Origin of the sequence: Pseudoalteromonas sp. OF5H-5 (assembly GCF_021530695.1) — a bacterium.
GTDB lineage: Bacteria > Pseudomonadota > Gammaproteobacteria > Enterobacterales > Alteromonadaceae > Pseudoalteromonas.
Genome location: NZ_JAKGBF010000022.1, coordinates 1 through 57,671 on the forward strand (window position 1 = coordinate 1; position 57,671 = coordinate 57,671).

A 57,671-nucleotide genomic window follows, 5' to 3' on the forward strand; every position below is an offset into this window, starting at 1 on the left:
GACCCCATGCCGAACTCAGAAGTGAAACAAAACAGCGTCGATGATAGTGTGGGCTTCCCATGTGAAAGTAGAACATCGTCAGGGCCTTATAAGAAAAACCCGTTGCAGTAATGCGACGGGTTTTTTGCTGTTTGGGGTATAGAGATTTGAGATTTAAAAATCTCGCGAGGTAAACTCGCTCCTACCATAGACTCGCTCCCACCACAGTATAAACATGTATCGTGGGAGACGGTTTACCCGCCGATTTGTGAATTCATAATATTCTGTGGGAAAGTATTTATTGATCCCAAATTACCATTACTTTTTAATGTACTGTCCCGGTGGTTTGCCAAAGACTTTTTTAAACGCATTGCTAAATGCGGCGGTAGATTCAAAACCCAAATATTCGGCTGCTTGTTGCTGAGAATATCCATCTTTCAAAAGCTCAATTGCTTTGATAGCTCTTAGTTTTTGGCGCCAATCACTGAAGCCCATCATAAAACATTTGTGGAATAAGCGGTTGAGTGTCCGGGTTGATGCGCCGACTTGATCACTCCAGGCCTCCAAGCTTATTTTGCATCCTGGATTTGTATGTAGCTCGGTCACAATGGGTAAGATCCGAGCATCCTGTGCACTTGGAATAAAAAAGTGGCACGTTGCAGCTGACGTTAGCCTATCAATAAAGACCGTAATAAATCGCTCTGTTTTTTCATCTAGGTGGTACTCTTCCTGCCAAGTACAGATCTCCAGTATAAATTGCTTCAGTAGTTCATCTACCGCAATTAGCTTCGCTTTATTCCCTAGCAACTCGGTGTATTTATTGTCGATATAGACACTACGAAAATCTCCACCGTAGCGACAATACGTCTCATGTGGAAGGCCTGGAGGTAGCCACAAAGCTTGGTCGGGAGGGATCACGAAAGTGCCTTCAGGAGTCACAATTGTAATGACTCCATTGCTTGTATATGCAAGCTGTCCCCACTCATGTTGGTGCCGTTGAACATGCTCCCACTCTGCTTTTTTACCGCTCTTGGCAGGATTGGCCGGCCAAGTGTTGGCTTTAAGAAGCGCTTATATTTGGGTTGAATACGCCAAGGAGAAGTTGTCTGTTTTGATAAAGAACTTGGCATAATTGTGTATATCTGAAATTGACGTGTGGCCATATTATAGCCATAACTTTTTAATAGTTGTGCTTTATGTGGAGATAATCATGAAGAATGCCTCTCAAGGATGGCAAAGTCCTTTTAATTTCTTAGTGCTCGCTACCATTGTTATGGCAGTTACATTCGCAGGCTGGATGGCCATGCTCAATAACTTTGCGATTGAAGCCGCAAACTTCAATGGCGCTAATATGGGAATGTTGCAATCTCTGCGTGAGATCCCCGGATTTTTAGCGTTTACAGCGGTGTTTGTTTTATTGGTGTTAAAGGAGCAGACCTTCGCACTGATCAGTTTATGTTTGTTATCGCTTGGTGTCGCCATTACGGGCTTGTTGCCTACTATTTATGGTTTGTATGCAACCACAGTGTTAATGTCGATAGGTTTTCACTATTTTGAGACACTGAATCAATCACTCAGTTTACAATGGTTCAATAAAGATGAGGCACCGGCCAAACTGGGTATCTTGCTCTCTATTAAATCCATTGCCTCTCTGATCGCCTATGCGGTGATATGGCTGGGTTTTAGCTACTTCTCTGCAGACTATAAGTGGATGTATCTGCTTATTGGAGGGGTTGGCTTTATCATTACGCTATTTATGTTTATCGGCTTTCCAACCTTTGAAATGCATACTACGCAGCATAAAAAGCTCATTTTGAGAAAAGAGTACAGCCTATATTACGCCTTGATTTTCTTCTCGGGCGCGAGAAGACAAATATTTATGGTGTTTGCGGGTTTCTTAATGGTGGAAAAATTTGGTTTTGATGTTGCACAGATCACCGCGCTTTATATGTTGAATCATTTGATAAACATATTTATCGCCCCCAAGATTGGTCAAATGATTGGGCATATTGGTGAGCGTAAAACACTGACAATCGAATATGTGGGACTAATTTTTGTATTTATTGGTTATGCATTGGTAGAGTCAGCAAGCTTTGCTGCAGCGCTTTATGTCATCGACCATCTGTTTTTTGCGATGGCCATTGCACTCAAAACTTATTTTCAAAAAATTGCTCGGCCAGAAGACATCGCAGCAACGGCAGGGGTTAGCTTTACCATTAACCATATTGCAGCGGTAGTGATCCCAGCAAGCTTTGGCTTAGTATGGTTATACGATCAATCCTTAGTGTTTTACTTTGGTGCTGCACTTGCGGTGTGCTCATTGGTGTTGAGTCAATTTGTGAATACAGCCAATGTGCAGGAAAAGCTGGCTAAATCCGTGTGATGCTCCAGCATCACACGAATAGTGACATTGCAGTTTAGACACTGCGACCACACCAAACAACACGCCCTGCAATGCCGTGACTGTCGGCATTATCAGCGGTGATCTCCCAGCTCGGGTAATCAGGGTTATCACTGATCACTTTGAGCTGAGAGTGCTTTTGTCGCACTCGCTTAGCCATGAGACCCTCTTCCGTTTGAATGATATAAACCGCATCTTTACTGGGTTGATTCTGTGAAAGGTCAATGAGTACCATATCGCCGTCTAGCAACGTGGGCTGCATACTATCACCACGGATAGAGACAAAGGCGAGCTTCTCTGAATACACGCCAAGATGGGAGTTTAGCCAACGACGGTTGAGTGCAAACTGCTCGGTGACTTCCTCATGACCTATTACACTACCCATACCTGCACTGGCCTCAATATCAAGTTTAGGTATGAGGGTAAGTTCATCTTTAAACTGACCTTGTGGTTTATCTAAGGGTTGTTCACCAGTAAGTAACCAGTTCAGATCAACGGCAAATAGGCTATAAAGGTGCTCAAGATATATCATTGAAGGGCGACTTAAGCCGCGACAAATACGGTAAATATGGGAAGGGGATTTACCTGTTAACTGGGCAAATTGGCGCTTATTGCCGCCTGCAAATTGCTCGACTAAGGTTACAAATCGTCTTGAAAATGCCGTACTCATCTCTTAATTATTCTCTTTATAGCGCCTAAACCCGCAAGCATACTGAGCTAAGCCTTATCTGTACAGTCTCGCTGCACTAGTTGGACATTTTATAAACGAGCATAATCAAGGACGAATAATGGCCTAAAGAGAGGGGTTATTTCATTAGACTAAGGTCGTAGTGAGTTGGGTTGTACGAAATTTGTCCATGCTGGTAGGCTAGAATCGCAAGTTAACATTTATTTAAACTCGGCACGACTTGCTTTAGCCGACATACAACATGGAAAAAGGTAATGAAATATACAAATTTATTAATTGCACTTCCGCTCTTGGGCGCGATGGAAGTTGCACTGGCGGTTGACTGTAGCAACTTAACGCAATGGCAATCACAGCAGGTATATACAGGTGGTGATGCTGTCACCTATCAGTCAGCTAAATACACCGCGAAATGGTGGACACAAAACCAAAACCCAGCGCAAAATTCTAATACTTATGATGTCTGGCAAGCAAACGGTAGTTGTGATCCTGTAACGCCATTGCCCCAGGTTTCGGTCACCTCTCCAAGCAGTAACGCACGAGTGTTAGTGGGTTCATCAGTTAGCCTAGCTGCGGCGGTAAGCCATCCGCAAAACACGGCTATCGACAGTGTTGAATTCTATCTCGATGGCACGCTGGTCGCCTCTGACAACAGTGCACCTTATGAGGTGATGTGGCAAGCGCAGGGGCTAGGTAATCGCGCATTAACTGTCTCTGCAACTGATGTGTCTGGGGCACGAGGTGAATCGAGTGCGGTGAACTTCAGTGTCGTGTCTGACGAGGTTCCTCCTGGCGACCCTAATTTTAAAATTGTCGGCTACTTTCCAAGTTGGCAGGGTGCCGTGAGTGATATTCAGTTTGATAAACTCACCCATATCAATTACTCATTTTTACTACCCAATGCAGATGGCACACTGAGACCACTTGAAAATTTGAGCAAAATGACAGCGCTAGTAAATTCGGCTCATGCCAACAATGTGAAAGTGGGAATTGCCATTGGTGGCTGGAACGGGGGGGACGATAGTGCATTCGAGACATTCGCCAGTTCACAGCAAGGTAGAGCCCGTTTCGTGCAAGAGGTCATTGCGTTTGTAGAGCAGCATAATCTAGATGGTGTTGATATGGATTGGGAATATCCAGATCCCGGTGCTTCAGCAAATAACTATGCATTACTGATGAAGGAACTAAGCGTTGAGTTACGCGCCAGAGGTAAATTCTTGACGGCAGCTGTGGTGGCGCTTGGTTATACTGGTGGTGGCGTGTTGGAATCTGTATTCCAAGATATCGACTTTTTAAATTTGATGGCGTACGACGCGAACAATACTGATCATGCTTCTATGCAATACGCCAAAGACTCAATAGCTTACTGGCAAGGTCGTGGGCTTAGTAAAGAAAAAACGGTATTAGGCGTACCATTTTATGCAAGACCTACTTGGAAAGCGTATCGCACCTTACTGCAGGAGAACCCTGCCAATGCCTGTCGCGATAGTGATGGTAGCAGCTACTACAATGGTATCCCGACGATCCGCGCAAAAACGCAGTACGCTAAGCTCAATGCCGGTGGCATTATGAATTGGGAGCTATCCCATGACAGTAATGGCCCTGCGTCGCTATTAACAGCGAAATGGGAAGTTGCTAATGGTGTAACACCAAGCTATCAATGTCAGTAAATTATTACTTATAACTCAGCTCGGCGGCGAGTGAGAGCTGGCCGTTGAGCATATAGAGAGTTTGACTGAGAAATAGGCTAACTACATATTTTTATAATATCTAGCCTATATATGGTGGGAAATGCTTATAAACAGCGTTCCATTACGCTGCAGGTAACAGCCGGTGAACTTGGACGTTGGCACCAGTAATCGTTATTAGTCGTTTCGCACATAACGCCGGTTTCTGGTCCTCTACCACCGGCTGCTTGCGGTGTGAGCTTTGCGGCTAGTTGACTCTGTTGATAGTCTAATTGTTTTAGTTTTTTCTTTGCTAGGGTAAGTTTCATATTATTTTCCTTTGAAATAAGAATGTCTTAATAGACTATTTCACCCTACTGTATAGTTTACTAAATGTACAGATTAAAGCGGTGACTACCCAGCTGTTGGGTAGTCACCTTATGTTTAAAGCGCTTTAAAACGAATAGCAACGCCGCCGCCAGCAGCCAGTTTTAATATCAGTTTGTCGGCACTTGTTACCTTTTTGCGGTAAATATTCATTTCATACGGGTTTTGTTTCCATTCGGCTTTATTACCGTCCGCGTAGATTTGCGCTTCAAAGGTTTTACCTGACTCAAGGAAATCTAAAGTAATAGGAATTTCTCTTGCTTCCTCGTCAGTTACTGCGCCTAAGAACCAATCGTTACCACTATATTGTTTATGCTTGCGCTCCTTTCTGGCAAAGACAACATAGTCACCCACTTCTCCTGCAAGTGCGATACTGTGTTCCCAGTCGGTGGGTACGTCTTTAATAAACTGAAAAGCATCTGGCTTAGCGAGGTAATTTTCTGGCAAATCGGCCGCCATTTGAATTGGACTATAAAGCACAACATAAAGCGCTAATTGTTTGGCGAGGGTGGTTTGTGGGCGGTTGGTTTTATCGCCAAGGCCGTTGAAGCCCATGTCAAAAATACCCGGAGTAAAGTCCATAGGGCCTGCTAACATGCGGGTAAAGGCAAGCATTGGCACATGCTCTGGTGGGTTTGGTGGCGTGCCCCATGCGTTGAACTCTTGCCCTCTTGCACCCTCTCTCGCGATCCAGTTTGGATAGGTACGACGCAGGCCGGTATCTTTGATTGGTTCATGTGTATTGATACTGATCTTGTGCTTGGCCGCAAGTTTGACGTTGTCTAAGTACTCATTTGCCATAAATTGACCGTCGTGCCATTCGAATCTGGCATTGCCCTTGGCATCAATGCGTTTGATGTTGCCACCATCGGCTACGTAACCGGTTTTAACTTGGCGAACGCCTGCTTTTTCGTAGAGTGCGAAAGCCGCCTCCATTTGATTGCGATAGTTGCTGACGTTACCAGACGTCTCGTGATGACCTATTAGGCGTGTACCTACTTTTTCTCCGTGCTTGGCTATTTCATCAATATTAAAGTCAGCATAGGCGTCGGTAAAGCTAAAGACATCACCGTTGAAGAACCAGTCGCCATCCCAGCCGATGTTCCACCCTTCAACCAACACGCCATCAAAGCCATGGTCAGCGGCAAAGCTCAAATATTCTTTAGTACGCGCCGTAGTCGCTCCATGTTTATCGCCGCTGCCCCAGGTATTTTTGTTGATGTGCATGCCCCACCAAATGCCGATGTATTTACCCGGCTCAACCCAAGATACATCGCCGAGCTTATTTGGTTCGTTGAGGTTTAAAATAAGGTGAGAGTTCAACAAGTCGGTGGCTTCATCGCCTATTTGCAGGGTGCGCCAAGGTGTATTGAACTTACCATTGGTTTTGACAGCAACGCCGTCTGACCAAGGTGTTAGATCGGCAACAAATGTTCCTGGGCGACGCTGGTTTAAGGTCATGCCCGCATAGTCAATTAGGGCCGCTTCATGCACACTGATATGAACCCCGTCTTGATTCTTTAAAGTAAATGGGGTGTGCACATGTGGGGCATCGTGCAGTGGTGTGGTGTTGTATACATATTCATAGCGATTCCAGCCACGAGCAGGGATCCACCACGCTGTACTTTTATCACTTTGTGCAAAGGCGAATTCGGTCAATTCTCTGGTGATATTAAGCGCTTGATTTTGAGCAACCTCATAGCGAAAGCCGACACCGTCATCAAATACTTTTACACGCACAGTATATTGCGGCGATTTGTCTGCCTGCTTAGCAAAGGTGACAGCAAGCTCATTGTGCTTATCTTGGATCACTCGGGCTTCGCCCCAAGGCTGTTGCCAACTGCTATCGACGCTATTACGCTGATGTGTGGTGATACTTAAGCCATCGCGCATCGATGCAGCTGTTGCGAAATCAAAACCAAGTTTAGACGGTTGAATAATGGTTTTGTTGTTAAAGCTGACTTGGTAGGTCGGCTGGCTATTATCATCACTCAAGGTAAAAGTGATTTTGCCATCTGGCGAACTCACAGCTAAAGATGCGGCAAAGCTCGTAGTCGTAAACAAGCTTAATCCGATCAGGGAAAGTGACATGGGGCGCATAGTTTTTCCTTCTTGTTGTCGGCACGAAAATTCGTGTTCTTTTGCACATAAGCTAAGCTTACTGTTGTATGCTAACGTTCACGTAAAAGTTGCATACGTATTCATGCTGTAAATGCGATGAATGTAATAATTATTCCGCTCGGTCTAGTGTAGACAAGCTAAGAAAAATAATAAGGATAGGTTGAACTGCTTATGCTAAACCTAACAATTTTTGGGCGTATTGCTGTTGTGATGGCAATGCTACAAGCCGGTCTAGTCAATGCCCTTGAAGTGCAAATAGTCGATGCTGATAAACAGCCGCTCGCGAATGCCGCGGTGTGGTTGCAAGGAGATAGCTTTGATAACAAAAGAACGATGCTAGATTATAAAATGGAGCAAAAGGATAAGGCGTTTGTGCCCCATATCTTGATGGTGCAAGCTGGCACCCAAGTCTCGTTTCCGAATTTAGATCCTATTCTGCACCACGTCTATTCGTTCTCTGCTGCAAAGCCGTTCGAGCTTAAGTTGTATCGCGATGACCCGAAACAAGTATTATTTGATCAAACTGGTGTGGTTGAGCTTGGCTGCAATATTCACGATTGGATGCTGGGTTATATCGTGGTTGTAGATAGCCCATTATTTGCGGTAACGGATAGCAGCGGCAAAGTATCAATCGACCTAGGTGCTCAGCAAGCCAGCGCACTAAAGCTGAATGTATGGCATGAAAGATTCGAAAATATAGACAAAATAGAACAGCATCCGCTCTCCATCGTGAATAACACTCAAGCAATTACCTATCAAATTAAGCAAACACTGGTTGCTCCACTTCAGGATTTCTCCGATGGCTTCGATGATTACTAAGCTAAGCGCCGCTTTGGCATTATTCGCCATAGGGCAAGCAGGTGCCGTTGAGATTTCTGGACAAGGGCAACTGCAAACGACCTGGCAGCATGATGATAATCGTAAAGCTTGGTATCAGCCTGGATGGGGCGTTACGCGTTTTGGGAAAGGGGAGTCAGATATTACGCTTAGTCGAGGCGCTATTGATTGGCGTGTAGATTTTGCTAGCGCTTGGTCTTTGCACGGGGTAACACAGTATGTGCCAGACCCAGATGACAAGCTCGGTTTTACAGAACTGTATTTGCAATATCGAACACTACCCAAAAATGGCCATCGCTTGATTGTTCGAGCTGGTGGCTTCTATCCGAAGTTTTCTATTGAGAACCCAGATATTGGTTGGTCATCACCCTATACATACCAGTATTCGGCTATTAACGCTTGGATAGGTGAGGAAGTGCGGGTATTTGGCGGTGAAGTCGCGATTGAGCAGCCGCAGACGCGCCGTAGCCGAGGTCAGGGATTCAAAGGTGTGTTTGGTGTTTTTAAGGGGAATGATCCGGCTGGCACTTTACTCGCATGGCGAGGCTTTACCGTGCATGATAGGCAGTCGGTGTTTAACGAAAGTCTCCCCTTTGCCGCGGTAGAGTCGTTGAACACACCGCAGCTACAACATCAAGCACAGCATGTTGAACCGTTTTCGGAAGTAGATGGCCGATTTGGTTATTATCTTGGATATCATCGCGAATTTTCAAACCGCAGTGAGATCAATGTCTATTGGTACGATAATAATGGCGATCCAAGTAAGATTAACTACCGAACTGGGCAGTATGCGTGGGACACTAAATTTATTAGTGCAGCTTGGCGTTACAAGTTAACCCCGCAGACGCATATACTCGTACAAGGCATGCTGGGTAATACCGCCATGGGTGTCAATCGCGGCGTTGATAATGACTTTAATAGTTGGTTTTTGCTACTCACACATCAGCGTGATGAGTGGCGCTTTTCCTTACGGGGGGAGCAGTTCAAAGTCATCGACAAAGATGATTGGCAGTTCGACCCAAACCAAAGTGATGGCCATGCACTGACCGCTACAGTGAAGTATCGAATTAATAGCAATTGGCTGGTGGGCGGTGAGTTTTTGAGTCTGACAACCACAGTTGCAAACCGCGAGGCCTTTAACGGAAAGCCCAAGCAAAGCGATAATGTGTGGCGACTCAGTGCGGAGTATCGTTTTAATTTATAACAATAAACGTGACGCCCAAGGTGTCACGCTTATTCATGCCATACGATACGTTAGTCCAGTAGACGATTAATGCCGTTTAAGGCTGCAACGCGATAGGCTTCGGCCATTGTTGGGTAGTTAAAGGTAGTATTGATAAAGTACTCGATATTATTACCCGTTCCTTTTTGTTCCATAATGGCTTGGCCGATATGGATGATCTCGGATGCACGTTCACCAAAGCAGTGAATACCTAATATCTCTTTGGTTTCTGCATGGAACAAAATTTTCAAGCTGCCGACTTCAGTGCCTGTGATCTGTGCACGAGCCAAATGTTTAAACTGGGCGCGACCCACTTCATAGGGAATGCGCGCAGCGGTGAGTTCTTGCTCAGTTTTACCAACAGAGCTCATTTCTGGAATGGTGTAAATGCCGGTTGGGATATCGGTGATCAAACGATCATCACAGGCACCATGCACAATCGCATTGGCCGCAATACGCCCTTGATCGAACGCCGCACTGGCTAGGCTGGGATAGCCAATCACATCTCCTACTGCGAAAATATTATCCACTTCAGTTTGATAGTGTTCGTTGACTTTAAGCTGGCCACGGCTATCAGCCTTTAGACCTACGCTTGCAAGGTTGAGTGTTTCGGTATTACCGGAGCGGCCATTGGCCCATAAAATGCAGTCTGCGCGTACTTTCTTGCCAGACTGTAGATGCACAATAACCCCTTTGTCATGGGTCTCTACTTTCGCAAACTCTTCGTTATGGCGAATAACAATACCATTATTCCAAAAATGGTAACTGAGTGCGTCAGAGATCTCGGCATCCATGAAGGCCAGTAAGCGGTCGCGGGTATTGATAAGATCTACCTTTGCGCCCAGTCCTTTAAAGATTGATGCATATTCACAGCCTATGACCCCTGCGCCGTATATCAATACGCGCTGAGGATTATGCTCAAGGCTTAAAATAGTGTCACTGTCGTAGACGCGAGGGTGGTTAAAATCAACGCCTGGTGGGCGGTATGGACGCGAGCCTGTGGCTATTACAATGGTTTTAGCGGTGAGTAACTCTTGCGAACCATCTTGGTGAATGACTTGTACTGTATGCGCGTCAACAAAGCTGGCATCGCCTTGAAACAAGTGGATGCGGTTACGACCATAAAAGCTAGAACGCAATGTTGACTGTTTTGAGATCACATCACTGGCATGGTGCAAAATATCTTGAAAGGTATGGCGCTGCGGGCGCTCGGTAAAACGATAAAGTGGATTCGCTTTATACTCAATTAAACGACTGACAGAATGGCGAAGCGCTTTTGAGGGAATGGTGCCCCAGTGAACGCAGCCACCGCCAACTGCATGCTGGCGTTCGATAACCGCGACTTTCTTACCACTTTTAGAGAGGTTCATGGCGGCGCCTTCGCCGCCAGGTCCGGTGCCTATAATAATGGCATCGTATTGATAGGATTGTGGAACAGTTTCGGTTTTTTCTGCAGCTTTTTTGCTCACGGCCTCACCCCTTTAGTTATTGAGGCCGCTGAACGTTATGCCGTTTTCAGTAGCCTCGAATTTAGTGCAATCCAAGCTTGTTTTTGGCTTTCCCAAGCTTGTTCTAGCTCTTTATATTGTTGCATCAGTGCGGAATGTTCGCACTGTGCAAGTACTGCCTCTTTCTTCGCTTCGAGTACCTGCTTTTGCACAGTACAGTAGTTTTGAAGCTTTTTAAGAAGTAAATCATACTCTTGTTGTAACAATGTAAGCTTATCTTGCGCCAAAGGCAATTTTGCGAGACTGACTTTAGTCTTATTCAACAAGGTCTCCGCTTTGGCTTTTTCAATGCGCTCAACCGGAGTGCGTTTTAGCTTACTGGCAAGGCCTAGTGCTGCAAAAGTGCGGATCAGCCATTTAGTTGGGTCATAGTGATACCAGCGAATACCATTACGGTAGTCGCTGGCAAAAATATGATGAAAGTTATGGTAGCCTTCACCGTAAGTGAATAGGGCTAGCAAACCATTGTCTCGCGCGGTATTTTTTTCGGTGTAAGGACGACTACCCCAAATGTGCGCCAGTGAATTGATAAAGAAGGTAAAGTGTTGACTGAGTACGAGTCTGAGTACGCCCGCAAGTAACAACATGCCAAACACATTTCCGAGTAATAAACCTAGCACTAACGGGATGCCGATATTCGTAAGTAACACCAATTTCATATAGTGCTTGTGTTGCCACATCACGATAGGGTTACGTTGTAAGTCTCTGGCGTTATTATAATCACCGTAAGTCTCGCCTTGATAATCTCTCAGCATCCAACCGATATGGCTATACCAGAAGCCTCGTGTTGCGGCGTACGGATCTTTTACTGGGTCGTCGACTTGGCCGTGGTGTACACGGTGATCGCTACTCCAATGTAATATACTGTTTTGTAACGCGAATGCGCCACCCAACGCAAAAATAACTTGAATCACAGGATGGGCGTCATAGGCTTTATGCGCCCATAAACGGTGATACCCTGCGGTGATCGACAGACCGGCGTAAAACATACAGGCAACAAAAGCTACCCAGTGGCTGGTGGTATAGCCGTATTCAAAGCCATACCAAGGCACCAAAGTGATCGCAGCTAAAAACGATAAGCTAAAGAACAGCACATTGGTCCATAAAATGGGTGGTTTTTTCATCAATTAATCTCAAAATCTAATTTCAGCGTACAACTGTACGCTAAAATAGTATTTCATTCTTGCTGCGTCAAGGTTTAGACTGCGGTTTATTGTTCTTATTTTTCGAAGCGAATTGGGGAAAGTCCATGGCTGGTGTACGCGCCCAACAAAAACAGAAGACCCGTCAAGCGCTTATCGAAGCGGCATTTAATCAACTAAGTGCTGAGCATAGTTTCTCGAATTTAAGCCTGCGTGAAGTCGCGCGAGAGGCGGGTATCGCACCTACTTCTTTTTATCGACATTTTAAGGATATGAACGAGCTCGGGCTGACTATGGTAGATGAAGCGGGTTTAACCTTGCGACAATTAATGCGCCAAGCAAGACGTCGCATCGCTAAAGGTGGTAGCGTGATCAATACTTCTGTGCACACCTTCATGGAATTTATTGAGCAGTCGAGCAACCAATTTCGTTTATTACTGCGTGAACGTTCGGGTACGTCACCTGCGTTTCGTGCCGCCGTGGCTAGAGAAATCAAACATTTTATCTTAGAGCTTGCTCATTACCTTGAAACAGAAACGGGAGTAGATACCCATCACGCCCACATGCAGGCTGAAGCAATGGTCACCTTAGTATTTAGCTCTGGTGCTGAGGCTTTGGATCAAGACCCCCCACAACGCGCTGAACTGACCGAGCGTTTGAAGTGGCAGTTGCGGTATATCGCAAAAGGTGCCTCTGGTTATGCAAAACATCCAGAACCAATAAAAAAATAGCCTAAATTGGCTATTTTTTTATTGGTAATTAAAATTCAAAAATACCCTGCTCACTTCATATCCTATCTGTGTTCACTTCTGATCTTGAAATGTATTTTCTAAATTTGGCGTTATTGTGATTTTATTTGCCAATAAATCGAGATTTAAACTCTATTTTTGGGATAATTTATGCTTGATTGTCGCTTTTGAAGCATGTTAAAACATAACCAATTCATCAACAGGAACACTTAGCTCAATGAAAATGACTGCGCGTATTTCACTCCTTCTTAACCTCCTACTGGTAAACCAGAGGGGTGGGGTGTAATTGCGCGAATTGAGCGACATTTACTGTAGACACCCCGCACTTGCGGGGTTTTTTTTGGCTGAGGATAAGGGTATGCAAGATAAAGTCTGGATTTTCGATACAACATTAAGGGACGGTGAGCAGGCGTTAAAAGCCAGCTTAACAGAAGAAGATAAAATACAGCTGGCGCATACCATTAGTCGTCTCAATGTGGATGTTATGGAAGTGGGTTTTCCAGTATCAAGTCCGGCTGATTTTCGTGCGGTACAACGCATTGCTGCCGAGGTAAAAGGTCCAGCGATTTGTGGCCTTGCGCGTGCGGTTAGTAAAGATATCGACGCATGTGGCGAAGCCCTTAAAGGCGCTGAGCAGCGCCGCATTCACACCTTTATCGCAACCAGCCCTCTGCACCTAGAACATAAGTTAAGAATGAGTCTAGATGATGCGACTAGCATGGCGATTAAGGCCATTTCTCAAGCCAGAAAGTACACTGATGATGTTGAGTTTTCATGTGAAGACGCCGGCCGTACGCCACACTCAGACCTGTGTCGTATTGTTGAAGCGGCGATTAATGCCGGTGCATCTACGATTAACTTGCCTGATACCGTAGGTTATGTCACACCAGACGAGTATGCAGCGATGATTTACCATATTCGTAATAATGTGCCTAACATCGACAAAGCCAGACTAAGTGTCCATTGTCACAACGATTTAGGACTTGCGGTGGCAAACTCAATCGCGGCGGTACAAGCCGGTGCAAGACAAATCGAATGTACCATCAATGGTATTGGTGAGCGTGCAGGTAACTGCTCACTAGAAGAAGTGGCGATGATCATGAAGATGCGTCAAGACCACCTAAAAGTGCACACCGATATTCGTAGCGAAGAGATTTATCGCGCGTCACGTCAAGTTGCTAAAATCTGCAATATGCCGGTGCAGCCAAACAAGGCAATTGTAGGCGAAAATGCCTTTGCACATAGCTCGGGTATTCACCAAGACGGCGTCTTAAAAGCACAAAACACCTATGAAATCATGGCACCAGAAACCGTTGGTGTGCCGAGTAATCAGTTAAATATGACTTCACGCTCTGGCCGACATGTTATCGAGCATCGTCTTACCGAGCTTGGCTATCAGAAATCGGATTACGATATGGATAGCCTGTATGAAAGCTTCTTGGCGTTAGCCGATCAAAAGGGCACGGTTTACGACTATGACCTTGAAGCGATGATTTATTTCAACCAAATCAAAGATAAAGACGAGCGCTACCAATTACAGTTCGTCAATGCATCTTCTAACTCTCAATCTATCGCGAGCGCGACTGTGGGGATTGCCTTGAATGGTGAGCTTAAGCAAGAAGCGGCAACCGGCAACGGTCCTGTGGAAGCGGCGTTTGTAGCTATCGAGCGTATCACTGGCATGGCGGTGGAAGTGGTGGAATATAACCTTGATGCGACGGGTAAAGGGGCAAGTTCACTGGGCCAAGTCGATATTATTGCCAAGTTTGATGGTAAGCAATATCACGGTGTGGGACTTGCGGCCGACATCGTCGAAGCGTCAGTGAGAGCCATGATCCGAGTATATAACCTAATTGATAGAGCACAAAAAGTGTCTAGCCTAAAACAACAAAGGAAAGCAGGATGAGTCAAACAAACTACAAAATCGCAGTATTAGCTGGAGATGGAATTGGTCCAGAAGTGATGCAAGCCGCTGAGCTGGTATTAGATAAAGTGGCGACTAAGTTCAACTTTGCTTTAGAAAAATCACCACAAGCGATTGGTGGTGCGGCCATAGACCAATTTGGTGAAGCCTTACCCGCGGCGACATTGGCCGCATGTGAAGCCGCTGATGCGATTTTATTTGGCTCTGTGGGTGGGCCTAAGTGGGAGCATTTACCACCAAATGAGCAACCAGAGCGGGCATCCTTATTACCGCTTAGAAAGCACTTTCAGCTATTTTGTAATCTGCGTCCTGCGCAGCTATTACCCGCATTAAGCGCTGCCTCTCCACTACGCAGTGACATTAGCCAGCAAGGTTTTGATATTTTATGCGTCCGTGAGCTTACTGGCGGAATTTATTTTGGCGAAAAAGGTCGCCAAGGTGAGGGCGAAAGCGAGTCGGCGTTTGATACGCAAACCTATTCGCGCAAAGAAATCGAACGCATCGCCCGTTTTGCTTTTGATGCAGCGAGACTTAGAAGCAATCATGTGACTTCTGTAGACAAAGCCAACGTGCTGGCAACCAGTGTACTGTGGCGTGAAGTGGTCAATGAAGTCGCGAAAGAATACCCAGATGTGGCGCTTGATCACATCTATATCGACAACGCTGCGATGCAGTTGGTAAAGCAACCAAGCCAGTTTGATGTGCTACTGTGCGACAACCTGTTTGGTGACATCCTTTCTGATGAATGTGCAATGATCACGGGTTCCATGGGGTTATTACCATCGGCAAGTCTAAATCAATCGGGTTTTGGCTTATATGAGCCAGCGGGCGGCTCAGCACCAGATATCGCCGGTAAAGGAGTGGCAAACCCAATCGCACAAATCTTAAGTGCCGCGCTGATGCTACGTTATTCATTGGGGCAAGACGAAGCGGCACGCGCAATTGAAAAGGCAGTAGCAGAGGCGGTGAAAGATGGTGTAGGTACACCGGATATCTATCCTCAAGCAGGATTTACTACTATGGATGTCGCGCAAGCGATCGTCGACAGGGTTTAATAAAGGTAAGAGCAAGTGGCAAAAACATTATACGATAAAATTTGGCAATCCCATGTGGTTGCTAAATTAAACGAGCAAACCGATCTCTTGTACATTGACCGTCATCTAGTACACGAAGTCACTTCACCGCAGGCATTTGCGGGCTTAAGAGAGCAGAATCGTCCGGTAAGGTGTCCAGAAAAAACCTTTGCGACAATGGATCATAATGTCTCGACCAAGAGCCGTTCGATTGATGCTGCCAGTGAGGTGAGCAAAAACCAGCTACAAGCGTTGGCACAAAACTGTGAAGAGTTCGGCATTGTACTTTACGATTTAAATTCGATTAACCAAGGTATAGTGCACGTAATGGGACCTGAGCAAGGGATCACTTTGCCGGGTACAACGATTGTATGTGGCGATAGCCATACCTCAACGCATGGTGCATTTGGTGCGCTGGCTCACGGTATTGGTACATCAGAGGTTGAACACGTGCTGGCCACGCAAACATTACAACAGAAAAAAGCCAAATCGTTAAAAATTCAAGTGAATGGCGTATTGCGCCCGACCGTGACTGCAAAAGACTTGATCCTCGCTGTGATTGGGCAATTAGGCACAGCTGGTGGCACTGGTTATGTGGCTGAGTTTTGTGGGACGGGGATCGAAGCGCTGTCGATGGAAGCGCGGATGACGCTCTGTAATATGAGTATTGAAATGGGGGCGAAAGCTGGCTTGATCGCACCTGACGAGAAAACCTTTGCGTATTTACGTGGTCGCCCATTTGCACCTCAAGGCGAAGACTTTGATGCTGCGGTGCGCTATTGGCAAACCTTGCATAGCGACCCGGATGCTGAATTTGATCGTGTCGTGGAGCTGGATGCTGACAGTGTACAACCTCAAGTAACCTGGGGGACCAGTCCAGAGCAAGTCATTGGTATTAATGACTTAGTACCGAACCCTGACGATGAACCTAATTTAGTCAAAGCGGATGCGATGCGCAGCGCGCTGAAATATATGGGCCTCGCAGCAGGACAAAGGCTAAGCGATGCCAAAGTCGACACCGTATTTATTGGCTCTTGCACCAATAGTCGTATTGAAGATTTGCGTGCGGCGGCACAAGTGGTGGCAGGCAAGCACGTAGCGGCAGGCGTTGAAGCGCTAATCGTCCCAGGATCTGGATTAGTAAAGCAGCAAGCCGAACAAGAGGGCTTAGCCGATATTTTTAAAGCTGCGGGGTTTGAGTGGCGAGAACCGGGCTGCTCTATGTGCTTGGCGATGAACGATGATCGGCTTGGCGCAGAAAAACGCTGTGCATCGACCTCAAACCGTAACTTTGAAGGGCGTCAAGGGCGAGGCGGTCGTACGCATTTGGTGAGTCCAGCAATGGCTGCCGCAGCGGCAATTGCAGGTCACTTTACTGATATTCGAGGAGAGGCGTCATGAGCGTGTTTCATCAGGGCCTAGTTGCGCCATTAGACAAAAACAATGTTGATACAGACCAAATTATTCCCAAGCAGTTTTTAACTTCAACCAGCCGCGATGGGTTTGATAAAGCGCTGTTTTATGATTGGCGCTATCTTGACGATGGCCAGCCAGATCCGAATTTTGTACTTAACTATCGACAATATCGGGGCGCGTCAATCTTGTTAACGCGTGACAACTTTGGTTGTGGCTCGTCTCGTGAGCATGCTCCTTGGGCACTAAAACAATATGGTTTTACCGTGATCCTAGCCGAGAGTTTTGCCGATATCTTTTTTAACAATTGTGGTAATAACCAAATGCTTTGCATTGCGTTACCAGCCAGCACGTTAGATACGCTCTTCGATGCATGTGAGCAACAATCACAAGTGCATTTGAGTATTGACCTAGAAGCGCAGCAGATAAGCGGAGCGGGTATTGCACCAATTGACTTTGAGGTGCGAGAAGACATCAAAGCACGCCTCTTGAGTGGCCTTGACTTTATCGGTGAGACCGAATTATTAAATGCCCAAATTGATGCCTTTGAGCAGCAGCTTGCTACGACAAGACCTTGGCAATAATAGCTGTTTACTCAATTTAGTCGAATAATTTTGCCACAAAGCCAGAAGCTGATTAAGCTCTGGCTTTATTTGTTTTAGGTGTCTCTAATGAAAAAATTAACTTTAGCGCTACTCGTAACCTTGAGCTGTGCAGCCTTCGCGCGTCCTGCCCCGCTGGTTTCCATCCCAAGCCATGATGCATTTTTTGACGCTATTAAAGCGCATTGTGGTAAAGCCTACGAAGGCAAAGTAATGGTGGATAATCAAGGCCCAAGCAGCTTTAGCGATGCGCGTCTTGTGATGCACGTTCGTAAATGTGGCGACGCTGAGCTTCAAGTCCCATTTCATGTAGGAAAAGATGCTTCAAGAACTTGGATCATCACCAAAACAGGGAGTGGTTTGAGCTTAAAGCACGATCACCGCCATGAAGATGGCAGTGACGATGTTTCTACTATGTATGGTGGTCATACCCTAGATGCGGGATTTAATACCGTGCAGTCGTTCCCTGCTGATGAATACTCAAAACAGTTATTTGTCCAGCAAGGGATCCCACAGTCAGTCGGAAATACATGGCAGATGTATATCTATCCGGAGCAGTTTACCTATCGTTTAGTGCGTGAAGGGCGAGAGTTCCGAGTGGACTTTGATTTAACAAAACCGGTAACCGCACCAAAAGCGCCTTGGGGATATAATACCAATTGAATTAATTCTCTAATCAATTTGAAGGGTGAAATATCATATTAGCTTCGTTAAAAATTTCTCATTTAGAACAACTAAATAGCAAAATTTTTGCCTAGCTACTAAAACTATTTTCCCGCTTCAAAATAGATCATTTACTTAATACAACTGGTATAAAGACTAAACCCAGAGCGGGTTACTGAAAAAGATTTATAGCGCTAACAAAAATGTGTGGCTATTTGGCCACACATTTTACGTCTACTGTTAAGTCATTCTGGTAAGGTCTTGGCTCTAATGGCATCTTATCAAAGCCTTGGACGCCACCAAGTAATGTCAATTGTGGGTTACTGCCTTGGCATAAGCGTTTGGCATGGCGCAGCAAAAATACGCTTTGTTGCCTAAAATGCGCATAACTATCTGGCTTAATTGCCAGTCGAAAGTGGTCATCGTTATACGTGGTTTGCTCATAATGTACTTTGTGGTCAAAGTCATAGAGCTTTTCAGGTTCGCCTCGTGGAACCGGTGTATATTGGCATGCCGAGAGCAATGTTGCACCTACGACTAGGGAACTTAGCTTTAATGAATTTAGTCTCAATGATAACTTACGCATAACCGTCCTTTTAGTCTGCTACATTTACAGTATATCACATGGGAGATTAGCCACTTGCTTAACCAACTTAAAAAACTATTTCAAAGCTTGCAGGAGTCGTCACCGAAACAAGAAATCGACTTTAATACCGCGCTTGCTGCATTACTGGTTGAAGTGATGCGAGCGGACGGCAAACTACAACAGTCGGAGTTCGATAAAATTGCGGAGCTACTCAAAACACGTTGTGAATTGCCTGAACCACAAGTCAGTGCACTGATAACGCAAGCACAGCAATTGGTGGAACAGGCGGTAGATATGTATTCTTTTGCCAAGCAAGTGAATAACCACACCAGCGACATTGAGCGCATCGAGGTCATTGAACTATTGTGGCACGTTGCTTATGCAGATGGTGAACTCGACAGCCATGAAGACCATATCATTCGGAAAATAGCCGGGCTGTTTTATGTTGCCCACCCTGATTTCATTGCTGCGAAGCTACGAGTACAACAATCAGCTAGTGTATAATCCTCTATTCTAGTGAGCTAAAAACTCCTTTTGGCAGCTGTGTACAGCCTCTTTTATCATAAAGTTAACCAAGGTTGGTGAGATTTTATAAAGCTTCGCAATTTCTTTTTGTTTGAATCGACCAGTACGATAAAAGCTAATGATATTTTGATGGCGAGTTGACAGTTTTTGGATTGTTGAGTCCATGCGTCTATCCAGTTGCGCCGACTCGACTTTGTTTTCGATATCTGAATCTGTGTCTGACATGTACTCTACATGCGTTGCCTCAAGGGCAACTAAGCTTTCTCGACTTTGCTTTCTAAGCATATCGATTGCAATATTCCTAGCCACTTGGAAGCAGAAACTCGTTGTGTTATTGATTTGCGCATTTTGTGTATGTGACATGCTGCTAAGACGGATAAAAGTGTCCTGTAACGCATCTTCGGCAAGATAGGGGCATTTTAAGATACTGTTGAGATACGCGAGTACCTTCCCTTTGTTGTCTGAAATAACGTTAGCCCACTTGATAGCAAACTTGGACACAGATCACACTCCTATGTTAATTATATTTTACCATTGCAAATGAAAACACTTATCATTTACTGTGCGATCTTATTTTCTGTTATGGGTTCATGTCAAGTTAAATTAATACTTTTACGCAATTTTTTGCACCATATATTAACATTCTATTGTCATTACAATTACTGAGAAAGTTGCTAGCAGATTACGGTCAACATGGGCTTTATCTCTGCAAGGTGAGCTTGGTGCTCTCTAACAATGGAAATGGTTAAGTTAACAAAATGAAAGCTAACTGTGACTGTTCGTTGGGGGGCGGTAATCACAATGTGTTTTGTTGGGTGCTTGGAAAAAAGAGTCGGCTTTGAGCTGCTCTTAATATTGATGGTGTTGGTATGATGTTAAAGGGATATCTGTCTTGTATAAGAGCAACCTGAGCAATCTACTTTTATTAAAATTAACTCACACCGAAAAGTCAGATAAGTTACCCTGTATTTGATAACAATCAAACTCGGTCATGAGCATGAAAGTATTCGAAAAAATTTATCATAGAGCTGCCGAGCGCAAAGGCTCTGAGGCGGCGCTAAAAGCTAAGCTTAACCAACCATTGAGTGCCGAATCACTATTGGCATTAAGTGATGATCAATGGCTAGAAGAATTTACTCGCAAGATTTTCCAGAGCGGGTTTTATTGGGCGGTGGTTGATAATAAGTGGGATGGCTTTAGAGAAGTATTTTGGCAATTCTCAATTGAGAAGTTGCTTATGATGTCACCTGAAATGTATGAGCAACGTAGTCAGGATGAACGGATCATTCGTAATGCTAAAAAGGTAAAAAGTATCGCTGACAATTGCCATATGATTTTTGAAGTGCAACAACAGTATGGTCGCTTTAGTGATTTCGTCGCACACTGGCCTGAAGACAATATCGTAGGTCTGTGGATGTACTTGAAAAAGCATGGTTCGAGACTCGGTGGGAATACCGGGCCTTACGCACTTCGTGTGTTAGGTAAAGATACGTTTTTACTGAGTAAAGACGTCGAAACGGTGCTACGTGCCGAGGAGATCATAGGCGGAGGCTTACAAAGTCAGAAGTCACTGCAATCGGCGCAGCAGTTTTTCAATGAAATGCGTCAATATAGCGGGCTTAGCTTACAAGAGTTAAGCCAAATTGTGTCAATGAGTGTTGGTGATAATATTCGCTAGGCGCTAAAAATAGAGATGATCGCATGGTATTTTTTCAGCCCTATCAGGGTTCTGCTCTGCTCTTTAAGGAGCAACCAGCAAGATTTAATCAGCCCACATTACTACTATCTAATACGCCGTTGCTAGTTAAGCTTGAGCTAAAGGAATACGACACCACAGCGCTTGCTGAGCTGTTAAGTGGTCAGCGCCCTTTAGGCAATATTGAACCTACGAGCTTAGCCTACAGTGGTCATCAGTTTGGGCAATTTAACCCGTTACTTGGTGATGGCCGAGCACATTTAATTGGCGGGGTGAAGCTCGATGACGGACGTCAATACGACCTGCACTTGAAAGGCTCTGGAGCGACGCGATTTTCTCGAGGTGGTGATGGCTTTTGTGCGCTAGGACCTGCTGTACGTGAGTTTATAATGAGCCAAGCTATGGTTGGCTTGGGTGTTCCAACTACGGAATGCCTAGCTGTTGTAACCACTGGACACCATGTTTATCGTCAAGGTGAAGTACCTGGCGCAGTTGTATGTCGTGTGGCAAAAAGTCATATCCGCATCGGTACCTTGCAATATCTGGCTACACAGCAAGATAAAGATGAGCTATGGAGCCTACTTAACTTGCTGGGCGAGCAATTATTTGAGGGATTTAAAGTTGAGACCGAACAGGATGTACTCGAATTGTTCCGTGAAGTGTGTGAGCAGTTGGTTGACTTAGTTGTCGAGTGGATGCGGGTTGGCTTTATTCATGGCGTGATGAATACCGACAATATTTTACTCAGTGGTGAAACGATAGACTTTGGCCCTTGTGCAATGATGGAAAAGTTTGATTTTAACGCCGTGTTTAGCTCTATCGATCGCCAAGGCCGCTATGCGTTTGGTAATCAGCCAAACATCATGAATTGGAACTGTGCGCGACTTGCCGAGGCCTTATTGGTGTTATGGCAGGATGAGCAAGTGGGAATTGAAGCGTTTAGTCAAATTTTGGCGGAGTTTTCTGAATCGTTTAATCGCAAATACAAAGATATGTGGGCGGCTAAGCTTGGTATTGATGAATGGAGCGACGCAGACGACATTCTGCTTAGTGACTTACTCAAGTTGATGACGGAGCACGAACTAGACTTTACCAATACCTTTGCGGCACTAACTAATAGCTTGCTTGGTCATCCAAACAAAGCTTTATCCGTGCCAACGGAGTTGGAGAGCTGGCAGCGACAATGGGCGCAAAGGCGTGCTCACGATGACATTGCGACTAACTTGATGAGTCAAGCTAACCCGATACTTATCCCCCGTAATGCGTTGGTGGAGGCTGAGATTGCGCTGTTTAATCAGCAAGGCATGAGTCAAACGCTAGAGGATTGGCTAACTGCGTTGACGTCGCCCTATGATTACAAAGACTATCCTGAATCGTGGATCAGCGCGTCTACACCGGCCCACTATCAAACTTTTTGTGGAACCTAAATGGCAGAACAGCAGCTTTCTTGGCAAGAAATTAAACGTAAAGTCCTTGAGCACAAACGGCCGCTTATTAAGGCACATATCATCGCCTTGTTTGCCGCGTTGGTGAGTGTCCCTATCCCTTTGATGATGCCGTTGCTGGTCGATGAAGTCTTACTAGACACACCAGGTAGAGCAGTGGCTTGGATGAACTCGGTATTGCCCGAGCAATGGCATGGCCCCAGTGGCTATATCGTGGTTATTTTGTTGGCTGTAATAACCATGCGCTTGGCCAGCTTGGTGCTAGGGGTGATGCAGTCACGCCAGTTTACTATTATTGGCAAGGACATTAGTTATCAAATCCGTGAGCGCTTACTTACGCATTTACCTAAAGTTCAACTTAAGGAGTACGAAAGTCAAGGTGGTGCAGCAATTAGCTCTCGTTGTATTACCGATGTAGAAACCTTAGATAAATTTATCAGCCAAACCTTGTCACGCTTTTTAATCGGTTTACTCACAATCATTGGCACTGCGGCGATTTTGCTTTGGATTGATTGGATGTTGGGGCTGGTGATCCTGTTGCTCAATCCGGCGGTCATCTATTTTTCTCGGCAGTTTGGCAAACATGTTAAAGAGCTGAAAAAGGAAGAGAATGCTGCATTTGAAGCATTGCAAACTTCATTAGTCGAGACGCTAGATGCTATTTCTCAACTAAAAGCCGTTCGTCGAGAGATTAACTACTTTGCACAAGTTAAAGTAGCCGCCAAAGATCTCAAACATTACGCGGTGCAGTCACAATGGAAAACGGATGCCGTTAACCGCTTAAGTTTTACTGTGTTTTTGGTGGGGTTTGAGTTTTTCCGTGCTGTCGCTATGTTTATGGTGGTGTTTTCTGACTTAACAGTCGGCCAGATATTTGCAGTATTTGGTTACCTTTGGTTCATGATGGGGCCTGTACAGGAAATTCTTGGTATTCAATATGCGTACTATGGTGCTTCGGCGGCACTTAGTAGGTTAAATCAGGTTTTTAATTTTGCGACAGAAGCACAATATCCCGCTACAAAAACCGTCTTTGATTCATCTCAGGTTGATATCAAATTTGCCAATATAGACTTCGCTTACGTTGCAGAGCAACCCGTGCTCAAGCAGGTATCTTTGCATATTCCTGCAGGGAAGAAAGTAGCGTTAGTAGCGGTGTCTGGAGGTGGTAAATCTACTTTGGTGCAATTGCTTTTGGGATTGTATGAAAAGCAAAGTGGCGAGATTCATATAAATGACACGCCAGTAGAGCAAATTGGTTACGAAGCAGTGCGAGATAATATAGTGACCGTATTGCAGCAGCCGATACTCTTTAATACCAGCATCCGTGAAAATCTAGCAATGGGACGAGAGGTATCTGACCAAGTGCTGTGGCAGGCACTCCGAGTTGCAGAGCTAGCTGATACCGTACTTGCTCTGGCTGACAAATTAGATGCGCAAGTTGGTCGCAATGGGATTAAATTGTCCGGAGGACAGAAGCAAAGGTTAGCCATTGCTAGAATGGTTGTTGCCGATCCTAAAGTGGTGGTGCTGGATGAAGCAACCTCGGCACTTGATATTGAGACTGAGGCAAAAATTCATCGCAATTTGCAAGCGTTTTTGGCTGATAGAACGACTTTGATTATTGCACATCGACTGAGCGCAATAAAACAAGCCGACTTAATTTATGTTTTAGATGATGGTGAAGTGTCCCAGTATGGAGAACATAAGGATTTGTTAAAGGAACAAGGTCTGTATCAAATCCTATTTGGTCATCAAAATTAATTCATAAATAGCAAAAATTCCTTATGTAACGTTAAGTAAACATTAATGGACGAGCTAATATTATCTATGCAACGTAATCAGTAGACGCATTTTCTGGTAGACTATCCGAGTCAATACTCAATGCGTTAACTAACAGAGATGGGAAGGAATGATGAAAATTAAAACTTTGAGCTTACTAGTTGCGATGGCAGTAACAGCCAATGCAAATGCAAACACCACTGAACCTACTGAAGGTGTATATCTTGGTGTATTCGGTGATTACTATGATGCTGACTGGCAAAATCACCGTGATATGGCTGGCTTAGACGTAGAAGAGTCTACTGGTTGGGGTGCTGAAATCGGCTACCGTTTTGATAAATATTGGAGTGGTCGTCTTGAGTATGCAGACATGGATTTTGATCTTGGTGGGATCAGCAATGGTTCACTAGACGCAGAGCGTTATGGTATCGATGGTTTATATCACTTTGATGGTGGCCCATTCTATGGTCTAGTGGGTATCAAAAAGATGAATCTGGACGTCATTTCAGACAACACTTTTGCTAACGTTGGTGCTGGTGTTCGTCACTACTTCACCGATCACTTGTTCGTGAATGCAGAAGCGGCAGTTTACCAAGGCTTAGAAGCAGGTTTTACTGATGTTGGCGGTAAAATTGGTATCAACTACTCATTCGGTAGCACGGCTAAAACGGAAGAAGTTGCACCTGCTCCGGCACCTGTAGTTGCAGAAGCACCACAAGACAGTGATAAAGACGGTGTAGTGGACAGCGAAGATAAATGTGCCAATACACCAATGACCGATGCTGTTGATGCGTCAGGTTGTACTCTATATGAAACGAATGAAGACAAAGTAAATCTACTTGTTCGTTTCCCGCACGATGATGCTTCTTTCTCACAGCAATATGTTGATGATATCAACGCGGTTGCTAAGTTCTTAAAAGAACATAAAAATGCAGATGTAGTGATTGAAGGTCACGCATCAGCAGTAGGTGATGCGGATTATAACCAAAAGCTTTCTGAGCGCCGCGCGAAAAACGTTGCTGAGAAACTCGTAGATATGGGTATTGATTCAATGCGTATTACCACAGTAGGCTACGGTGAAGAGCGTTTGAAAAACCCAGCTAATACGCTTGAAGCGCATGCTGAAAACCGTCGCGTAGAAGCGCACGTTTCTTCTAAAGAGAAAGTAAAAGTTAAGCGTTAATTTTTACTTAACTTATGCAAAAAGGCTCCTTCAGGAGCCTTTTTTGATCCCACCAAGCATACCTTTTCGCAAAATTAAAATGATTCTCGTTTGACTAATATTCATCAAAATATACTTGTTTCGGTATGCTTATTCATTGTATTTATAGTGACTATAAGGCGAGGTATCGCATGCAAGATTTTCATCTATACTCAAAGACCTTATAATTGTTCATTATATTTTATGGTCAAGGGAATGGTTCAGCCGATTGCATCAATAATCGCAGCCAGATCATTTACTTGTCTGTCCACGTCACCAAGAGGGCAATATTGTGCTTCAAGAATATCGTAAACACGTAGAAGAGCGTGCCGCGCAAGGTATCGTGCCTAAGCCGTTAGACGCGCAGCAAACTGCTGACCTTATCGAATTACTAAAAACTCCACCTGCAGGTGAAGAAGAGTTCATCGTTGATCTATTTATCAACCGTGTACCGCCAGGTGTAGATGATGCCGCTTACGTAAAAGCAGGCTTTTTGGCTGCAGTAGCGAAAGGCGAAGCTGAATCACCACTCATTTCAAAAGAGTATGCAGCTGAACTACTTGGCACTATGCTTGGTGGTTACAACATCGCGCCTATGATCGACCTACTAGACGACGCAGCACTTGCACCTATCGTTGCTAAGGGTTTATCTCATACACTACTGATGTTTGACGCATTCTACGATGTAGAAGAAAAAGCAAAAGCAGGCAATGAGTTTGCTAAGCAAGTGATTGAGTCATGGGCAAATGCAGAATGGTTTCTTGAGAAGCCAGCCGTTGCAGACAAGATTTCAGTGACTGTATTCAAAGTAACGGGTGAGACAAATACAGATGACTTGTCTCCAGCACCAGATGCTTGGTCTCGTCCAGATATCCCATTACACGCACTGGCTATGCTTAAAAACGAGCGTGACGGTATCAACCCTGATAAGCCAGGTGAAGTAGGTCCAATTGCACAACTGGAAGCGCTTAATGGTAAAGGTTTACCGCTAGCGTACGTAGGTGACGTTGTTGGTACAGGCTCATCTCGTAAATCTGCAACTAACTCCGTACTTTGGTTCATGGGTGATGACATTCCATTCGTACCAAACAAGCGCGTTGGCGGTGTGTGTCTAGGTGGTAAAATCGCGCCAATCTTCTTCAATACCATGGAAGATTCAGGTGCACTACCGATTGAGCTTCCAGTTGACGAACTAAACATGGGCGACCAAATCGACATCTTCCCATACGAAGGTGTGGTTAAGCGTCACGGTACTGACGAAGTTATCTCAACGTTCTCACTGAAATCAGACGTAATTCTTGATGAAGTACGTGCTGGTGGCCGTATTCCACTGATCATCGGTCGTGGTCTAACTGATAAAGCTCGTGCTTCACTAGGCCTAGAAGCTGAAGATATCTTCCGTAAGCCTAAGTTAGTGGCTGATTCTGGTAAAGGCTTTACGCTTGCACAGAAGATGGTTGGTAAAGCATGTAACATGGCAGGTGTACGCCCAGGTCAATACTGTGAGCCAACAATGACAACAGTAGGTTCTCAGGATACTACGGGTCCAATGACGCGTGATGAGCTTAAAGATCTTGCTTGTCTTGGCTTCTCTGCTGACCTTACAATGCAGTCATTCTGTCATACCTCAGCTTATCCTAAGCCAATCGATGTAAACACACACCACACACTTCCTGATTTCATCATGAACCGTGGCGGTGTATCACTACGCCCTGGTGACGGTGTTATCCACTCATGGCTAAACCGTATGCTACTTCCAGATACAGTAGGTACAGGTGGTGACTCACATACTCGTTTCCCGTTAGGTATTTCATTCCCAGCCGGTTCAGGTGCAGTAGCGTTTGCAGCAGCAACGGGCGTAATGCCGTTGGATATGCCTGAGTCAATCCTTGTTCGTTTTAAAGGTGAAATGCAGCCGGGTATCACATTACGTGACCTAGTACACGCTATCCCTTACTATGCAATCCAGCAAGGTCTATTGACGGTTGAGAAAAAAGGTAAGATCAACGAATTCTCTGGTCGCATCCTTGAAATCGAAGGTGTTGAGCATTTAACGGTTGAGCAAGCGTTCGAATTATCTGACGCATCTGCAGAGCGTAGTGCGGCAGGTTGTACTGTTAAGCTTTCACAAGCGTCTATCGAAGAGTACCTAAACTCTAATATCGTGATGCTTAAGTGGATGATCTCTGAAGGCTATGGTGATGTACGTACCATTGAGCGTCGTATCACTAAGATGGAAGAGTGGCTAGCGAATCCTGAGCTAATGACTGCTGACGCGGATGCAGAATACGCGCACACCATTGAGATTGATCTTGCTGATATCAAAGAGCCAATCCTTTGTGCACCAAATGACCCTGATGACGCTCGTCTACTTTCAGCGGTAACTGGTGAGAAGATCGACGAAGTATTCATCGGCTCTTGTATGACTAACATCGGTCACTTCCGTGCAGCTGGTAAACTACTGGATAATTTCGGTGGTCGTCTACCAACGCAACTATGGGTTGCTCCACCAACGAAGATGGACCGCGATCAGTTAACTGACGAAGGTTACTACGGTATTTACGGTCGTGTAGGTGCACGTATCGAAACTCCAGGATGTTCACTATGTATGGGTAACCAGGCACGTGTTGCTGATAAAGCAACGGTTGTTTCTACCTCGACTCGTAACTTCCCTAACCGTTTAGGTACGGGTGCAAACGTATTCCTTGCATCAGCAGAGCTTGCAGCGGTAGCTGCTATTCTTGGTAAACTACCAACACCTGCTGAATATCAAGAGTATGCAGAGAAGATCAATGCAACGGCTGCGGACACTTACCGTTACTTGAACTTCCATAAGATGCCTCAGTACACTAAAAAGGCAGACTCAGTGATCATTCAACAAGCGGTTTAATTACTCGCTCTAGAATACATTGAAAGAAAAAAGCCAGCGCATGCTGGCTTTTTTTATGCACATAAAGCACTCAAGTTAAATGGTGTTATCAAGCATTATTTTAAATCTAGATAAGTAATCTATTAAAGTGGCTATAAGTGGGTTTTTATTGCGTTTTGCTTGTTAAAATCCCGTTTTTTTAAACAGTAATTTTCTCTGGTTTTATTAGAATTGTCGGCAAATTCTCATCAATGGGCGAGAGGATCATGACAACAGTAAACAACCAGAATTTATTACAACTACGCTTTTTACCGCAGTCACATATCGACGCAGTTAAGCCTTTCTTCAATCAACTTCCAGATAACCCTTATGCCGATGGTGCATTCAGAAAGCGCCGCTATTCAGTGGTTAAATTCACTGACGGTGAAGTGACATTGCAGCCGACTAAGGCTTTCGTGCAAGACGACTCAATTAATACTTTCCAAGGTAATATTGAGCGTGTTTACGAAAACCTTGAGCAGGACATGTTAAACACCGATGGCTTTAAGCATATGCTTGCTGAATTTAAAGCCATGACGGGAATTGCAGATGATACCAGCATAGAAGTGCATCAGTTTCGCATGTTAGCGATTGAAAGCGATACCCCTCCTGCGCCAGAAGGTGTGCACCAAGATGGCTTTGACCATGTCTGTGTCTGCGGTGTTTCTCACGAAAATATTGCTGGTGGCGAGCTATTGGTTTATGAGCACAAAGAAGCTGAGCCCTGTTTCAAAATGGAAATCAAAGATGGTTTATTTGCACTGGTGAATGACCGTGAAGTGTGGCATAACGCAACACCGATGAACAAGCTAGATGCCGAGCAAGTCGGTTACCTAGACTGCTTCGTATTTACAGCCTAAGAGGGTAGTATGGATTTAAATCAAGTGCGTCGTCAGTTCCCTGCGCTTATGCAAAGTATTGGTGGAGCCGCGCCAATTTTCCTTGATGGTCCGGGTGGCTCTCAAGTACCGCAATCCGTATTGAGCGCGATGTCTGCTTACCTTGGTTATTTTAACTCTAACTTAGGTGGTGCATTTTTCTCGAGCGATAAGACCGTCAGTTTGATGAGTGAAGCGCGCCAAGCGGTTGCGGACTTACTCAATGCGCCAAGTGCAGATCAAATTGTATTTGGTGCCAACATGACTAGCTTAACCTTTAGCTTTAGCCGTGCGCTATCTCGCGAATGGCAAGCAGGTGATGAAGTTATTGTGACCAATGCCGATCACTATTCAAACGTTTCTTCATGGCGTCAAGCTGCCGAAGATAAAGGTGCGACGGTACATGCGGTGCGTATTAATGAAACCGATTGCACGCTTGATCTTGCGCATTTTGAATCACTACTAAATGCCAAGACTAAGTTAGTTGCGGTGACGTATGCATCGAATACAACGGGCTCAATCAACGATATCAAACGCATTGTGGAGCTTGCGCACCAAGTTGGTGCATTGGTATATGTTGATGCTGTGCATTATGCACCTCATGAGCTAATCGATGTACAAGGTTTGGATTGCGACTTCCTTGCGTGCTCTGCTTATAAGTTCTTTGGTCCGCATGTGGGCATTGTTTATGGTAAGCGTGAGCATTTAGAAGGTTTTACTCCGTATAAGGTGGAGCCGGCAAAAGACATTATCCCAGGCCGCTGGGAAACTGGTACGCAGAGTTTCGAAGGACTAGCGGGTGTTGTTGCGGCGATTGACTACATTGCTTCACTTAGCGAGATGAGTGTAGATGCACCACGCCGTGAGAAACTGGTTGAGGCGTTTGCACGCACAAAAGCGCATGAGATGCAGCTTAGCCAGCACTTCTTAACGCGTTTAGCCGAATTTAAAAAGATTAAACTTTTTGGTATCGAGTCACGTGAGCGACTCGCTGAGCGTACACCAACGTTTGCTTTGACATTTGATGGCATCGAGCCACGTACCGTGTCGGAATTCTTAGGTAAAAAGCACATGTGCGTATGGGATGGTAATTTCTACGCCCAAGGGCTTTGCGAGCAGCTAGGGGTGATGGATAAAGGTGGGGTTGTTCGCATCGGTTGTATGCATTACAACACCATAGAAGAACTAGATAGCTTGTTTGATGCATTCAGTGAGTTGTTAGCATAATACAAAGTGGGAGCTACGGCTCCCACTGCTCATTTAGGTTTCTTGCCCTTCAATAAATGCATTGAGCTTAGCAATGCGATGGCTCATACCTTCAATGAGCTTATCTTTGATTTTTTCCCGGATCACATTAGGCAAGCGTGTTAATGCATCTGGGGTTATCGCCAATATGATGCTGTCTTTTAACGCTTGTGCGCTAGTGCTGCGTTCTCGGTTAGTGATAAATGCACCTTCACCTAAAAACTCTCCAGGACCAACTTTACCTAAATCATGGGCCGCATCTTGTTTAAAAATCAAAAACTCACCGCTTAATACAATATACAGGCGATTGTCTTTTTCAAAGCGTTTGAAAGCATGACGCTCTTGTTGCACCAGATATAAGTGACCAAAAGACTCAAGCAACACCTGGCGCTCGGCAAGCGTAAACTCTTTAAAAAAAGCTAAGCGATTGATGATCTCTAGTTGTTTAAACAGTGGGACATTTTCAAGTAACTTCATGCAACCCATTCGGTAATCAAATTTATTCATGAATATTGCGTGCTTTTGACTTTCTCGTCAATGATTACCCCCCATTTGCAGGTTGATTCTGAGGTATGAATACAAGCTGCTGTGAATAAATCAACTCACCAGTTGCAGTTGAGTAACTTTTTGACCCACACAGGATCTGCTTTTGAACTACTCAGTGAAAACGCGTTTTGCTTAAATGCTGATGCATCTAGACGCACATTCATTGGTATAGCTAAGTGTGTTTTTAATAATCGCTTCAAGCCTAAGTCATCTATTTTCAAAAAAGATGCCGCTAACTTGGCTTTTTCTGATCCGTTGAGGTGGCTTCCTTGGGAAAACGCCTGTCCTGCTTTTATCCAGTCAAGATAAGCCGATCGAGACTCATTTAAGTAATCCTCTGTTAGTGCTTGTAATCTAGGCTGGAGGCGTTGATAAAGGGCTTCATCTTTGCTTAACACCGCGACGAGTAGAAGATTGAGACCGGAATTTAAAACGGCTGACTTGACTGTGGCTAGCTGGAAAAGTTCAAAAGCATGCTGAAGGGCTGATTTTGCATCTGTTAAGTTATTGGCATCTAGATGCAGCACCCCTAAGTTGTTGTAGATAGAAGCCATGGCTATATTATCAGGGAGTTGCTCTGCGACCTTGATTGCTTGAGCGTAAATGGCGCTTGCTTTTGGGTATCGTCCTTGTTCTCTGAGTGTATTTGCTTGTCCATTTAATACCCTCAGCTGTTGCTTCAAATTAGTTGTGTATTTAAGTGCGCAAGTATAGGCTTGTGTGGCGTCTTCCAGGCGATTTGCACGTCTAAGCAAAGTTGCGGATAAAAAGGTGATTTGGAAAAGCTCGCCTCGAAACTCAGCAGTCTGAGAAAGCTCAAAAAGCCGTGCCACAGGCTGTTGCGCAACATCATTGTTTCGCAGCAGCATTAGTGCTGTAGCTTCTAAAAGCTGTCTTTTGATATATTGAGCTTTATTCGTTTGCCTGTCTGGCTCAACCTGCTGAATGATTTGTAAAGCACGAGCAGGGTCTTTGTTGAGAAAATACTCGGCTCTATCATATTCATAGGTATGCTCTACCTTAGCTTCTCCTGCACCTAAAGCACTTGAGATTATTATTAAAGCGACTATAAAAGATGACACACTAGCACTATTTAACTGGACCTAACTTAGAGAGTGTAGACTGTTCTGATGGATTTTTAAAGTCACTTATATATCATTAGGTTAAGTTATTTTTCTGACTTGATTGCTGCCCACGTAGCGGAACTATGTGACTCAAGCAATCGAGTCAGTCCTGAATATTTCTCTCTTTTAGCTTTCTGGTCAACGTATTGCGTCCCCAACCTATCTTTAACGCCGCATCTTGTTTATGGCCATGGCAGGCATTGAGTGCGGATTTGATCAGTCGTGTTTCTAATTGTGCCTGTACATCGGGCCAAATATGGTCTTTTCCTTTACGTAACTCTGAGTCTAACCAAGTTTGGAATGCGTCCAGCCAATTGCCATGCTCTAAGGCGTCAATCTGTTGTGGCTTTTCTAGCTCTTCGGGCAGATCCGCAGGGGTGACAAGTTCACCCGGGGCCATTACCGTTAACCAACGGCAGGTGTTTTCCAATTGCCTAACGTTGCCAGGCCAATGATACGCCTGCATTTTTTGCAGAGCATGTTTGGAGATGATTTTTGGCTCGGCTTTTAGCTCCTTTGCGCTTTTTGCAAGAAAGTGATCGCACAGGGCGGCGATATCTTCAGGGCGTTCACGTAAGGCTGGTAGTTTTAACCTGACGACATTGAGGCGGTGAAATAAGTCTTCACGGAATTTACCTTGCTTGACCAGTGTCTCTAAGTCTTGATGGGTAGCCGCGACGATACGGACATCGACTTTCACACTGTTGTGGCCACCAACCCGATAAAACTCACCATCGGCGAGTACGCGCAATAGCCGAGTCTGCACGTCCAGTGGCATATCACCGATTTCATCTAAAAATAGGGTGCCGCCATCGGCTTGCTCAAAGCGGCCACGGCGCATGCTGTCAGCGCCAGTAAAAGCGCCTTTTTCATGGCCGAACAACTCAGACTCGACGAGATCTTTGGGAATGGCGGCCATATTGAGCGCGATAAAAGAAGCCTCTTTGCGCGGGCTGTGATTGTGCAGTGCGCCTGCCACAAGCTCTTTACCCGTACCAGATTCGCCGTTAATCAATACACTCATGCTTGAAGCGGAAAGTTTACCGATGGCGCGGAACACTTCCTGCATCGCTGGGGCTTCACCAATAATGTCGGGGCTATTGGCTTTTTCACTTTGGCGCTTTTGCTTTTTAGTTTGCTGGCCTGCACGAAATGCACGTTGCACAAGGGAAACGGCCTCGTTTAAGTCGAAAGGTTTGGCGAGATATTCAAACGCCCCTTTTTTAAATGCGTTGACCGCAGAGTCCAAGTCCGAGTGCGCGGTCATAATGATCACCGGCAAGTTTGGGTAGAGCCCTGCAATTTTATCTAACAAGGCCATGCCATCGATACCTGGCATACGTACATCTGAGATCAGAACCGCGGGTTGCTCATATTCAAGCGCGGTCAATACATCTTGACCACTGGCGAAGCTCTCGGTTTCAAACTCAGCTCGCTTTAATGCCTTTTCTAAAACAAATCGGATTGAAGCGTCATCATCGACTAACCAAACTGATTTCATTGCACGTTTCCTGTTTCGGTGTTGTCAAAGGGAAGATAGATACTGAACTCAGTGTGTCCTGGCCAACTATCGCATTCGATAAATCCTTGGTGTTGCTCTACCAAAGTTTGCGCGATAGAGAGCCCAAGTCCAGAGCCTCCTTCTTTATTCGTGATCATCGGAAAGAACAATGTCTCTTTTACCTCATCGGCGATCCCTGGACCGTTGTCGCTGATACGGATGAGTAATGCTTTTTTCAATAGTCGCTCACCATGATGAAGACGGTGTTTAATGCGCGTTGTTATGGTGATCGTACCGTCATGCTGTAGCGCTTGTTGAGCATTGCGTAGCATATTCAGCAGAACCTGCTGAATTTTGGCTTGATCTATCACGATAGCCGGAATACTGGGATCATAATCTTTTACCAAGGTGATATCGGCATCGCGCTCCAAGGTGGTTAACTTTATCACCGATTCTAACGCCTGATGGATATTACACGGCTCTTTTTGTGGTAACTGATTGGGTCCAAGCAATCTATCTACCAACTCGCGCAATCTATCTGCTTGCTCAATAATGAGCGTGGCACATTCTTCCCGTTCTTGTTGATCAGTTTCGTACTGCAATAATTGCGCCGCACCGCGGATCCCACCAAGTGGATTTTTTATTTCATGAGCAAGACCACGAATGAGATTTCGAGCTGCTTGAAATTGGTGCATTTGATTGGATGCTTGGTCATAACGCAGGGCATCATCAACACGGCGACATTCCACTAAAATGAACGCCTCTTCTGCAAGGTAAACTCGTCTGGCATGCAGACTTAGTGTCGCAACACGATTATCTACAAATACCACGTCTACCCTGTGTTGCTGGCAGTCTACACCATCTTGTAGCACGTATTTAGAGAGCCGTGGCAAGTCTATATGATGATGATTAAACACACTATCAATCGCCAGTCCAACAAGCCGTTTAGTGCTGAGTCCCAGTAGTTCACTACTGCTGTAATTGGCATAGTGGATCATTAAATTTTGATCGAGCACTAAAATCGCGGTTGAGAGAGATTGCCAAACTTTATCCAAGTCAATCGAGTTATGTTGATCCATATATGTTCACCGTGCACCAATGTGGTGCAATGAGAATAGCATAGCTTTGCATCCATTGGATTAAATTATTACCTGAGCTCAGAAACTAGGGGTTTTCGAACTCGTATCCTAAACTTGGTATTAATAAAGCATGCCAACTTTAAGGTGCCCACATTATTAATGCTTTGTGTCAAAAAATACATCTAGCTTGTGCTTGCGGGGGGAGCCTTTTTGTCACGTTCTGCATGAGTGGTTGTGACTTTCAAGGCGCTAGGAATGTTACCGAGTATACGGGTTGCTTTCCGCCTCACACCGCTAATTTACATCGGGCTACGAATGGCGAGAAAACCACCCTTACAGGCGTAATACGGGTCGTTCAACCTAACTGGCGAGATAAATATCTACTGCAAACAAAGGCTGAAGTCTACTATCAAATCCAGGTGGGTGAGCAAAGGTTGTGGATTGAACACAATGAAATGTCGAGTTTGGCCTCCTCAATAGCAGGAGGGATGAGTATGGTGTGTTTGCAACTACTGGTTAAAAGTCAGTGTAGGTAAGCAATATCGCTCTAATTATTCACGGTATTGCGGTGCAAAAAGAACTTATGAGCATCGCTTTGGGCGACTAACATACCTTTTTGATTAAACACTTTCATAACCAAAGAGTGCTCGCCACGATTGATACCACGCAAAGAAAACTGAGTATTACTTTGTTTTGGCCCTGTGGCTGTTCCGTTGAGAAAGAGTTGCACGCTTAAACCTTGGGTAAATCTTGGTTCTATGGTGCCAGTTACGTATACACTGCCACTATTATCACGGATTGTTTGCTCATGCTCAGGAGAAGTGATTTTAGCTGTATATTGAATCGTTGGTGTTGTATCCGTTTGTTCGAGAATTTTAGTATCAACACTTGGCATGGTTAAAGCGCTGGCGTTGAGTTTGACTTCTTTTGAACCAGGTTGCGGTACATCCGAATAGACCCAATGGCCGTTTTTGTCTTTCCAGCGATAGATTTTTGGATTGGACTCTGCTGCAGCATCAATGCTTGTTAGGGTTAGCGTCATGCTAACCGACATTATAAGAAACCACTGACGCACCACAACTCTCCACAGTAAACTACTGTTCATACTTTAGTATAGTGTTGTTGGAATTGCGAGTTACAAATGAGTAACTCCGATAATAAATTTATTCGAGATATTTAATTTAACCTTTTGAATTAAATTAAAAAAGCCCGTAATTACGGGCTTGAGAACACATATGATTAAGAGTGCCAGAAACGCATAATGAGTTTTGGCTCTACAAGCTCAATACCGCGGTACTGAGCGTAGTAGTCTGTTAGCGATTAAACGCTGTAGTACATTTCGAACTCAACTGGGTGAGTTGTCATGTTTAATTTTTCAACTTCTTTCGACTTAAGTGTGATGTACGCATCGATTAGGTCGTCAGTGAATACGCCACCTTGAGTTAAGAACTCACGGTCAGCATCTAGAGAAGCAAGCGCTTCGTCAAGTGATGCTGCAACTGTTGGGATTTCTGCTGCTTCTTCCGCTGGTAGGTCGTACAAATCTTTGTCCATTGCATCGCCAGGGTGGATCTTGTTGCGGATACCGTCAAGACCAGCCATCAACTGCGCTGCGAAAGCTAGGTATGGGTTCGCCGCAGGATCTGGGAAGCGTACTTCGATACGACGACCCTTTTCTGATGGGATCACCGGGATACGGATTGATGCTGAGCGGTTACGTGCTGAGTATGCAAGCATAACTGGCGCTTCAAACCCAGGTACTAGACGCTTATAAGAGTTTGTTGCTGGGTTAGTGAATGCATTGATTGCTTTAGCATGCTTAATGATACCACCAATGTAGTAAAGCGCTTCTTCAGATAGACCGCCGTACTTGTCGCCTGCGAAGATGTTCTTGCCGTCTTTAGCAAGTGATTGGTGGCAATGCATGCCTGAACCGTTATCACCAACGATTGGCTTAGGCATAAAGGTTGCTGTCTTACCGTATAGGTGAGCCATGTTGTGGATAACGTACTTCATCTCTTGGATTTCGTCTGCTTTAGTTACCATAGTATTAAAGCGAGTCGCAATCTCATTTTGACCAGCAGTTGCTACTTCGTGGTGGTGCGCTTCAACAACGTGGCCCATCTCTTCAAGTACTAAACAAGTAGCTGCACGCCAATCATTAGACGAATCTACCGGTGCTACTGGGAAGTAACCACCTTTTACGCCAGGACGGTGACCTGTGTTACCACCTTCGTAGTCTTTGTCTGAGTTCCAAGCCGCTTCTTCAGCATCAATTTTGTACATTGAGCCAGACATGTCAGTTTTAAATTTAACATCGTCAAACAAGAAGAACTCTGGCTCTGGACCGAATAATACGGTGTCTGCAATACCCGTTGAACGCATGAACTCTTCAGCGCGTTTAGCTACTGAACGTGGGTCACGCTCGTAACCCTGGTGTGTGTTTGGTTCAACCACGTCACAACGGACGATAAGCGTTGTTTCTTCTGCGAATGGGTCTAGCTTAGCACTTTCTGCATCAGGCATAAGTACCATGTCAGATTCGTTGATGCCTTTCCAACCAGCGATAGATGAGCCGTCAAACATTTTGCCGTCTTCAAAGAAGTCTTCATCGGCTTGATGATGTGGGATCGATACGTGTTGTTCTTTACCTTTTGTATCTGTGAAACGTAAGTCAACAAATTTTACGTCGTGCTCTTTAATAAAATCTAAAACCGATTGTGACATGTGTCCTCCGACTCGTTGGGTTATTTTTTGCTGCAATGTACTGCAATTGCACCTTGATAAGCGTTAATCGTGCCAATTGTTTAACTGTTTGATTTTTAGTGATTTATTTAAATTCACTGATCTGTGAACGGATGTTTTGCACTAAATTGGTGCGTAAGTGTTCCATGGTGGTGCGTAATATTTTTCCTGACAACGACACTTTCCATTTCTGTTGTAGTTGATATTGATTAAATGCTCAAGGTATCAAGATACCGAATAGCTAAAAATTGCTCGAGTATATTCAGTTGTCTGCACTAATGGTGGTCTGGTATTGAGCAGAAAATTGAAATTAATTTCTAAATTTATAGAAAAAATACATTCTAAATATTGCATATAAAGCACCTTTCTTTAGGTATTTAATCGAAACTTTTCTTTGCTCATTAACTGCTTCTTAGATTAATTTTTACATCTTTTGTTTATATACGCTAACACCAAAGAGCCCGCATTTTATAGGCGACTTTTTGTTCACCATTTATTTGTCTGTATTTAGGTGAATGATACTGCATGTGAGGAAGTTGTATGTACATTATGCAATTTTGTATTTCTCAATTGTGTCCTGTGTGTTAATTGTGTTAATCGAGTTAATTTTTGTTTTGTTTTTTGTGTTGATCAGTTTCATTTTTTGGGTACTATGTACCTGATATTAATAAGTTGAGTCTAATGTTAAAGGGGCTACTTGATGCACTCTAATAGGCTAAATTTTCGTTTGTTACTGTTGATATGCAAGGAAGAAGTAAGGTGTTTTCTCGAGAGTCATTAGCATTAAGATTTGTTATTTTAGTATTTATTCCCCTCCTTATAATCATCTCTTATTTTTACTTAGACGAGAGAGAAACTTTACCTCTGGATAATATCACATTAAGCGATAGCGCTTTGAGTAACAAAGTGAGTATCTCTAGAGATAAGTACGGAGTTCCAAATATAAGCGCGAAAAGTGATCATGATGCTTTTTTCGCTATGGGATATGTTCAAGCTCAAGATCGGCTTTGGCAAATGGAGTTACAGCGCCGACTAATTAAAGGTACTTTGAGTGAGGTCTTTGGAGCATCAACAATTGAGCGTGATAAATATATGCGTACTTTGGGGCTTGCTGATGCTGCAAAAGAGGCGCTAAAAAGTTTAGGGAAGCGGGAAAAAGGCATCTTAGTTGCCTTCTCTGAAGGAGTGAATGCGTATATCAGAGATTCTGAAAACCTACCAATTGAGTTTAGGGTTTTTGGTGTCGTTGCTTCAAATTGGTCTCCTGAAGATTCATTAATGGTAGGTAAGCTACTTTCTTACTCTCTGAGTTTTGCTGCTAATTATGAACGCGCCAGAGTACAAGCTGCCGCTAAATTACCAGTGGACTATTTACACTCAATCTATCCAGAGCTTAATGATCAGCAATCTTTATCAGAGGATATATCACGTGTCGCTAAATTGGATGAGACGTTAAGCCAGTTAGCGAGTATCGAAGAAGCTTTATTGCTAGAGCATGGGATTGGAGGCAAATTTGCCGGGAGTAACGCTTGGGCAATTTCTGGGGAGTTAAGTGCTTCGGGCGATGCGATGTTGGCGAATGATCCTCATCTCTCTTTCCAAATGCCTTCATTATGGTATCGAGCGTCTTTGTTAGGCGGCGAAGTAAACGCATCAGGTATGACCATTCCAGGATTGCCTGTAATTGTATTTGGACATAATGCTCATATTGCTTGGGGCGGTACTAACATGCCCGCGGATACGCAAGATTTGGTCATAGTGGACCTTAATCGAGGAGGGAATTCTGCAGGAGAGAAAATTGTTCAAAGGGTAGAGGAGATCGCGGTTAAGGCTGACTTCCCAGCTCAATTTAGAAAAGCCCCAGAGACTATAAAACATACGGTTGCACAATCAAAATATGGGCCTATTCTAGATTATAGTGCTGGCGCGTCTCATGGGTATGCACTGAGATGGACAGCTTTAAATGACAGTGATACTTCTATTTCTGCCTTGATCGACCTGAATTATGCTTCTAATTGGGAAGAGTTCAGGAATGCGCTCCAGCTTCTTATCACGCCGACAATCAATTTTGTTTATGCAGATCGCCTAGGCAATATAGGCCTCAATAGCGCGGGTAAAGTTCCGCTTCGCAAAAAACATTCTGGAGCCATACCTGTTAATCAGTATGAGTTTGAATGGACTGGGTACATTCCTTGGGAAAGTATGCCAACGGAATTCAACCCTAAAAAAGGCTATATCATTAATGCCAACCAAAAACATGTCTCTGAGGATTATCCTTACTTCATTTCTATGGACTGGGCTCCTTCATATAGAGCGGAACGTATAGCATCTCTTATAGAAGGTGAGTTAAAGCGAGGACACAAACTTTCCATCGATACTTTCCGGAGTATTCAAGGTGATGTACTTGACTTAGGAGCGATAGATCTACTCAACCTTCTTAGAAATGACTATCCAAATCTGAAGCCTTTACTTGGTGAGCTACTACATTGGGACGGAGATTATAAATCTGACCCTGACGTTGGTGCTATATACCAAGTCATGATCAGAAATTTAAAAGTCAAATTATTCCATTCACAAAGTCTTGCTACACAATTTGGTGGCGGGCTAACCGCATCTAGTCTAACCGACAAACAGTTATTGCTCGCCTTACAAGACCATGAATTATGGTGTTCTGACACTTCAGAAAAATGTACAGATGAAATTAGGGATTCCTATCAAGCGACTTTAGTTGAACTTGAGCGTAAGTTTGGCGCTAGGCCGTGGTCATGGGGAGAGCTTGCGCCGAGAATTTTCGCGCATCAACCCTTTAGTGAAGCGGACTTTTCGAGACGAATTTTTGAGCGGCAGATCACTGGAGCTGGTTCATTAGATACCGTGAATGCCGCCGGTTATCGGTTTGATAGTGCTGATGGATATGAGCAGATATTTGGTGCTGGGTTTCGCCAAATTATGGTGTCGAGTAAGCAGGAAGGGTTTAAGTCTTGGTACATCAATTCAACGGGTCAGTCCGGCAATATCATGAGCCCACACTATGATGACATGATCGACTTATATGAAAGTAATCAATTAGTTACTGAAACACCGCAATAAATATAATAATTAATAAAAAGGAATTGTAATGAGGTTACTCTCCGAATTAGGAAAGACGGCGCCTAACTCTGTCTTTATTTCACTGTTGAGCGGCGCGATCGCAGGCCTTATCTACGCGTCGCTAGTTCCAGTTATTCTAATCGCAATTGAAGAGTTTAGCTATGTATTAGACGGCACCGCAGATTTTGTTGAGGTGCTGGGCGTGCAAATAGCACATCCAAATTTAGCGCTGTTATTTTTAGGTATTTGCGCTGCGATTTTTATTTTGCAATCAGTGTCAATGATTGCATTACAAAAGTCAGCATTAATGCTTGCGAGTAATATCCGAAAAAGATTGTTTGAAAAGATTCTAGGGGCTCCAATCGAGAACCTTGAGTCAGTTGGAACTTCTAAATTACTCGTTGTATTAAGTACAGATATCAGTCGAATTATGATGGGGGCGCAAGCAGTTCCTGGTCTGTTAGTCAGTTCAGTTATTTTGTTAGGTGTATTTTTATATATCTACTTTTTAAGTATGGGGGCATTTCTATTTTTATTGGTTTGTTTAGTTGTTTCAGTTATTACCTATCAAATTCCTATCATCTATTCCATGAGGTTTTTTAATAAATCAAGACAAGAAACAGATGAACTTCAAAAATCATTTCGCTCTTTACTAATGGGAGCGAAAGAGTTGAAAGTTAATAATGTTAAGCGAGAGTCATTTATTAAAAATGAGTTGCTTAAAGCTGAAAATGAAATGCGTGAAACACTTACTAAAACGTATAACTATACAATCTTTGCTGAAAACTATGGGATGCTATTAACCTATCTAATTATCGCCGTTTTGGTTTTCTCTTTTGTTAATTACTACTCGATTGGTCATGGTGAATTACTGGGTATAGTTATGGTTCTGCTATATATATCCGGCCCAATTCGATGGATATTGCAATCAATAGCTCCAATTTATAGAGCTAATGCGTCATATAATAAAGTAGATCTGATTCTTGCATCTTTGTCTAAGGAGGTAGAGAGTGAATTAACCCCGGTTAGTAACTGGGAAAAAGTAACTTTCGATAATACTTGCTTTTCTTATAAAAAATCTAATTTTGAAGTTGGCCCAATTTCTTTTAGTTGTAGACGCGGAGAAATAACTTTTATTGTTGGAGGGAATGGCTCGGGTAAATCAACCTTCTGTAAGGTCGCTACACTTCATTATAGGGCAACATCAGGAAATATTATCTTTGATGATGTGAAAGTTGATGAAAGCAATATTGATAGTTATCGCCAGTCAATAAGTGTTATCTATAGTGATTATCACTTATTTGAAAAGCTGCATGGAATTGATTTAGAAAATAGTGATGTTATAGATGAAATTAATTATTGGTTAGTGAAGCTTAACCTCGATGAGAAGGTGTTTTTAGAAGGAGATGGATTCTCTACTTTAGAACTTTCAGATGGTCAAAAAAGAAGGTTAGCATTAATAGCTAGTATTGTAGAAGATAAAGATTTTTATTTATTTGATGAATGGGCTGCAGATCAAGATCCTCAATTCAGAGAGATTTTTTACAAAGAAATCCTACCTATTTTAAAGTCAAGAAATAAGTTGATTATAGTTATAACTCATGATGATAGATATTATAACTTATCAGATCAGCTCGTTCATTTAGATAAAGGAGAGGTTCAGCTAAGTGCTTCAAGGTTAAATTATGGCGAGGCTAAGGCTGAAAAATCAAATTTTAAAAACTCAGAAAATAATAAGGATAACGCATATGAGGTTTGATTTTTCTCTAGCGCAGAAGGATGTTTACTTCGATCAGCTACATTGTATTGGTAATGCTAAATATAATATTGGTGGATATGTTGATATAAGCTCGGCAAATGTCACATCTTTATTAGAAGCAAGTGATCAGGTTATAGCAAGTAACCCTATGTTTAGTTTGACTATTGAGCATGAGCATGATGGTCCCAAAGCAAGATTTGATAACGCTTTACATATTAAGTCTACGGTGGTTGATTATAGAGACACTATTGAACCGATTAAGTCAGCGCAGGAGCTTGTGAAAGAAATATTTTCTCAGCCCTTTGATCTTAAGGGAAGATGCCTCTACAAAACTTATATCATTCAACTGACAGATCAAAGGATCTGGTTTGTAGGTGTAGCGCATCATTTGCTGATTGATGGCTGGGGGTTTGCGCTATGGGCTGAGGCACTTTCAAAAGCTTATGAATCAAAAGAATATCAGGTTAATGAGCACGCGCAGCAAAACTATTTTGAACAAGACTCAGTATACTTGGAGTCAGAACGGTATCAGAAAGATAAGGAATTTTGGAAGTCTTACTTGCATTGTTCTAAAAGGAATATACTTGTTCCAAATAGGAAATTGGAATCGAAAAACTCAAGTGAGAGAGTTGTTTTTTCAGTAGCGCGAGATAAGTATGAAAGCTTATTTTCAAACAAAGGGTTTCTAGCTAAGTCCCCTGGTACTGTATTTTTGTCTCTTGTTTTTATAATGTTCTCTAGACTATATAGAGAGCGTAATTTTAATGTAGGGTTACCAGCTCACAATCGAAAATCAGCGAAACAAAAGAATGATATAGCTCTATATACAAGTGTTAGCCCTATATCGCTAGCTTATACATCAGACACCTCATTTGATCAGTTTCTTAGCTATGTAGCTTCTGAGCAAAAAAAAATATATCGACATCAGAAATACCCAATTGGTCATATTGTTTCTGATATGGGCCCTGAAGCAAGAAGTGGTCTCTATGATGTGTGTGTGAACTTCTTAAAATTAAATAATAGTTGTCGCTTTGCTAAAGCGCATGCATCTTACCATTATATCGAAAACCCTTTCCAAACTACTCCTTTTAACTTAACCATTTGGGACAATGGAGAAGTGCAGCCTGTTGAACTACAGGTGGATTATCACATGGGGTACTTTTCAAAAGAGGAAATTGCACAGCTTTTAGAAATACTTTTTTCTCTTCTAGAACAAGTTTCAAATAATCCAGAGGTAAAACTCTCTGAATTAATGCTTACATCTGAGAAAAATAAATCGTTATCTCTGTCCGACACTGGACTTGATGAGGAAATACAACCATTTATTACCTTATTTTTGGAGCAAGTGCGGAAATCTCCGAATACCGTAGCTGTGTCGTGTCAAAACAGAGAACTTACTTATGAAGCCTTAGATCTTTCTTCAACGCGGCTTGCATTGAGATTCAAGGAAATCGGGGTCAAAGCCGGTGATCTCGTAGGGCTAATGCTTCATCGCTCAGAAAGAATGGTGGAAGCGATTGTAGCGCTGAGTAAAATTGGAGCTGGTTTTGTGCCGATGGATCCGAGCTATCCAGTTAGCCGCCTAAAGCATATGGCACATGACAGTAATATTTCATTGCTTGTCATCGATAGTGATTTCTCTGAGTTAGCATTTGAGCTAACAGATAAGATTTATATTGTAGAGTCACTTTGTGAAAATACCGCTGTTGAAATTGGCTCGACTACCGTAGCCAAAAACGATAGCACTGCTTATGTTATATATACCTCGGGCTCTACAGGTACGCCAAAAGGCGTTGAAATTTCGAATCTATCTTTAGCTAACTTTTTGCTCTCAATGAGGAAAAAACCAGGAATCAGCCATGGAGATAGATTATTAGCCGTCACTCCATTTAGTTTTGATATATCTATTTTAGAACTATTACTTCCGTTAATAAGTGGAGCGACGGTCAAAGTATTTCCTTCACGTATAACCCATGATCTGCAAGGTTTGGTTGATGAAATTAACAAACCTGATACCAGCATCGTACAGATGACTCCTAGCGCATGGAAGTTGGTATTAGCTTCTGGCTGGCAAGGTAAACCTAGCTTAAAGGCGCTTGTGGGAGGAGAAGCTCTGCCACAGCATTTAGCAACTGAGCTAACAAGCAAGGTTGATGCGCTTTGGAATATGTATGGGCCAACTGAAACAACAATTTGGTCAAGCTGTATCCGAGTGGAAGAGAGTTGGAGTGTAAATTCAATAGGCCATCCAATCGCTAATACACAGATGGCAATTCTAGATAGCCAGCATAGCTTCATGCCTGTGGGTTGGACGGGTGAGTTATACATCAGTGGTAAGGGGTTGGCAAAAGGCTACTTTAATCAACCTGAGCTAACTGCTAGTCGCTTCATTAGTTGTAATGGAGAGCGTTGGTATAATACGGGAGATTTAGCGAAAATACAGGCAGATGGTAGTGTTGAATTTGTAGGACGAATAGATACTCAAGTTAAATTCCAAGGGTACAGAATAGAACTAGGTGAAATAGAGTCAATACTGAAAAAGTTACCGAATATCTCTGACGCAGTTGTTCTAATCAAGACATCTGACTCTGGTCATCAGTGTTTATGTGCTTACTATATCTCTGAAAATGATGAGTTATCCTCTGAACATTTGAGAGCCGCCGCTTCTGAATACCTTCCATTACATATGCTTCCAAGCCATTGGCAAGCACTTAAAGCGTTTCCTTTAACACCAAGTGGCAAACTAGATAGTAAGTCGCTTTCACTACCTTCGAGTTTTGCACAAGTAAGCACAACTGAAAATGAAGATCGTTTGATACAGGAGCTGGCAGCCGTTATTTGCCATCACCTTCAGATACCTCACCTTGATGCAGAGACAAACTTTTTTGATGCAGGAGCAAGATCCCAAGAAATGGTTGAGCTTGTGCCAAAGTTGAATGAAGCATTGAGTTTGTCACTAACTGTTGTCGATATGTTTAGTTATCCCTCACTTAACGCGCTGGCTCAAGTCATTGATGCCTCTGCGACCCGCAACTCCGAGGCAAAAAGCCGAACAGAGCAACTTCAATCAGGCAAATCAAGGCTTCAAAGAAGATTGAATACAAGGAAACAAGTCAATGAGTACTAATCAAAATTATCATGGTGCTGAAATCGCAGTCATAGGTATGTCTTCGCGATTCCCCAAAGTGAACTCGACACAAGAGTTTTGGCAATTGTTGCGAGAAGGCCGGTGTGGATTGTCAACATTCTCTTCTGAAGAGTTAGAGCGTGCAGGTGTGGATAGTGAGCTGATATCGCAAGACTCTTATGTTCCAGTTAAGGGGGTTGTGGAAAATGCGATGGCCTTCGACGCAGAGTTTTTTGGATATAGTGAGCGTGAAGCTATTTTAATGGATCCTCAATTGAGGCTCTATCATGAGACTGCTTGGCAAGCTCTTGAAGATGCTGGTTGTGGGAGAGAGACGTTAAATGAGAGGTTGCTGGGCGTTTTTGGTGGAGCTTCAGCAAACCCATTATGGACAGCTCAATTTAGCCAAGCCGCTTCTGAAGGTGGTGCACAAGCTTACGAGATAATTAATCTCGTTAGTCGAGACTTTTTTAATACTCGTTTGGCATACAAGTTCAATCTAAATGGTCCAGCTGTGACGGTACAGTCAGCTTGTTCAACAGGCTTAGTTGCAATTCACCAAGCTTGTCAAAGTCTGTTAAGTGGGGATAGTGATATTGCGTTAGCTGGAGCTGTTTCATTATCTACCAACCCAGCTTTAGTTGAACCAGATATACAAGGATATGTTTATCAAGAGGGAATGATCCTCGCTCCTGATGGTCAATGTAGGCCATTCGATGAAAGTGCTCAGGGGACGGTCTTGAGTGATGGAGTCGGGTTTGTCGTTTTAAAGCGACTACATGATGCAATTACCGATGGTGATCAAATTCATGCTGTTATTAAAGGTTCAGCAATTAATAACGATGGTAATAATAAAGTAGGATATACCGCACCAAGTGTTGCAGGCCAGCGAGATGTGTTAAGTACAGCACTACAGATTGCTGGTGTTGAGCCACAAGGCATCGGTTACATTGAAACTCATGGAACAGGAACAAAGCTGGGAGACCCTATAGAGGTGCAGGCTTTGAACCAAGTATATGGCGTTAATAGATCAACGCCTTGTTTAATTGGCTCAGTAAAAAGCAACTTTGGCCATTTAGATACCGCAGCAGGTATCGCTGGGTTTATTAAGGCGGTACTCGCTATAAAGCATGGCGGGATTCCAGCAAGCTTGCATTACAAGGATGCAAATCAGAAGTGCCAGTTTTCTGAATCTGGGCTAATGGTATCGGATCACTTCCAGCAATGGCCATCAGCAGGGGTAAAACGTGCCGGCGTCAGCTCGTTTGGGATTGGTGGAACAAACGCGCATATTATTTTAGAAGAGTATCGAAAACCCGCAATGGAATCAGTGCAACAAAGTGCTGCCTTTATTCCTGTTACTGGTCATTCTAAAGAGAGTCTACAACGTAACTTAGCTGCAATGCAGAGCTGGTTGCGGTCAAATACTAACGATTCACTATCTGCTGCTTATACTATGTTATTTAAGCGTTCAAAGCAGAGTATTAAGTCTGCACTTGTTCATGATGCCGACAATCAATACATAGCGACAGCGTTTAATAAGGAGCTGCACCCTGAATCACTGGTATTCATGTTTAGTGGTCAAGGCTCTCAATACTCTAAGATGGCACAATGGCTATATAAGAATGATACAAAATTTAGAGAAGTAGCAGCGTTATGCTCTACACACATAGATGAGCTCACAGGTGTTAATGTATGCGAATTACTTTGGGGAAATACTGAGCAGATAGCAAGTGACGAACAGTTACGAGCAACAAAACTTGCGCAACTTACACTGTTCACCGTTGAGTTTGCAATTGCTCAAAGTCTAATTGATAAAGGGTATCGGCCTAGTGCGTTAATTGGGCATAGTCTTGGTGAGTATGTTGCTGCGACAGTTGCTGGGGTATTCAGCCTTCAAGACGCGATAAAGGTTATTAGCGCTAGAGCCCAAATTATGTCTCGTGCTACGCCGGGGAAAATGATTGCAGTGAATGGCAGTTGGACTCAGTTTGACACCTCAAAGTGGTCGAATGTATCAATTGCGACTATTAATTCTGAAAAGAACTATGTTGTTGCTGGAGCAGTCCAGGATATTGAGATATTTATTTCAGATGCACGAAGCAATGGATTAGAAACTACAGAGCTCAGTACATCAAGTGCATTTCACTCTTCATTAATGGATCCACTGTTAAGTGACTTTGAAGCTGAGTTCAAAGGGATTCAACTGAATACTCCCAACATGCCGATTATCTCAAATGTAACAGGTGATTGGGCAGGTGAGCAGGAACTATGTGATGCCTCTTATTGGGTTAAGCACTTGCGTCATACGGTTCAATTTCACAAAGGTATCAGCACGCTGTTGTCAGGACCAAGTCGAGCTTTTGTTGAAGTTGGTCCAGGTAATACGCTAGCCAACATTGTGTCACGCCATGGGCAATTAGAAAGTCAGAGTTTAGTCCTGCATACCACCCGCGCAAAAAGAAACGAAAAGAATGAACATACAGCATTCAATAAGTGTTTAGGGCAGCTTTATACGCTTGATATTGAACCTGATTGGAGCAGGGTACTTCAAGGTTTTAACAAGATCGCCGACCTTCCTCCTTATCAATTTGATAGCAAAGTTTATAAAACTCAGTTTTCAGGTTTTAGAGAAACGGCAGAAGAGGATGTTGAAGGATTTTATAAGCAACAGTGGAGTAAACAAGCGCTATCACTCCTATCACAGGATAGTGACAATAAAGGTAATATACTCGTTCTCGATGATAACAGTCATTTTTCCCAAAATATTATCAAGCAGTTAGAGTTGGAAACAGCAAGCACAATAACGACTGTTAGGGTTGGAGAAGTATTTAAGCGAGAGGATGAAAACCGCTACATTATGAGAGCGGAAATATTTGAAGATTATGAAAAGCTAGTTGCGGAATTAACGCGGTTAGTGACATTACCGACAAAAATTATCTCATTTTGGCCAAGTTTAAGCACTATTGACAACTATCATAGCATCCTCACATATCTCCATTTAGCAAGAGCATTCTCAAATGTCTCTTACCAAGATGAGATGAGTTGGTTTGCGATAACAACAGAAGCTTGTAACGTTACAGGTATAGAGTTGCTTAAACCCGAACAAGGGCTGGTGTACGGCACACTGAAAGTAATTTCTCAAGAGCATCAGAACATCTCAGCGCATCAAATTGACTTTGATAGTTCAAGTTTTAGTCAGTCTCAGTTACTTCCAATAATACGTTCTAAAAAATTGTCCACTGTAAGTGCGGTGCGAGGCAGAAATCTTTGGCAACCAGAGTTTCTAAAAATTGGCAAGGAGCTAGAAAAGAGCAGTTCACCTGTAGTTATTCGTGATAATGCGACTTATGTAATTACAGGTGGATTCGGAGGTGCAGGACAAGAACTTGCTCGTTATTTAGCGTCAACATATAAAGCTAACTTAGTGTTAGTGAGTCGAACAGACCGTTCATCTTCTCCTCTTATTGCTGAATTGAACTCCTATGGTGCCAATGTAACTTGCCTTGAGGCGGATGTAAGTACACCGCGATCAGCTCAAATAATTTGGGACAAAGCCGTCACTGAGTTTGGCCAAGTTAGCGGTGTATTTCACCTAGCGGGACTGCCAGGTGAAACGATGGTGATGAACCAAACAAATGAAATTGTGCATAAGGTACTAGCTGCAAAGCTGGGAACCGCCAACGCTTGGGTTGATATTTGCGAGCGTGAAGAGATGGAGTTCGTCGTACTATTTTCTTCGGTTACGGGGATTTTAGGTGGCATGGGTCAAAGTGACTATAGCTCAGCCAATGCTGGTTTGGATTGTATAGCAGAAGCAGCCCATAGTAGAGGTATAGATAGAGTTTTCAGTATTCGCTGGGATGCTTGGAAAGAAGCTGGAATGGCTGTAGAGGCATTAAATGGCAGAAGACGGATTACAGCACATCAAACTCATCCACTGTTGGGCGATCAAATTATCAATGAGTCAGGCCAGACGGTCTACTGTAAGCAATTTCATACAGAGAGGGATTGGCCGCTTGCTGAGCATTGGGTTATGGGTTTACCAACGATTCCTGGTGCAACCTATTTGGAGATGGCTGCAGCTGCATTTCAGCATTCAACCCCTTCAAAGCACATCACTTTAAAAGACGTATACTTTCTATCTGGTGCAGCCCTATCTGCAGGAGATTGGTCTGATTTATATACCAACCTAACAGTCGATGGCAATGGTACTCAATTCGAAATTACGAGTTATCAGCCGAGTAATGAGTTGTACCAAATTCATGCGAAAGGGCAGGTAAGTGGAGTTTCGAGCGCGCAGCCAGAAAGCATGTCGATTAATGAGCTAATTAATTCAATTCAAGGAAGAGTATTCGACAATGTTTCTGGTGCTGCAGACCTTGGGGCTCAAGCTCTTGGTGTGAGCCGAAATGCAGAGCAGCACGATCAGTTGATGAAGTATGGTGAGAGATGGAACTGTTTTGAAAAGGTGTGGATCGGCGAGCGCTCAGGCCTAGCTAAAATGCACTTACCTGCACAGTTCGATACTGATATTAATGACTACAGTTTACATCCTGCCTTACTGGATTGCGCAACCTCTTATCTGAGAGCTTTTATTGATGGTGGCGTCTATATACCAATTAGCTATGCAAAGCTTACCCAATATTCGAAGCTTGAAGGTCAGTTTTATAGTTTTGTCGAGTTGCAGAGTCAGGACAGCAAATCGGGAGTCATGAGCTTTGATATTTGTTTACTCAGCTTAACAGGAGAGCAGCTAGTAACTATTTCAAATTTCACGATGAAGAAAATTGAAACAGACTTAGCTAGCTCTTCAAGTAAGGTAAGCAATATACCTCTTAGTGAATTTGTATATAAACATAAAGCGATGCCAGCAGGCATTGATAATAGTACTGCAATGAGTGTTATCGAACAGACATTAGCTCACCGTCAGCCAGTAACTTTGTATGCAGCATCGGATTTTATAAAGCGCTATGAAAACTCCGCAGATGGTGACACTGGTTTATTCGACCTGAATGACGCGTTACCACAACAAACACGACCTAGACCTGATTTGGAAGTGGATTTTGTTGCAGCAAAAACTCCCACTCAAAAATCATTAGTGTCAATTTGGGAGCAAATGCTTGGATTAGAAAAAGTAGGGATTCAAGACGACTTCTTTGAGCTTGGTGGGGACTCTCTCGTTTTGATGCAGATCCATAAAAAAGTACAACAAACATTTGATGAAAAAATAGCGGTTGTTGAACTGTATAACTATCCGACAATTCAAAAACTCGCCGAATATATAGACTCTTCATCTAACGAAGATGACGATACTTTATCTCAGGTTTCTTCTCGAGTTGAGAAGAAAAAAGCAGCAGCCCTTCGCCGCAGAAAAAAACAACAAAAGGACTAACAGAAAATGAAATCAACAGAAGAATTAAAAGAATATTATCAGGATGACATTGCCGTTATTTCAATGGCTGGTCGCTTCCCCGGTGCAAACAGTGTCGAAGAGTTTTGGCATAACCTTGAAAATGGTGTCGAGTCAGTCAGGTTTTTTAGTCAAGAAGAGCTATTGAACTTAGGGGTTGATCCTGCACTTTTAGAAAACCCGAACTTTGTTGGTGCTGAGGGGGTACTTGAAGGCGTTGAGAATTTTGATGCTGAATTCTTTGGTTTCTCGCCTAGAGAAGCTGAATTGTTAGACCCACAGCATCGGATCTTCCTTGAGGTAATTTGGGAGCTGTTAGAAAGAGCGGGTTATGGTGCTGAAGAAGGCGACAACATCATTGGTGTTTATAGTGGAGCCGGTGCTAGTTCCTATCTGTCGAGAAACTTATTATCACACCAAGACTATGTAAGGGACGTTGGGACCTTTAAAGTCTCTCTCTCAACGGGACAAGACTTTGTCTCGACAAGAGCAAGCTACAAGCTTGGCTTATCTGGACCTAGTATCAATATTAATACTTTATGTTCGTCTTCAGCTGTTGCTGTTCACTATGCGAGGGAAGCGTTGCTTGCATATCAATGTGACATTGCGGTAGCTGGAGGAGTTACAATATCAAACTCAAGAGAAGATGCTTTATTTTACCAAGAGGGCGGCATAGGGTCCTTTGATGGTCACTGTAGAGCCTTCGATGCGAGGGCTGCCGGTACAGTTGCTGGGAATGGTATTGCGCTTGTTGCTTTGAAACGCATGGAAGATGCACTAGAAGATGGCGATCAGATCCTTGGCGTACTAAAGAGCAGTGCAATTAATAACGATGGCGGGGACAAAGCAAGTTATACCGCGCCAAGCCCTGAAGGGCAATCGAGGTGTATTACAGAAGCTCTTGAAAGCGCAGAGATAGATCCTGCGACGATTAGCTATATAGAAGCACATGGAACAGGTACTAACTTGGGGGATCCGATAGAAGTATCTGGTTTGACTAGAGCATTTCAACGCTATACGGATAAAAAGCAATTCTGTGGCATTGGTTCTGTGAAAACAAATATTGGGCACCTCGTATCAGCGGGGGGAGTTGCCAGTATGATAAAGACGTTGAAGGGGATGGAGCATCACAAGATACCTGCAAGTCTAAACTTTGAACAACCTAATCCAAAAATTGATTTTGCTAATAGCCCATTTTTCGTTGTTGATAAAACGATCCCGTGGGAACCAAGTGCAGGTGACAAGTTAAGAGCTGGTATTAGTTCATTTGGCATTGGTGGAACGAATGCACATTTAATCGTAGAAGAAGCGCCTGAGTTACCTAAGTCTGATTCAGCTAGTGGACTTCATCTAATCGTGTTGTCTGCAAAAACAGCATCCTCATTAGTAAAAACGAAAGAAAACCTGCTTGAGCACTTGAAGTGCTGCCCAGAGCTAAATATTGCTGACGTTGCTTACACGTTACAAGTCGGTAGGAGAAATTTTAAACACAAGTTTGTCACTGTTGTCAGTTCAATAGATGAATTAAAGAATAAGCTGACAGGAGACGACAAGCGATTCACGATCCATAGTGCCCAGAACAAAACAGAGCGAGATATTTGTTTTATGTTCCCCGGTCAAGGTAGTCAGTATGTCGGTATGGCGAAAGCTTTATATGAAAATGAAGCTGAGTTCAAAAAGCATTTAGATCAGTGCTTTGAATTAATACACACGCATTGCTCTTTGTCCTTAAAAGAACTTTTGTTTTGTGAGAATTCAACTGCTGCCAGTACACAACTTAAACAAACTCAGAATGCTCAATTAAGTTTATTTAGTGTTAGTTATGCACTAGCTAAACTGCTAATAAGTTGGGATGTAAAACCACAAAGCATGATTGGTCACAGTATCGGTGAGTATGTTGCAGCGTGTTTGTCCGGTGTATTTACTCTGGAAAATGCAATAAGACTCGTTGCAAAGCGTGGTGAGCTCATGGCGGGTATGCCACATGGCAAAATGTTGTCGATTCCAATCGCTGCAAGTGAAGTGTCTAACTGGGTAAGAGAGGGAGTTTGGCATTGCGTTCAAAATAGCGAACATTCACAGGTTTTGGGAGGGCAGCCTGAAGCAGTTGACGCTTTATTAGCTGAACTAAATGCAGCAGGAATTGAAGCTTCTCTGCTACATACATCTCATGCGTTTCACAGCGGGATGATGGCTGCTGCACTTCAGCCATTCATAGAGTTTGCAAGCACAATACCGATGAATAAACCAACTATCCCGTTTATCTCAAATGTATCGGGTGATTGGGCTGAGGAAGAAGTTTGCAGCCCAGAATATTGGGCTAAACACCTGCGTCAAACTGTGAAATTTAATGATGGCTTAGAGACATTATGGTCTGAGGATACTAGCCGTGTGTACGTTGAAGTTGGCCCAGGGACTACCTTACGATCATTTATAAAGACGTTGAGCAATAACCAAGCTCATGTTGCAAGTACATTACCTAAACCTGCAGAGCAAGAGTTGACTCTGGAAAGTATCGCATTTACGCGTGCTGAAATATGGGCAGCGGGGATCACACTACCTTTTGAAGAGTATTATTCTACGCAAAAGCGCCACAGAGTTCGTCTTCCTACCTATGCATTTGAGCCAAAAAGATATTGGATTGAACCTGCAGCAACAGGTAAGCAGTTATTTAAACCTGATTTAATTTTAACGAAAGATTCTGATATGCCCAGCACCACAAAACCGCTTGTAGAGGGGGCATTACGTTGGGAGTTAAAAGCGGTTGAACAACATACGACGTTGTCAGACGCACAATTGGCAGCTATCAAGGCGATGCAACAAGGTGTTACAGAGCAGCTTGCGACTATTCTTGGTAGTAGTATGGATGTCAAAGGTGAAGGCTTAGAGTTAAAGTTTGCAAATATAGAGTCTCAAATTGATGGTAGTAGTGATGACCTTGCATTGGCTTCCAATCATAGCCGTCCAAGTTTTGCGCCTGATTATGTTGAACCAAGAACGGAGCTTGAATCACTACTAGCGCAGCAATGGCAAGAAGTTTTGGGGTATAGCCCAGTTGGAATAGAAGATAATTTCTTTGAAATGGGTGGGCATAGCTTAATGGCGGCTGCCTTAGTAACCAAAATGCGCAAGCAGTTTGAATTTGAGATACCACTTCAGGAATTATTGCAATTACCAACTATTTCTGCACTTTCCGAATTAATTGAAACTCGGATGTGGTTACTTGAGCAAGAAAATAGTGAGGCCGATACGACTGAACCTGTTGAGGTGCTTGAACTATGAATGTTGAGGCACTTTTACAAGAGCTTCGGGCTCATCACGTTAAATTAAATATCAAAGGTGACAAGCTGGTTTGTGAATTACCAAAAACGGGAATTCCTGATAGCCTGAAGACGACACTGATAAGTAATAAAGAAGCGTTGAAGTCGTTTTTAAATAAGCTTTATAAAGATAATAAGAAACGCCACACGATTCAAAAGGTCGATAAAGCTTGTGAAATACCACTGTCATTTTCACAGCAAAGCTTGTACTTAGCGCAAAAGTTTGCGTCAGGCAACGAGTATTACAACAGTCACTTCTTATTCGATATTAGTGGTGAGATTGATTTTTCCTGCTTTCAACTTGCTGTGCGCAAGTTGATAGAGCGGCATGAAATATTGCGGACTTGTTATGGCGAAAATTTAGGAATGCCGTTTCAGTTTGTAATGCCAATGGAAAGTATCGACATGACAAAAATCTGCGAGCTTGTTTCCGTGGTTCATAAAAACGATGAAGAAATAGAAGCGCAGATCAGAACAAGTATAAATATCTATTTTGATTTGGAACGTGATGCTCCTATCAGAGTTAAATTATTTAGAACGAAAGAAAGATATTTAGTGTTGTTTGTTATACACCACATCGCAACAGATGGATTTTCCGGTGGTGTTTGTAGTAAAGAGCTATGTCAATTGTATCTTCATGCGGTTGAGAAATCAGATGAGAGTTTGGCTCCATTAGATATTCAGTATGCAGATTATGCATTTTGGCAGCGTTCCCCTGAATGGATGGAAATGCAAAATGAAGGGATTGAATATTGGCTTGAAAGGCTAAAGGGTGCGCCAAAAGTAAATCAACTTCCATATGATTTTCCACGCCCACGTCAGTTGGATTATAGCGGTAGGACACAGCAGTTTAAGCTTGATTCCCTGAGGCTGGCTAAACTGAAAAAACTTGCTGCACGAGAAGAGACAACCTTGTTCATGCTGTTACATGGCCTGCTTGGTGTGCTAATCGCTAAAGTGAGTGGTCAATACGACAACACTATAGGTGCACCCATTGCAAATAGGCTGAATCCTCAGCTGGAGTCATTAATAGGCTTTTTTGTTAATACCTTACCAACAAGAGTACAAATTGATGCTAAACAAAGCTTAATTGATATTCTTCGACAGAATAAAACTAATCTATTGAATGACTTTTCGCATCAAGAAGTGCCAATCGATGTGCTTATTTCTGAGAGGGCGGGAGAGCGCTTGGTAAGCGGTTCAAATCTATTTCAGGTGCTATTTGTGATGCAAAACACGCCTGAGATGATGCTTGAATTCGCTGACACAAAAATGGAGCTGAAAAACTTTGATGCCCATACTGTGCGATTTGATATAGAGCTTCACATCACGGAGCTTAATGATGAGCTCGATATTAGTTGGATGTATGCAACAGCACTTTTTAAAGAAGAAACGATTAAGAGTTTGCATGACAGCTTCATACTGCTCATTGATACCTTTTTAAATAATCCCGAAATAAATTGTTCAGATTTCTCGATAGTTAATAAGAAGCAACAAATACAGCTAGAGAAATTACAGACGAAAGAAGCGGTTCCTCTTGCTGGTGCCTCTGTGCAAGAAGCATTTGAGAGCACGGCTAGAGATTACCCAGAGAGTATCGCGTTAGTTGATAAAGAAGAGACAATTAGCTATGGCAGTTTAAACGCGCAAGCGAATAAATTAGCCCATTACTTAATTGAGACTGAGAATGTTAAACCTGGTGATTTAGTGGCATTTTTAGTTCCGAGGGGCATAGATCAAATTATAACGTTGATGGCCATATTGAAAGCGGGTGCAGGCTATATTCCAATCGACGAAGCATTACCTTTAGAGCGTATTGATCAGATATTACAAAATTACCCAAATAGCTTGTTGATATATGGAGACTGCTCTCAGGCGTGCATCAGTGAGCACAATAATAAAAGGCAACTGTCATCGCTAATTTTGAGTAATTACCCAGTTACTAATCCGGTGCTCGAAGTGGGGCTACTAGAGTCGCCCTGCTATGTTTTACACACCTCAGGCTCTACAGGTAAGCCAAAAGCGGTACAGATGTCACATAAAGCGCTGTTGAATTTGATTGTGACCATTGGGGTTGCTCAACCTCTTTTAACGAAACAGCCTACTTGGTTGCAATACGCATCAATCGGTTTTGATATGAGCTTTACTGATATTTTTATGGCACTTAGTAACCATGGTAAGTTGGTACTAACTCGTCGAGAGTGTATGAGTGACCTAGACTATCTTAGTAAAACGATTGTGGATCATGATGTCAGCGTTTTAAATTTGCCACACTCAATGCTGCACATTTTATTGAGTTATTGGGTAGAAAGTCACGTCAATCCAGCGCAACTGAATTGTGTGATATCTACGGCTGAGCAACTAAAAATAACTCCAGCGATCAGAAAGTTCTTTTCACGCAATAATCGAATACAACTTGTTAATCATTATGGTCCTACAGAGACACACGTTGTGACTGCATTAAATCTCTCAAAAGTACCAGAGACTTGGGCTGATATACCTAATATTGGGTCGCCAATAGCGAATGTGAGCTGCTTGGTACTTGACGAGTTTGGCTATCAAGTACCTGTAGGCGCTATGGGGGAGTTGTATATCACAGGTGCATGCTTGGCCGATCAGTATCTCGGAGAGCCAGAGCTGACGAAGGAAAAGTTTACTGAGCTACCTCATTATCCTCATTTGGGTGAGCGATTTTATCGTACGGGAGATTTGGTTCGTTGGACGTCAAATGGCAACTTAGAGTATTTAGGTAGAAGCGACCAACAGGTGAAACTGAGAGGCTTCCGAGTTGAACTAAGTGAAGTGGAGACTACCTTAGCATTGCATCCAGACGTAGATATGGCATCCGTAAAATGTGATGAATTCAACGGAGATAGCAAGCTAATTGCTTACTTTACTGTAAAGGGAAGAACACCTTCACAAACTGAGCTAAATGAATTTTTGCTTTCCAAGCTACCTTACTACATGTGTCCAAGCTTATTTATCGAAGTCACTTCATTTACATTTAATATCAACGGAAAAGTAGACAAAAATGCGTTGCCTAAGGCTGATTTCTCGGTACTAGAAAGTCACTATAGTGAACCTGAAACTCCGACAGAGTACCGCCTTCAAGGTGCGTGGCAATCATTGCTCAATGTTGAGAAAGTAGGCCGTAATGATAACTTCTTTAACTTAGGTGGGCACTCGTTACTTGCATCACAACTCTCTGCTGGGATCCAGCAAGAAACCGGCATAAAACTATCAGTAAAAACGATTATGGAAGCCCCTATTTTGAGGGAGCAAGCGCGCTTATTCGATGAGCTAAATTATTTGCAGAATGTTGAGAGCCTAA

At 43.4% G+C, this 57,671-nt stretch carries 38 protein-coding genes (1 of these 38 running past the window's edge); 24 read left to right on the plus strand and 14 right to left on the minus strand.

Translation table 11 applies throughout. The annotated features are described in order from the left end of the window. Window positions 1–297 precede the first annotated feature (297 nt). Window positions 298–477, minus strand: coding sequence for a helix-turn-helix domain-containing protein (locus L1271_RS21905; protein WP_235368815.1), 180 nt, complete (start codon window positions 475–477; stop codon window positions 298–300). Window positions 478–1,189: 712 nt separating this feature from the next. On the opposite strand from L1271_RS21905, the gene L1271_RS21915 reads away from it, so the two are divergent. Next, window positions 1,190–2,362, plus strand: a complete 1,173-nt coding sequence (locus L1271_RS21915; RefSeq protein WP_235368804.1) for an MFS transporter — start codon at window positions 1,190–1,192, stop codon at window positions 2,360–2,362. 34 nt (window positions 2,363–2,396) lie between these two features. On the opposite strand, the gene L1271_RS21920 is transcribed toward L1271_RS21915, so the two are convergent. Continuing rightward, the gene (locus tag L1271_RS21920; protein WP_235368805.1) at window positions 2,397–3,050 is read right to left on the minus strand and encodes an XRE family transcriptional regulator; all 654 of its coding nucleotides are present in this window, start codon (window positions 3,048–3,050) and stop codon (window positions 2,397–2,399) included. A 272-nt stretch (window positions 3,051–3,322) separates the two neighbouring features. Here L1271_RS21920 and L1271_RS21925 point away from each other — a divergent pair, with 272 nt between their 5' ends. Further along, window positions 3,323–4,735, plus strand: coding sequence for a glycosyl hydrolase family 18 protein (locus L1271_RS21925; protein ID WP_102055848.1), 1,413 nt, complete (start codon window positions 3,323–3,325; stop codon window positions 4,733–4,735). 125 nt (window positions 4,736–4,860) lie between these two features. On the opposite strand, the gene L1271_RS21930 is transcribed toward L1271_RS21925, so the two are convergent. Together L1271_RS21930 and L1271_RS21935 are read right to left on the minus strand one after the other, a co-directional pair. Next, on the minus strand, window positions 4,861–5,061 hold the full coding sequence (locus tag L1271_RS21930; RefSeq protein ID WP_010604304.1) for a hypothetical protein: 201 nt from the start codon (window positions 5,059–5,061) through the stop codon (window positions 4,861–4,863). A gap of 115 nt (window positions 5,062–5,176) precedes the next feature. Beyond that, window positions 5,177–7,210 carry a glycoside hydrolase family 97 protein gene (locus L1271_RS21935; protein ID WP_199539670.1) on the minus strand — a complete coding sequence of 678 codons (2,034 nt, stop codon included), beginning with the start codon at window positions 7,208–7,210 and terminating at the stop codon, window positions 5,177–5,179. A 201-nt stretch (window positions 7,211–7,411) separates the two neighbouring features. On the opposite strand from L1271_RS21935, the gene L1271_RS21940 reads away from it, so the two are divergent. Next, on the plus strand, window positions 7,412–8,059 hold the full coding sequence (locus L1271_RS21940) for a methylamine utilization protein (RefSeq protein WP_102055850.1): 648 nt from the start codon (window positions 7,412–7,414) through the stop codon (window positions 8,057–8,059). Then, entirely contained in the window at window positions 8,040–9,281 is a 1,242-nt protein-coding gene (locus L1271_RS21945) for a hypothetical protein (protein ID WP_102055851.1), read from the plus strand. Before L1271_RS21940 ends, L1271_RS21945 begins: the two co-directional genes overlap by 20 nt. 50 nt (window positions 9,282–9,331) lie before the next feature. Here the strand turns inward: L1271_RS21945 and sthA are convergent, their stop codons facing one another. Both sthA and L1271_RS21955 read right to left on the minus strand, forming a co-directional pair. Then, complete coding sequence (gene sthA, locus L1271_RS21950; RefSeq protein WP_102055852.1) at window positions 9,332–10,768, minus strand: Si-specific NAD(P)(+) transhydrogenase; 1,437 nt, start codon at window positions 10,766–10,768, stop codon at window positions 9,332–9,334. Between the two features lie 35 nt (window positions 10,769–10,803). Beyond that, window positions 10,804–11,931, minus strand: a complete 1,128-nt coding sequence (locus L1271_RS21955) for an acyl-CoA desaturase (protein WP_010374369.1) — start codon at window positions 11,929–11,931, stop codon at window positions 10,804–10,806. Between the two features lie 125 nt (window positions 11,932–12,056). Here L1271_RS21955 and fabR point away from each other — a divergent pair, with 125 nt between their 5' ends. The 6 genes from fabR (at window position 12,057) to L1271_RS21985 (ending at window position 18,373) form a co-directional block, all read left to right on the plus strand. Beyond that, complete coding sequence (fabR, locus tag L1271_RS21960; RefSeq protein WP_010374371.1) at window positions 12,057–12,680, plus strand: HTH-type transcriptional repressor FabR; 624 nt, start codon at window positions 12,057–12,059, stop codon at window positions 12,678–12,680. Between the two features lie 376 nt (window positions 12,681–13,056). Then, window positions 13,057–14,604, plus strand: coding sequence for a 2-isopropylmalate synthase (leuA, locus tag L1271_RS21965; protein WP_102055853.1), 1,548 nt, complete (start codon window positions 13,057–13,059; stop codon window positions 14,602–14,604). Next, complete coding sequence (leuB, locus tag L1271_RS21970) at window positions 14,601–15,677, plus strand: 3-isopropylmalate dehydrogenase (protein ID WP_045989497.1); 1,077 nt, start codon at window positions 14,601–14,603, stop codon at window positions 15,675–15,677. Before leuA ends, leuB begins: the two co-directional genes overlap by 4 nt. Window positions 15,678–15,692: 15 nt before the next feature. Continuing rightward, on the plus strand, window positions 15,693–17,096 hold the full coding sequence (gene leuC / locus L1271_RS21975; protein WP_102055854.1) for a 3-isopropylmalate dehydratase large subunit: 1,404 nt from the start codon (window positions 15,693–15,695) through the stop codon (window positions 17,094–17,096). Next, complete coding sequence (leuD, locus tag L1271_RS21980; RefSeq protein WP_010604312.1) at window positions 17,093–17,692, plus strand: 3-isopropylmalate dehydratase small subunit; 600 nt, start codon at window positions 17,093–17,095, stop codon at window positions 17,690–17,692. Before leuC ends, leuD begins: the two co-directional genes overlap by 4 nt. A gap of 87 nt (window positions 17,693–17,779) precedes the next feature. Continuing rightward, entirely contained in the window at window positions 17,780–18,373 is a 594-nt protein-coding gene (locus tag L1271_RS21985) for a hypothetical protein (protein WP_102055855.1), read from the plus strand. A gap of 211 nt (window positions 18,374–18,584) precedes the next feature. Here L1271_RS21985 and L1271_RS21990 read toward each other — a convergent pair whose 3' ends face one another. Further along, window positions 18,585–18,959, minus strand: a complete 375-nt coding sequence (locus tag L1271_RS21990; protein ID WP_039494777.1) for a hypothetical protein — start codon at window positions 18,957–18,959, stop codon at window positions 18,585–18,587. Window positions 18,960–19,013: 54 nt separating this feature from the next. Here L1271_RS21990 and L1271_RS21995 point away from each other — a divergent pair, with 54 nt between their 5' ends. Further along, on the plus strand, window positions 19,014–19,463 hold the full coding sequence (locus L1271_RS21995; RefSeq protein ID WP_102055856.1) for a tellurite resistance TerB family protein: 450 nt from the start codon (window positions 19,014–19,016) through the stop codon (window positions 19,461–19,463). 9 nt (window positions 19,464–19,472) lie between these two features. Here L1271_RS21995 and L1271_RS22000 read toward each other — a convergent pair whose 3' ends face one another. Further along, on the minus strand, window positions 19,473–19,985 hold the full coding sequence (locus tag L1271_RS22000) for an RNA polymerase sigma factor (protein ID WP_010604316.1): 513 nt from the start codon (window positions 19,983–19,985) through the stop codon (window positions 19,473–19,475). Between the two features lie 496 nt (window positions 19,986–20,481). Here L1271_RS22000 and L1271_RS22005 point away from each other — a divergent pair, with 496 nt between their 5' ends. From L1271_RS22005 to L1271_RS22035, 7 genes are all read left to right on the plus strand, one after another. Next, the gene (locus L1271_RS22005; protein WP_235368806.1) at window positions 20,482–21,162 is read left to right on the plus strand and encodes a DNA-3-methyladenine glycosylase I; all 681 of its coding nucleotides are present in this window, start codon (window positions 20,482–20,484) and stop codon (window positions 21,160–21,162) included. A gap of 23 nt (window positions 21,163–21,185) precedes the next feature. Next, a complete protein-coding gene (locus L1271_RS22010; protein ID WP_235368807.1) occupies window positions 21,186–22,607 on the plus strand; it encodes a protein adenylyltransferase SelO in 1,422 nt (473 codons plus the stop codon). Then, on the plus strand, window positions 22,608–24,386 hold the full coding sequence (locus L1271_RS22015) for an ABC transporter ATP-binding protein (protein WP_102055858.1): 1,779 nt from the start codon (window positions 22,608–22,610) through the stop codon (window positions 24,384–24,386). It abuts the gene before it with no gap. Window positions 24,387–24,537: 151 nt separating this feature from the next. Next, a complete protein-coding gene (locus L1271_RS22020) occupies window positions 24,538–25,587 on the plus strand; it encodes an OmpA family protein (RefSeq protein WP_102055859.1) in 1,050 nt (349 codons plus the stop codon). Window positions 25,588–25,897: 310 nt separating this feature from the next. Beyond that, entirely contained in the window at window positions 25,898–28,495 is a 2,598-nt protein-coding gene (acnB, locus tag L1271_RS22025) for a bifunctional aconitate hydratase 2/2-methylisocitrate dehydratase (protein WP_045989411.1), read from the plus strand. Window positions 28,496–28,740: 245 nt separating this feature from the next. Then, on the plus strand, window positions 28,741–29,373 hold the full coding sequence (locus tag L1271_RS22030) for a 2OG-Fe dioxygenase family protein (protein ID WP_010604322.1): 633 nt from the start codon (window positions 28,741–28,743) through the stop codon (window positions 29,371–29,373). 9 nt (window positions 29,374–29,382) lie between these two features. Then, on the plus strand, window positions 29,383–30,618 hold the full coding sequence (locus tag L1271_RS22035; protein ID WP_010374444.1) for a cysteine desulfurase-like protein: 1,236 nt from the start codon (window positions 29,383–29,385) through the stop codon (window positions 30,616–30,618). A 33-nt stretch (window positions 30,619–30,651) separates the two neighbouring features. On the opposite strand, the gene L1271_RS22040 is transcribed toward L1271_RS22035, so the two are convergent. From L1271_RS22040 to glnA, 6 genes are all read right to left on the minus strand, one after another. Further along, on the minus strand, window positions 30,652–31,113 hold the full coding sequence (locus tag L1271_RS22040) for a cyclic nucleotide-binding domain-containing protein (RefSeq protein WP_010374445.1): 462 nt from the start codon (window positions 31,111–31,113) through the stop codon (window positions 30,652–30,654). A 125-nt stretch (window positions 31,114–31,238) separates the two neighbouring features. Next, window positions 31,239–32,264, minus strand: a complete 1,026-nt coding sequence (locus tag L1271_RS22045; protein ID WP_235368808.1) for a tetratricopeptide repeat protein — start codon at window positions 32,262–32,264, stop codon at window positions 31,239–31,241. Window positions 32,265–32,409: 145 nt separating this feature from the next. After that, window positions 32,410–33,807 (minus strand): nitrogen regulation protein NR(I), encoded by a 1,398-nt coding sequence (ntrC, locus tag L1271_RS22050; protein ID WP_010374447.1) that lies wholly within the window; start codon window positions 33,805–33,807, stop codon window positions 32,410–32,412. Beyond that, window positions 33,804–34,886: a nitrogen regulation protein NR(II) gene (gene glnL, locus L1271_RS22055; protein WP_102055862.1), complete on the minus strand. Its 1,083-nt coding sequence runs from the start codon at window positions 34,884–34,886 to the stop codon at window positions 33,804–33,806. The genes ntrC and glnL overlap by 4 nt, the downstream gene beginning before the upstream one ends. 547 nt (window positions 34,887–35,433) lie before the next feature. After that, window positions 35,434–35,940: a DUF4124 domain-containing protein gene (locus L1271_RS22060; protein WP_010604328.1), complete on the minus strand. Its 507-nt coding sequence runs from the start codon at window positions 35,938–35,940 to the stop codon at window positions 35,434–35,436. A gap of 266 nt (window positions 35,941–36,206) precedes the next feature. Further along, window positions 36,207–37,613, minus strand: a complete 1,407-nt coding sequence (gene glnA / locus L1271_RS22065) for a glutamate--ammonia ligase (protein WP_010604329.1) — start codon at window positions 37,611–37,613, stop codon at window positions 36,207–36,209. Window positions 37,614–38,537: 924 nt separating this feature from the next. Between glnA and L1271_RS22070 the strand changes: the two genes are divergently transcribed. The 6 genes in view from L1271_RS22070 to L1271_RS22095 are tightly spaced (at most 28 nt apart) and all read left to right on the plus strand, a layout consistent with a single transcriptional unit that may run on beyond the window. After that, window positions 38,538–40,721: a penicillin acylase family protein gene (locus tag L1271_RS22070; protein ID WP_235368809.1), complete on the plus strand. Its 2,184-nt coding sequence runs from the start codon at window positions 38,538–38,540 to the stop codon at window positions 40,719–40,721. Between the two features lie 28 nt (window positions 40,722–40,749). Beyond that, window positions 40,750–42,480 (plus strand): cyclic peptide export ABC transporter, encoded by a 1,731-nt coding sequence (locus L1271_RS22075; RefSeq protein ID WP_010604331.1) that lies wholly within the window; start codon window positions 40,750–40,752, stop codon window positions 42,478–42,480. Beyond that, window positions 42,407–45,607, plus strand: coding sequence for a non-ribosomal peptide synthetase (locus tag L1271_RS22080; RefSeq protein WP_235368810.1), 3,201 nt, complete (start codon window positions 42,407–42,409; stop codon window positions 45,605–45,607). Before L1271_RS22075 ends, L1271_RS22080 begins: the two co-directional genes overlap by 74 nt. Continuing rightward, window positions 45,597–51,002 (plus strand): type I polyketide synthase, encoded by a 5,406-nt coding sequence (locus L1271_RS22085; RefSeq protein ID WP_235368811.1) that lies wholly within the window; start codon window positions 45,597–45,599, stop codon window positions 51,000–51,002. The genes L1271_RS22080 and L1271_RS22085 overlap by 11 nt, the downstream gene beginning before the upstream one ends. A 6-nt stretch (window positions 51,003–51,008) precedes the next feature. Then, complete coding sequence (locus tag L1271_RS22090) at window positions 51,009–54,302, plus strand: type I polyketide synthase (protein WP_206472328.1); 3,294 nt, start codon at window positions 51,009–51,011, stop codon at window positions 54,300–54,302. Beyond that, window positions 54,299–57,671, plus strand: the 5' portion of a protein-coding gene (locus L1271_RS22095) for a non-ribosomal peptide synthetase (protein ID WP_235368812.1). 38 nt of this gene lie beyond the right edge of the window; 3,373 of the gene's 3,411 nt are visible here — the first part of the coding sequence; its start codon is at window positions 54,299–54,301; its stop codon lies off the right edge, out of view. Before L1271_RS22090 ends, L1271_RS22095 begins: the two co-directional genes overlap by 4 nt.

Bases quoted from the DNA above. Each gene is read 5' to 3' on its own strand.
- L1271_RS21905 (WP_235368815.1), bottom strand. From the start codon at position 477: ATGATGGGCTTCAGTGATTGGCGCCAAAAACTAAGAGCTATCAAAGCA.
- L1271_RS21915 (WP_235368804.1), top strand. From the start codon at position 1,190: ATGAAGAATGCCTCTCAAGGATGGCAAAGTCCTTTTAATTTCTTAGTG.
- L1271_RS21920 (WP_235368805.1), bottom strand. From the start codon at position 3,050: ATGAGTACGGCATTTTCAAGACGATTTGTAACCTTAGTCGAGCAATTT.
- L1271_RS21925 (WP_102055848.1), top strand. From the start codon at position 3,323: ATGAAATATACAAATTTATTAATTGCACTTCCGCTCTTGGGCGCGATG.
- L1271_RS21930 (WP_010604304.1), bottom strand. From the start codon at position 5,061: ATGAAACTTACCCTAGCAAAGAAAAAACTAAAACAATTAGACTATCAA.
- L1271_RS21935 (WP_199539670.1), bottom strand. From the start codon at position 7,210: ATGTCACTTTCCCTGATCGGATTAAGCTTGTTTACGACTACGAGCTTT.
- L1271_RS21940 (WP_102055850.1), top strand. From the start codon at position 7,412: ATGCTAAACCTAACAATTTTTGGGCGTATTGCTGTTGTGATGGCAATG.
- L1271_RS21945 (WP_102055851.1), top strand. From the start codon at position 8,040: ATGGCTTCGATGATTACTAAGCTAAGCGCCGCTTTGGCATTATTCGCC.
- L1271_RS21955 (WP_010374369.1), bottom strand. From the start codon at position 11,931: ATGAAAAAACCACCCATTTTATGGACCAATGTGCTGTTCTTTAGCTTA.
- fabR (WP_010374371.1), top strand. From the start codon at position 12,057: ATGGCTGGTGTACGCGCCCAACAAAAACAGAAGACCCGTCAAGCGCTT.
- leuA (WP_102055853.1), top strand. From the start codon at position 13,057: ATGCAAGATAAAGTCTGGATTTTCGATACAACATTAAGGGACGGTGAG.
- leuB (WP_045989497.1), top strand. From the start codon at position 14,601: ATGAGTCAAACAAACTACAAAATCGCAGTATTAGCTGGAGATGGAATT.
- leuD (WP_010604312.1), top strand. From the start codon at position 17,093: ATGAGCGTGTTTCATCAGGGCCTAGTTGCGCCATTAGACAAAAACAAT.
- L1271_RS21985 (WP_102055855.1), top strand. From the start codon at position 17,780: ATGAAAAAATTAACTTTAGCGCTACTCGTAACCTTGAGCTGTGCAGCC.
- L1271_RS21990 (WP_039494777.1), bottom strand. From the start codon at position 18,959: ATGCGTAAGTTATCATTGAGACTAAATTCATTAAAGCTAAGTTCCCTA.
- L1271_RS22005 (WP_235368806.1), top strand. From the start codon at position 20,482: ATGAAAGTATTCGAAAAAATTTATCATAGAGCTGCCGAGCGCAAAGGC.
- L1271_RS22010 (WP_235368807.1), top strand. From the start codon at position 21,186: ATGGTATTTTTTCAGCCCTATCAGGGTTCTGCTCTGCTCTTTAAGGAG.
- L1271_RS22015 (WP_102055858.1), top strand. From the start codon at position 22,608: ATGGCAGAACAGCAGCTTTCTTGGCAAGAAATTAAACGTAAAGTCCTT.
- L1271_RS22020 (WP_102055859.1), top strand. From the start codon at position 24,538: ATGAAAATTAAAACTTTGAGCTTACTAGTTGCGATGGCAGTAACAGCC.
- L1271_RS22030 (WP_010604322.1), top strand. From the start codon at position 28,741: ATGACAACAGTAAACAACCAGAATTTATTACAACTACGCTTTTTACCG.
- L1271_RS22035 (WP_010374444.1), top strand. From the start codon at position 29,383: ATGGATTTAAATCAAGTGCGTCGTCAGTTCCCTGCGCTTATGCAAAGT.
- L1271_RS22040 (WP_010374445.1), bottom strand. From the start codon at position 31,113: ATGAAGTTACTTGAAAATGTCCCACTGTTTAAACAACTAGAGATCATC.
- ntrC (WP_010374447.1), bottom strand. From the start codon at position 33,807: ATGAAATCAGTTTGGTTAGTCGATGATGACGCTTCAATCCGATTTGTT.
- glnL (WP_102055862.1), bottom strand. From the start codon at position 34,886: ATGGATCAACATAACTCGATTGACTTGGATAAAGTTTGGCAATCTCTC.
- L1271_RS22060 (WP_010604328.1), bottom strand. From the start codon at position 35,940: ATGTCGGTTAGCATGACGCTAACCCTAACAAGCATTGATGCTGCAGCA.
- glnA (WP_010604329.1), bottom strand. From the start codon at position 37,613: ATGTCACAATCGGTTTTAGATTTTATTAAAGAGCACGACGTAAAATTT.
- L1271_RS22075 (WP_010604331.1), top strand. From the start codon at position 40,750: ATGAGGTTACTCTCCGAATTAGGAAAGACGGCGCCTAACTCTGTCTTT.
- L1271_RS22080 (WP_235368810.1), top strand. From the start codon at position 42,407: ATGGCGAGGCTAAGGCTGAAAAATCAAATTTTAAAAACTCAGAAAATA.
- L1271_RS22085 (WP_235368811.1), top strand. From the start codon at position 45,597: ATGAGTACTAATCAAAATTATCATGGTGCTGAAATCGCAGTCATAGGT.
- L1271_RS22090 (WP_206472328.1), top strand. From the start codon at position 51,009: ATGAAATCAACAGAAGAATTAAAAGAATATTATCAGGATGACATTGCC.